This window comes from Bacteroides sp. 51 (genome assembly GCF_010500965.1).
GTDB lineage: Bacteria > Bacteroidota > Bacteroidia > Bacteroidales > Bacteroidaceae > Bacteroides.
The window spans coordinates 8,378-66,048 of record NZ_QVMI01000011.1 but is presented as its reverse complement, the minus strand read 5'-3'; the positions used below and the strand labels follow the sequence as shown (position 1 = coordinate 66,048).

Annotated in this window: 44 protein-coding genes (1 of these 44 cut by a window edge); 19 read left to right on the top strand and 25 right to left on the bottom strand. The window is 42.9% G+C overall.

Going from position 1 to position 57,671, the window contains the following annotated elements; genetic code table 11:
• Nucleotides 1–148: the beginning of a dihydroxy-acid dehydratase gene (ilvD, locus tag D0T87_RS10395; protein WP_163175061.1), read on the bottom strand. The gene continues 1,652 nt to the left of window position 1, outside the view; 148 of the gene's 1,800 nt are visible here — the first part of the coding sequence; it begins with the start codon at nt 146–148; its stop codon lies beyond the left edge, outside the window.
• A gap of 490 nt (nt 149–638) precedes the next feature.
• Between ilvD and D0T87_RS10390 the strand changes: the two genes are divergently transcribed.
• Entirely contained in the window at nt 639–1,226 is a 588-nt protein-coding gene (locus tag D0T87_RS10390) for a peptidylprolyl isomerase (protein WP_163175060.1), read from the top strand.
• Between the two features lie 110 nt (nt 1,227–1,336).
• Here the strand turns inward: D0T87_RS10390 and D0T87_RS10385 are convergent, their stop codons facing one another.
• From D0T87_RS10385 to D0T87_RS10340, 10 genes are all read right to left on the bottom strand, one after another.
• The gene (locus D0T87_RS10385) at nt 1,337–2,335 is read right to left on the bottom strand and encodes a toxic anion resistance protein (RefSeq protein ID WP_163175059.1); all 999 of its coding nucleotides are present in this window, start codon (nt 2,333–2,335) and stop codon (nt 1,337–1,339) included.
• A 4-nt stretch (nt 2,336–2,339) separates the two neighbouring features.
• Complete coding sequence (locus tag D0T87_RS10380) at nt 2,340–4,397, bottom strand: BREX system ATP-binding domain-containing protein (protein WP_163175058.1); 2,058 nt, start codon at nt 4,395–4,397, stop codon at nt 2,340–2,342.
• A complete protein-coding gene (locus D0T87_RS10375) occupies nt 4,387–5,451 on the bottom strand; it encodes a tellurite resistance TerB C-terminal domain-containing protein (protein ID WP_163175057.1) in 1,065 nt (354 codons plus the stop codon). The genes D0T87_RS10380 and D0T87_RS10375 overlap by 11 nt, the downstream gene beginning before the upstream one ends.
• Nucleotides 5,452–5,646: 195 nt before the next feature.
• The gene (locus tag D0T87_RS10370; protein ID WP_163175056.1) at nt 5,647–6,927 is read right to left on the bottom strand and encodes a serine dehydratase subunit alpha family protein; all 1,281 of its coding nucleotides are present in this window, start codon (nt 6,925–6,927) and stop codon (nt 5,647–5,649) included.
• A 170-nt stretch (nt 6,928–7,097) separates the two neighbouring features.
• The gene (locus D0T87_RS10365) at nt 7,098–9,236 is read right to left on the bottom strand and encodes a peptidylprolyl isomerase (RefSeq protein WP_163175055.1); all 2,139 of its coding nucleotides are present in this window, start codon (nt 9,234–9,236) and stop codon (nt 7,098–7,100) included.
• A 143-nt stretch (nt 9,237–9,379) separates the two neighbouring features.
• Nucleotides 9,380–10,633, bottom strand: a complete 1,254-nt coding sequence (locus D0T87_RS10360) for a hemolysin family protein (protein ID WP_163175054.1) — start codon at nt 10,631–10,633, stop codon at nt 9,380–9,382.
• Nucleotides 10,630–11,280, bottom strand: coding sequence for an LPS export ABC transporter periplasmic protein LptC (gene lptC, locus D0T87_RS10355; protein WP_163175053.1), 651 nt, complete (start codon nt 11,278–11,280; stop codon nt 10,630–10,632). The genes D0T87_RS10360 and lptC overlap by 4 nt, the downstream gene beginning before the upstream one ends.
• Before the next feature lie 8 nt (nt 11,281–11,288).
• The gene (locus D0T87_RS10350) at nt 11,289–12,626 is read right to left on the bottom strand and encodes a hypothetical protein (protein WP_163175052.1); all 1,338 of its coding nucleotides are present in this window, start codon (nt 12,624–12,626) and stop codon (nt 11,289–11,291) included.
• 39 nt (nt 12,627–12,665) lie between these two features.
• A complete protein-coding gene (locus D0T87_RS10345) occupies nt 12,666–13,958 on the bottom strand; it encodes a hypothetical protein (protein WP_163175051.1) in 1,293 nt (430 codons plus the stop codon).
• Nucleotides 13,945–14,676: a type III pantothenate kinase gene (locus D0T87_RS10340; RefSeq protein WP_370526837.1), complete on the bottom strand. Its 732-nt coding sequence runs from the start codon at nt 14,674–14,676 to the stop codon at nt 13,945–13,947. Before D0T87_RS10340 ends, D0T87_RS10345 begins: the two co-directional genes overlap by 14 nt.
• Before the next feature lie 367 nt (nt 14,677–15,043).
• On the opposite strand from D0T87_RS10340, the gene D0T87_RS10335 reads away from it, so the two are divergent.
• The 5 genes from D0T87_RS10335 to D0T87_RS10310 all read left to right on the top strand — a co-directional run bounded on the left by D0T87_RS10335 (nt 15,044) and on the right by D0T87_RS10310 (nt 23,387).
• Nucleotides 15,044–16,255: a DUF4105 domain-containing protein gene (locus tag D0T87_RS10335; RefSeq protein ID WP_163175156.1), complete on the top strand. Its 1,212-nt coding sequence runs from the start codon at nt 15,044–15,046 to the stop codon at nt 16,253–16,255.
• The gene (locus D0T87_RS10330) at nt 16,252–17,823 is read left to right on the top strand and encodes an alkaline phosphatase family protein (RefSeq protein ID WP_163175049.1); all 1,572 of its coding nucleotides are present in this window, start codon (nt 16,252–16,254) and stop codon (nt 17,821–17,823) included. The genes D0T87_RS10335 and D0T87_RS10330 overlap by 4 nt, the downstream gene beginning before the upstream one ends.
• A 163-nt stretch (nt 17,824–17,986) precedes the next feature.
• Nucleotides 17,987–21,286, top strand: a complete 3,300-nt coding sequence (gene secA, locus D0T87_RS10325) for a preprotein translocase subunit SecA (RefSeq protein WP_163175048.1) — start codon at nt 17,987–17,989, stop codon at nt 21,284–21,286.
• 494 nt (nt 21,287–21,780) lie between these two features.
• The gene (locus D0T87_RS10315; RefSeq protein WP_163175047.1) at nt 21,781–22,872 is read left to right on the top strand and encodes a DUF6340 family protein; all 1,092 of its coding nucleotides are present in this window, start codon (nt 21,781–21,783) and stop codon (nt 22,870–22,872) included.
• A 62-nt stretch (nt 22,873–22,934) separates the two neighbouring features.
• Nucleotides 22,935–23,387: a hypothetical protein gene (locus D0T87_RS10310; RefSeq protein WP_163175046.1), complete on the top strand. Its 453-nt coding sequence runs from the start codon at nt 22,935–22,937 to the stop codon at nt 23,385–23,387.
• Nucleotides 23,388–23,421: 34 nt separating this feature from the next.
• On the opposite strand, the gene D0T87_RS10305 is transcribed toward D0T87_RS10310, so the two are convergent.
• Together D0T87_RS10305 and D0T87_RS10300 are read right to left on the bottom strand one after the other, a co-directional pair.
• Nucleotides 23,422–24,060, bottom strand: coding sequence for a YiiX/YebB-like N1pC/P60 family cysteine hydrolase (locus D0T87_RS10305; RefSeq protein ID WP_163175045.1), 639 nt, complete (start codon nt 24,058–24,060; stop codon nt 23,422–23,424).
• A gap of 8 nt (nt 24,061–24,068) precedes the next feature.
• Entirely contained in the window at nt 24,069–26,099 is a 2,031-nt protein-coding gene (locus D0T87_RS10300; RefSeq protein ID WP_163175044.1) for a TonB-dependent siderophore receptor, read from the bottom strand.
• A gap of 140 nt (nt 26,100–26,239) precedes the next feature.
• On the opposite strand from D0T87_RS10300, the gene D0T87_RS10295 reads away from it, so the two are divergent.
• Complete coding sequence (locus D0T87_RS10295; protein ID WP_163175043.1) at nt 26,240–26,983, top strand: DNA alkylation repair protein; 744 nt, start codon at nt 26,240–26,242, stop codon at nt 26,981–26,983.
• Nucleotides 26,984–27,058: 75 nt separating this feature from the next.
• Here the strand turns inward: D0T87_RS10295 and spxB are convergent, their stop codons facing one another.
• The gene (gene spxB / locus D0T87_RS10290; RefSeq protein WP_163175042.1) at nt 27,059–28,783 is read right to left on the bottom strand and encodes a pyruvate oxidase; all 1,725 of its coding nucleotides are present in this window, start codon (nt 28,781–28,783) and stop codon (nt 27,059–27,061) included.
• Nucleotides 28,784–29,384: 601 nt separating this feature from the next.
• Between spxB and D0T87_RS10285 the strand changes: the two genes are divergently transcribed.
• The 5 genes from D0T87_RS10285 (at nt 29,385) to D0T87_RS10265 (ending at nt 37,061) form a co-directional block, all read left to right on the top strand.
• Nucleotides 29,385–31,748 (top strand): TonB-dependent receptor, encoded by a 2,364-nt coding sequence (locus D0T87_RS10285; protein ID WP_163175041.1) that lies wholly within the window; start codon nt 29,385–29,387, stop codon nt 31,746–31,748.
• An 18-nt stretch (nt 31,749–31,766) separates the two neighbouring features.
• Entirely contained in the window at nt 31,767–32,762 is a 996-nt protein-coding gene (locus D0T87_RS10280; protein ID WP_163175040.1) for a sensor histidine kinase, read from the top strand.
• Nucleotides 32,762–33,829, top strand: coding sequence for a sensor histidine kinase (locus tag D0T87_RS10275; protein WP_163175039.1), 1,068 nt, complete (start codon nt 32,762–32,764; stop codon nt 33,827–33,829). Before D0T87_RS10280 ends, D0T87_RS10275 begins: the two co-directional genes overlap by 1 nt.
• Nucleotides 33,826–34,548, top strand: coding sequence for a LytTR family DNA-binding domain-containing protein (locus tag D0T87_RS10270; RefSeq protein WP_163175038.1), 723 nt, complete (start codon nt 33,826–33,828; stop codon nt 34,546–34,548). The genes D0T87_RS10275 and D0T87_RS10270 overlap by 4 nt, the downstream gene beginning before the upstream one ends.
• 188 nt (nt 34,549–34,736) lie before the next feature.
• Complete coding sequence (locus tag D0T87_RS10265) at nt 34,737–37,061, top strand: TonB-dependent receptor (RefSeq protein WP_163175037.1); 2,325 nt, start codon at nt 34,737–34,739, stop codon at nt 37,059–37,061.
• A 42-nt stretch (nt 37,062–37,103) separates the two neighbouring features.
• Here the strand turns inward: D0T87_RS10265 and D0T87_RS10260 are convergent, their stop codons facing one another.
• Nucleotides 37,104–37,739 (bottom strand): hypothetical protein, encoded by a 636-nt coding sequence (locus tag D0T87_RS10260; RefSeq protein WP_163175036.1) that lies wholly within the window; start codon nt 37,737–37,739, stop codon nt 37,104–37,106.
• A 173-nt stretch (nt 37,740–37,912) separates the two neighbouring features.
• Here D0T87_RS10260 and D0T87_RS10255 point away from each other — a divergent pair, with 173 nt between their 5' ends.
• The 5 genes from D0T87_RS10255 (at nt 37,913) to D0T87_RS10235 (ending at nt 44,255) form a co-directional block, all read left to right on the top strand.
• A complete protein-coding gene (locus D0T87_RS10255) occupies nt 37,913–38,977 on the top strand; it encodes a DUF3810 domain-containing protein (RefSeq protein WP_203558665.1) in 1,065 nt (354 codons plus the stop codon).
• Nucleotides 38,978–39,020: 43 nt separating this feature from the next.
• Complete coding sequence (gene mazG, locus D0T87_RS10250) at nt 39,021–39,806, top strand: nucleoside triphosphate pyrophosphohydrolase (protein WP_163175035.1); 786 nt, start codon at nt 39,021–39,023, stop codon at nt 39,804–39,806.
• A 298-nt stretch (nt 39,807–40,104) separates the two neighbouring features.
• Nucleotides 40,105–40,758, top strand: a complete 654-nt coding sequence (locus tag D0T87_RS10245; RefSeq protein WP_163175034.1) for a response regulator transcription factor — start codon at nt 40,105–40,107, stop codon at nt 40,756–40,758.
• A 28-nt stretch (nt 40,759–40,786) separates the two neighbouring features.
• The gene (locus D0T87_RS10240) at nt 40,787–42,841 is read left to right on the top strand and encodes an ATP-binding protein (RefSeq protein WP_163175033.1); all 2,055 of its coding nucleotides are present in this window, start codon (nt 40,787–40,789) and stop codon (nt 42,839–42,841) included.
• 253 nt (nt 42,842–43,094) lie between these two features.
• Nucleotides 43,095–44,255, top strand: a complete 1,161-nt coding sequence (locus D0T87_RS10235; protein ID WP_163175032.1) for an OmpA family protein — start codon at nt 43,095–43,097, stop codon at nt 44,253–44,255.
• A 350-nt stretch (nt 44,256–44,605) separates the two neighbouring features.
• Here D0T87_RS10235 and D0T87_RS10230 read toward each other — a convergent pair whose 3' ends face one another.
• The 6 genes from D0T87_RS10230 to rpsA all read right to left on the bottom strand — a co-directional run bounded on the left by D0T87_RS10230 (nt 44,606) and on the right by rpsA (nt 50,868).
• A complete protein-coding gene (locus tag D0T87_RS10230; RefSeq protein ID WP_163175031.1) occupies nt 44,606–45,088 on the bottom strand; it encodes a hypothetical protein in 483 nt (160 codons plus the stop codon).
• Between the two features lie 31 nt (nt 45,089–45,119).
• Nucleotides 45,120–45,509 (bottom strand): hypothetical protein, encoded by a 390-nt coding sequence (locus D0T87_RS10225; RefSeq protein ID WP_163175030.1) that lies wholly within the window; start codon nt 45,507–45,509, stop codon nt 45,120–45,122.
• Nucleotides 45,510–45,557: 48 nt separating this feature from the next.
• On the bottom strand, nt 45,558–46,133 hold the full coding sequence (locus D0T87_RS10220) for an RNA polymerase sigma factor (protein WP_163175029.1): 576 nt from the start codon (nt 46,131–46,133) through the stop codon (nt 45,558–45,560).
• Between the two features lie 5 nt (nt 46,134–46,138).
• Complete coding sequence (locus D0T87_RS10215) at nt 46,139–47,941, bottom strand: L,D-transpeptidase family protein (protein WP_163175028.1); 1,803 nt, start codon at nt 47,939–47,941, stop codon at nt 46,139–46,141.
• Between the two features lie 113 nt (nt 47,942–48,054).
• The gene (locus D0T87_RS10210) at nt 48,055–48,969 is read right to left on the bottom strand and encodes a ribonuclease Z (RefSeq protein WP_163175027.1); all 915 of its coding nucleotides are present in this window, start codon (nt 48,967–48,969) and stop codon (nt 48,055–48,057) included.
• Nucleotides 48,970–49,077: 108 nt separating this feature from the next.
• Nucleotides 49,078–50,868: a 30S ribosomal protein S1 gene (gene rpsA / locus D0T87_RS10205; RefSeq protein WP_163175026.1), complete on the bottom strand. Its 1,791-nt coding sequence runs from the start codon at nt 50,866–50,868 to the stop codon at nt 49,078–49,080.
• Between the two features lie 147 nt (nt 50,869–51,015).
• On the opposite strand from rpsA, the gene D0T87_RS10200 reads away from it, so the two are divergent.
• Nucleotides 51,016–51,936, top strand: a complete 921-nt coding sequence (locus tag D0T87_RS10200) for a DnaJ C-terminal domain-containing protein (RefSeq protein ID WP_163175025.1) — start codon at nt 51,016–51,018, stop codon at nt 51,934–51,936.
• 31 nt (nt 51,937–51,967) lie between these two features.
• Nucleotides 51,968–52,255, top strand: coding sequence for a chaperone modulator CbpM (locus tag D0T87_RS10195; protein WP_163175024.1), 288 nt, complete (start codon nt 51,968–51,970; stop codon nt 52,253–52,255).
• Between the two features lie 8 nt (nt 52,256–52,263).
• Here D0T87_RS10195 and D0T87_RS10190 read toward each other — a convergent pair whose 3' ends face one another.
• The 4 genes from D0T87_RS10190 to ltrA all read right to left on the bottom strand — a co-directional run bounded on the left by D0T87_RS10190 (nt 52,264) and on the right by ltrA (nt 57,248).
• Complete coding sequence (locus tag D0T87_RS10190) at nt 52,264–53,826, bottom strand: ATP-binding protein (RefSeq protein WP_163175023.1); 1,563 nt, start codon at nt 53,824–53,826, stop codon at nt 52,264–52,266.
• A 20-nt stretch (nt 53,827–53,846) separates the two neighbouring features.
• Complete coding sequence (locus D0T87_RS10185) at nt 53,847–55,409, bottom strand: ATP-binding protein (RefSeq protein WP_163175022.1); 1,563 nt, start codon at nt 55,407–55,409, stop codon at nt 53,847–53,849.
• 279 nt (nt 55,410–55,688) lie between these two features.
• Complete coding sequence (locus D0T87_RS10180) at nt 55,689–55,931, bottom strand: hypothetical protein (protein ID WP_163175021.1); 243 nt, start codon at nt 55,929–55,931, stop codon at nt 55,689–55,691.
• A gap of 69 nt (nt 55,932–56,000) precedes the next feature.
• Nucleotides 56,001–57,248, bottom strand: a complete 1,248-nt coding sequence (gene ltrA / locus D0T87_RS10175) for a group II intron reverse transcriptase/maturase (RefSeq protein ID WP_163175020.1) — start codon at nt 57,246–57,248, stop codon at nt 56,001–56,003.
• Nucleotides 57,249–57,671: the final 423 nt, after the last annotated feature.

The window sequence follows — 57,671 nt, the reverse complement described above, 5'->3', positions numbered from 1 at the left end:
CCGGCACAAACTGGGTAAAAGAATTCACAATAGCAATGATGGGTTTGCCCATCTGCTCTTTAGTCATCCCATTGGCCCCCCATAATGCACGGGCTCCGGCCATCCGACGACCTTGGGTACTGAACGAACTACGTAGCTGTTTCTTCATCTTTCTCTGATTTCTTTTAATCAAAAAGCCTCTCTCACACAAGTGAGAAAGGCCCTATAATATATCTTTATACTTACGATAATACACACATAACCTTCCTCACGCTCCCAGTGTGACCACCACGAGGCTGACAATAATTAGAGATAGGCTGATTGATGTGCTGTTAATCATAACGCAATATTCCGTTGTTAAATACGATTGCAAAGGTAAGGGCTTTTTTATAAACTCCAAACAAATTGAATAAAAAAATCATGTAAAAACGAATATTCGTAAGAAAACAAACGAATAAACTCGTTTTTTATCACATGAAGTTTTAAAACACTGATCCACGCAGGTTATTTTTTATATCATTACCTCAATCTGCGTTAATCCGCGTTAATCAGTGTTTCAATATGGCATAAACTAAACTACAGTATATATCTATATCTGAAAATTATTCGTATCTTTGTAAGATTAATTTTCGCGATATTAATAATTTTATAATTATAGAATGGAATCAAACAAGTACATTACCGTAGCGTACAAATTGTACACTATCGAAGACGGAGAGAGAGAGATGGTAGAAGAAGCAAAAGCAGATCACCCATTCCAATTCATATCAGGATTGGGAACAACGCTTGAAGCTTTCGAAAATCAAATAGTAAACCTGAAACAAGGAGATAAATTCGATTTCACTATCCCATCAACAGAGGCTTATGGCGACTTTGAAGAGGATCATGTGATCGAACTACCTAAGAATATATTTGAAATCAATGGCAAATTCGATGCTGAGATGATCAAAGAAGGAAATATGGTTCCTTTGATGGATTCTGAAGGCAGACGCCTGAACGGAACCGTAATGGAAGTGAAAGAAGATGCCGTTATCATGGATATGAACCATCCATTAGCCGGCGCCGACCTGAACTTCATCGGTGAAGTGGTAGAAAACCGCGAAGCAACCAACGAAGAAGTTCAAGGCATGATCAACATGATGACAGGCGGCGGTGGCTGCAACTGCGGATGCGATGACTGCGGAGACGGTGGTTGTGGCGATCACGATCACGACCACGAAGGTTGTGGCGGACACTGCCACGGGTAAGGCCGGCAAGGTGCCGGTTCCAGGTTTCCATGCGGACTATAAATAAAAGAAAGGTTATTCCCAAACACAGGAATAACCTTTTCTTTTGAACAAAGTTTTGCAGTTATTTACTACATGTTAATCTTAGCGCGTAATTCATTCTCCACTTTTAGCAGTTCCTGCTCAGCTTCTCCACGTCTGCGGCGACCATCATTCTGAATAGCAAGTACTTCATCGATTGTAGCAAACAGGTCAGAATTGATTTTGTGCAATGTATCCATATCTACAATACTACGCTCATTTTCCTTAGCCAACTGTACAGAGGAAGAACGGAGCATATCACTATTCTTACGCAACATCTCATTTGTTGCATCGTTCACCGCTTTCTGAGCATCCAACGCCTGTTGAGAATGTATGAGTCCTAAAGCCAACACCATCTGATTACGCCAAAGTGGTAAAGTATTCACAATACTGGATTGGATTTTATCCATCAAAACAGCACTATTGTTCTGTATCATGCGGATCTGGGGAGCCATTTGCAAGGAAATCATCCGACTGATTTTCAAGTCGTGCACTTTCTTTTCAAAGTAATGAAGTTGCTGTTGTTCTTCATTGGAGAGTTCTGCTTTCCTCAATTCTTCAATCTTCTCTTCACCGGCATAGATATATAATGAGAGCTCTCTGAAATGCTGTTCGTTTTGCTCGTACAATTTATCAAAGAGATGAATATCTTTCAGTAACGTTTGATAATGCTTTTCCATTTGACGCTCCACCTGGATAACATTAGTTTCCGCCTTGGTATATTGATTCATCAAGTACATCAGCTTCTTCTTTAAACTCATAAATATGGAGAAGATACCACCCTTATTCATGGATTTATCGAACGATTTCAAATCGGCAAGCAAACCGGAAAGCAACTCACCCACTCCACCCATATCTTTATTACGCACCTGCGACAGTACGGTTTCCGAGAAGGTAACCATTCTATTCTGAGAGGTGGCTCCGTACTGGATCATCTGGCTTTTATTGCTGATATCTATCCGTGATTTATACTCAGCCACTTTCTTCTCTTCTTCAGAAGTCAGTTCCAGCCTCTTATCGGGATCGATAGAAATTAGATTATTTTCCATATCATTATTCGTTTATTAATCCTCTATTCTTTAAGTTTTGTTTATAGGCCATTGCTTCGGCATCAATTTCCAACATATCGGCTTGGAACATGCTTACCAATTCATTCTCAAAAGCCTGATGTGTCACTTTCAGTGCTTCTACAATACGTTCGCGCGATGCATCAACCTCAACAGATATCACCTCAGACACTTCGATCGCCTTTAATTGCTGCACCAATTTGATAACCGTATCCGTATGTCGCATTGAGAAAGTCTCACCGGCCGTATGGTCTTTTTCCTGAATCATATAAGCAATACGGCTCATGCGGCTTAAATGGGATTTCATATCCGGATCAGCAATTTCTTTCTCCCAGTACTTCAACTCCGCAGCCAACGTTTTACGTTCAATTATATCAATCTGAGCTTCGAGCAAGTGTATTAAAGGTTTAATACGGCTGTTAGGAATAAAATCAATATTTAGATTCTCCGTATTTAGCAAAATGTGCAATGTACTATATTGTGGCCCGCTTTTATAGCTCATTTCATTAATCTGCCCATAGGGAAACGACTTCACATCCTTGCGTTTACTAATAAAGATCAATCGTTTTTCTGTGGCAATCAATGTTCCCGCCTCATTATTAAAAGAAGCGGAAACGGTTTTCAACAAGCTTTCATCATCTAAAAGGATATCTGCTAACTTCTCTAATATCTCATCCGGTAAGAGTATATTCTTTAATTGCTTCCCTATTCTTTTGATTTTCTTTTGCCTGATATCTTCCTCGGATTCAAGAACAGTCTCATGTTCATCTGTTCGTTCTTCAACTTTTATTCCAGCAAACAATTCCTGTTTATCCGCTTCCGGGTTCTGGCGCAGGATATTCAGTATATTAAGGAAGTCTCTGATCACTTCTCGTGGAGTCAGAAATTCCGTAGCACCCGGTTTATTATATATTTCCTCCATAAATACTTGAATATCTTTATCGGAGAAATCAAGTTCGCAGTTATAGTTGAAATTAAAAATTGCCCGTAAGTTATAAAGCAATACAAATATTTCATCGTGACTCAAAGGCATAAGGCGGATAACAGGCTGCGAATAATCACGTAGTTTCTGGGTTTCGAATTTATTTATTTTCAAACGAGTCTTTAATGCATCATAGCTGTAGAATCCTTTTTTATCGTCCTCTAATGTCTCGTTAGTACCTGCTACATTAAAGAAAAGATGTTCTACTTTACCCTGAAAACAGTCATTATACATGCTCAGTAACTTCTCAAAATTCCGCTGCCGCATACCCGGATTAGCGATCTTAAACAGATTGACGGCTTCATCCAGATTGATAACAAAGCCGCTATATCCAATGCTAACAAATAACCGGCAGAAGTTTTTCAACATATCATAGTAATTCCGATCATTCACAATATCACTGACACCCAAATCCCGACGAGCCTCAATCTTTGTGGTATATTCACCTTTCAACCAGCGCAAAGCATTCTTACGCAATGAGTCATCATTTTTAATAAAGCCTTCGTAATATTTTATAATGGCCAATCCAAAATCAAACCCACCGGTTTCTGTTATTGTATTGACAGTCTTTATTATTTCATTCTGAATTAACCCGAAATATTGCTCACTACGTATATCTACTAAAGATATTCCATGAGTGCCGGCAGCAGTAACGATTACTTGTTCAATCCATTTCTCCAAAAGAATATGCAAAGCCCCACCCTCGGGTCTTGTTTGTATAGCTACATTATTCATCAAGTCAGTATAGAGTGCCTGCCCTTTCCCATCATTGGAATATAAACGAATATGAGGAGTGAAGTCGGCACTTGCCACTACAAACTTTTGCTTTAAAGCAACCGTGGTAAGTAAATGAAGCATGAATGACTTTCCCGAACCATAGTTGCCAATCCAGAACTTCATCATACTATGGCCGTTCTTTGTCTCTTCCAAGGCACTAAGAACCATTTCTACTTCGTTGGATCGCCCAACCGTAATATGCTGAACACCGATTTTCGGAACAACTCCGCTTGTCAATGAATTAATAATTGCTGTAGCTTCTTTTGGTTTTACTTTAATCTTCATGCTCTTTTATTTGCTGGCAATAGACCTCATTTAATATATAGTATTCTTCGTCTTCTTCAATCAACACATCATCCAGCTCTTCAAAGTGTTCATCATTAATTCCCTCCACAAACTGGCTGGTAAAAAGTCCGTGGGAACGTGCAAATATATCAACTTCTTCTTTATTTATCCTATAAGAGTTATCAATAAATAACTGAAACAAAACATCTTTAGGATTTTCCTGCGATCTCATCCTAGAGTTTTCTTCTATATTCTTCTGGGGTATTCTATCTGTTTCGGGCACTTCTTCTTCGTCGGCCAACCACTCACTCAACACACCCGCGACCTTAGATTGTTTCTCGGCTGCTGTCTTAATCGCCTCTATATTTAATGAGATCTTCTTTCGTTGAGATATTTGTAGCTGATCAAATTGATCCAAGACTTTTGATATATCCTTAAACCGCAATAAATCGGTACAGATAGCGTCAAATCGTTCCTTTTCTCCCTGTCTGCGAAACAGCTTCTTACTATTTTTGGCCGATATCTTACGATATTTTATTTCAGTAGAAACATTAAGATAGTGCAGATAAAACCTTAATGAATATTCGCGATCCGTTTCTACCAGAAACTGATAGGAGTCAAGATAAAGTTTTCTCTTTGTCATAACGCTACTGTTGCGATCGGCCAACCAACAGACTTCATCATAATATGACTGTACGTTTTCCGGTTTAAAGGCTTCTCGCAGGCGAGAATAATAGATTTCCCAAGCATCCGTACATGCATTATAAAGACTCTCATCGACCCAAGAAACAGAAGCTATTAATTTGTGCGATTCTGTAGATATAGCCTGACACAGTTCCGGATTATTTAATAGCTGTATATAATTCCCATAGAATTCATCCTGCCCCAGACTATCATAATTCAGTTTCTGAAATATAGCAATTTTGCATAACTGAAGGATAGCATCTTTACTACGATCATCTTCTCGGTGATATTTCCTTTGTATTGTGAAATAGAGTATAAGCGTTCGCTGCTTACAAAAGCGGTTCGATACATACGGAAGCAATTTTTCCATTTTTTGTATCTCATGATATTCCTTCAAACTAACTTTAAAATCACTTCCGGGAAAAGGGGCATAATCGTTTAATTTCCTCCTGTGACCAGAGGTGAAAGTTTGATATACAGCAGCAATTAAAATCACCACAGGAATTGAAGTGAAGGCAAGAACAACCAATATAATAATCCATTCAAAAATCATTCAGACCAACCTCTATTTGCTCGTCATAATGTCCAACACCATCTTATCTGTCTCATTCATGGCTTGTGAACCTATTCTGGTCAGGTTTCGGATGCTTTGGTCTACATCTTCATCAATGATTCCTTCCACTGAAGTTACACATTTATTCTCCATAGCCATCATAGCGGAGAGTACAGCCATGGATACTCCACTGGCCACTTTCAATGCACAGCTTGGTTTAGCACCATCGCATATCATACCAGTAAGATTGGCTATCATATTCTGAACAGCAAAAGATACCCGGCAGAAGTCGCCCCCCATAAGCCAGGTGATACCACAACTTGAACCAGTGGCAGCAACAACACATCCACATAAAGCGGAAAGACGACCCAAACTCTGTTTTATATAAATCACCGTAAGATGACTGAGCATCAGTGCACGTATCAGTTCCTCTTCCGATTTTCCATTTTCTTCTGCATAAATAAGCACTGGCAATGTCGCTGAAATACCCTGATTACCACTACCCGAATTACTCATAACAGGTATCATAGCACCTGCCATCCGGGCATCACAAGCCCCTGATGTATAGGAAAGAATATGTAAAAACACGGTATCCCCTAGTATTTTGCACTCCTGACTACCACGGAGCATTCTACCCAGTGAATGTCCATAGTTACCTTCAAAAGAACTCTCTGCTGCCGCTTTATTCAATCGGGCCGTTTCAAGAATAAAACGAATCTCATCTAAAGGAGCAGTTAACGCAAAATCATAAACCTTACGCAATGTCAGTTCAGGGGCATCTGTATCTTCTTCTTGTTCAGCCGTATGCTGTTTATCCAACAAAATTTCTGTATTACGAGCGATATAGATAAATGAAGTATGCCCACCGGCAATAATAGCTACAGCTTGTGAATTATCTGCTTCACATCGTACTTCCACGTAAAGTTTTTCGTCAATCCCTTCTTTTAGCGAGATATTCACCCGTTTCTCATCAATAAATGATTTGGCTTTCTCTACCACATCAGGGGTACAATCTTTAAGCACCTCCAACTGATAATCTGATTTTCCGATCAAAGCCCCAAGTGCAACGGCAATAGGCAACCCAATCATACGCGTTCCCGGTATTCCTACGCCCATTGCATTTTTCAATACATTAGCGCTGAGATATACATCGACCTTTTCAGGCTTTACCCCCAATGTTTCAGTAGCTTTCGCAACACATAAGGCAACAGCAATAGGTTCAGTACAACCAATAGCCGGCATAACTTCTCTATGAATCAAAGCTATTATTTGTTTTCTTTCCAAATCAGTCATTATATCCGGTTCTTATTCTTATCTACAAACTTACACAAAAATAACGATTTATAAGTGCGTCTAATAAAAATAACAATGAACACAGAGACACAAAGGCACAGAGTTTTAATTTCCCTCTGTGCCTTTGTGTCTCTGTGTTCAAATTCCTTTTTAACTATTCTGCGTATTCTTTAAAAGAATAAGTAGCGGTTATCTTTTACGTTTCCTTTCAGATAAAGGTCATTCATGTAGCGGCTCAACATACGCTGGTGCATACTCTGTAGATTACCTTCTTCTGCTTTAGCATCGAATGTTTCGTTTTGGTTTTCCTTAGCATACACTTGCATAACCATTACGCCAGAATTACCCTTAATCGGTTGGCTTAACTGATTCATTGGAGCTACAGAAGCATATGCACCTACCAAAGGTTCGCTACTACGCAATGCTGAAACATAAGCAGGAGCAGCAAATGTAACGTGTTTCACAGAATCACTTACAGCATCAGCCATAGATTTATACTGGTCGAAAGATGTAGCGTTCAAAGCCTTCATATCTCCTATGATCTTTTCAGCTTTTTTATCTTTAACAACTTCAGCTCTTAACTGAGTAAGTACTGATTGCATAGAGCGGTAACCTTCTTTGGTAATACCTTCCAAAGCAACAACCAATAATCTGTCATTATCACCACATTCGTACAACTCAGAAACTTCACCTGGTTTAGCTCCGAAAGCCCATCTTAAAGCTTCTTTCGTTCCTTTGATACTACCAACGCCATGATCAGAACTATAAAGATCACTTCTTTCAAGTAGTCTGTATCCGGCATCTTCTGCATTTTCCACAACTTTATCTAAGGTTGGATTAGCAGCAATAAACTGGCTGAAATCATTATAAGCTTTGTTGTATGTTTCCTTGCTGAAATCAACAGGTCTTTTTATAACAGCCACTTTATATTTATCCTTCATGACTTTCTTGTTCATAACCTGTATGATTATATTGCCTACACCAACCGGAGTGTTTGAAATTTCATTCACATTCAGGTTAGTAATTGCAGTAATATATTTCAGATTATCGCCGTCAAGTGGAGCATTTTCATAATTTGCTGAAGTAATCCAGTTAGCTTCACCATTTTGATTATATTTCTTAGCCAATTCTGCGAAGTTTGCTCCACCTTTGATAGCTGTATAAATACTATCGGCAAGTATTCTTGTTTTAGCTTCATCTTCACCAAATACCTGAATCTGGCGATATTCAATAGAGTCGGCAGCTACGGTTTTAGCAATCTTCTTGAAAGAGTTAAGTGTATTATCCGAAGCGTTGAAGTAAGGACCATAAACTTCACCTATAGCGGCAGAGTCCAAACGGGCGATAACATCAGCAGGATAAGCTTCTTTAGAATAATACAGGTCAACATAAGGATATTCAGATCCGGTAGAACGGATGAATGAAGTATAATCTGCATTCATGCCTGTAAGTTGTTCCGAGAATTCTACTAATTCTTTTTGAAGAGCAGCTCTATCTTCTGCACTAGCTACAACCTGAACATCAATGTATTTGATATCGCGAGTTTCAACATACTGCCTGAATTGCTCTTTTTTCTTATCATACAAACTCTTCACTTCCGACTCCTTTACTTTAATAGTGGAGTCAGGGATAGAAGAATAAGGAACAGCAGCAAGTAACAGGTCAAACTGATTTACTCTACCATCAAAAGCAGCCTGAGCTTCGATTGGATTTGAGCCCATAGCTTTAGTGATCAAAGCCATATACTTTTCAGCCAAACGGTTTTGTACAATGCTCTTCTCAACAAAAGTCCAGAAGTTGTACAACGAGCGGTAATATTCCATATATTCGGAAGTACCTGTTTGAGGATTCATTTTTGAATAGTCAACAAGGAATTTCTTCAGCATATCCTTATCGAATGCACCTGTTTGAGGGTTACGGAACGGTGTAGATTGCAACATGGGGTGAATTCCCGCATCAATGATAGCCTGAATTTCTGCTTTAGATACAGTCAAACCAATCTTTTTTGCTTCGGTTTCAATCAGGTTATTGTTTACATAATTACGCCATACCTCGTCTTTAATCTGATTGGTTTGCTCGTCAGTTAAAGCAGTCAGGTTATTGGAAAACTTAATCGCTTCAGTATATTCTTCTACCATAGTTTGGTATTCTTGTGCTGAAAGTGATTTACCGTTTACCTCGCCCACATCTTGTGTTTGATGCGGCTGCATAACTTTCCAAGCGTCGCCAGCAATAAATGCAAATAGCGCCAGACCAATAACAATAATCAATAGAGGTCCTTTGGATCTAATGTTCTGTAAAGTTGCCATTTTAGTTCGTACAATTTATTTTTATTATTATTTTTTTCTAATCTAGTCAATTAAGCGCACGAAGATACAAAAAATGCTAATATTCACCCACATATATCCTAAAAAAATACAGGATTAGCAAAACTTGGCTGCCTGCCTCGGGCTTATTCCAGGATTTTCAACCGGACGAGTTCTATTTTCGTTGAAGTTACTTTTATTATTTTAAACTGATACTTATCTATAACTATCAATTCATGCATTTTGGGGAAACTTTGATATTGATTGAGGATCAAGCCTCCAACCGTCATATAATCATCCGATTCCGGTAATTCCAAACCGAAAGTCTCATTCACTTTTTCTATTTCCAAGCGCCCGGAAAGTACATATTCGTCTTCTGTTAACTGCTTGCATATATAAGAAGTATTATCATGTTCATCTTCAATATCGCCAAAGATCTCTTCTACCAGGTCCTCTAGTGTAACAATCCCCGACATACCACCAAATTCATCAACAACTACAGCAATCGTCTTTTTTTGCTGCATAAAAAGCTTCATCAGTTTATGCGCCGCCATCGTTTCGGGAACAATCGGGATTTCTTTGACATTCTCTGTCCAGTCTTTGGGGTTACGGAACATTTCAGAAGAATGTATATATCCAACTACATTATCTATATTTCCATAATATACGATAACCTTCGACAATCCAGATTCTACAAATTTATTCTTTAGTTCATCAAGAGATGTGGTCAGATCGGCAGCCACAACTTCGGTTCGGGGCACAATACAATCTCTGATCTTTATTGTAGAAAAGTCGAGGGCATTCTGAAAGATTTTCACTTCCGAGTCTAATTCCTCCTGGCTTTCTGCATTATCTATTCCTGTTTGGATAAAATAGTCGAGATCGACCCGGCCAAAAGCCTTTTCTGATGCTTCTTTATTTACTTTTACACCAAACAAGCGTAGAAAAAGTGTTGATATGCTGGATGCTAAAAATGAAATCGGCAACAAAACGATATAACAGATAAACAGGGGAATGGAAAAAACCTTAAGCATCAGGTTCGGATTAATCTTAAAGAGTGTCTTAGGGAGGAATTCACCTGTTACAAGTATAATAAGTGTAGATATAATGGTTTGAACGAGAACCATCAGAAACTCGTTATGAATGATGTTCTTCAGCAGATTCTCTTCGATCAACTGAGCCATCAAGATACCATAAATGACTAAAGCAATATTATTGCCCACCAGCATGGTGGAAATAAAGTTATTGGAATGGCGAAAGAAATAAGAGATAACAGGATAAGAAATGCTATTCTTCTTATTCATCTCGAAACGCAATTTATCAACCGAAATAAAAGCAATTTCCATTCCGGAGAAAAAGGCGGAAAAAAGTATGGTTATGAGCAGATAGACAATAGTCATCGTTTAATTGAATCTGTTGAAATGGTATCTGCTGGTGCTACCGGTGGATTTACAGCGCCGGCATCTTCATCGACGTAAAAGATACCTTCCATATTATGAATCTTGTAGTCCGTCATTTGTTGATTGGATTCAAAGCCTTGTCCGATAATAGTCCGGTCTATTTGTTCTATCCGGATACGTTTATCGGAATATACTTTACCGGAATTCTGATCCCAATACAGCAATTCGGTATCAAATCTTTCTCCTTTAAGGTTTTGTATCTCAACATTTCCAATCAGCTTCCAGAGCTTATCTTTATCATAGAAATAAGCCGTATCTGATTTTATACTGGCTTCTACCTGAAAGATTGAATCGAATTTCTCGAGGTAAACCCCTTTTTCAAAAGCCCAATAGGATGGTTTCTTCCTGTCAAACATGAGCCATTCTTCAGTTTCTACCTTATAGCGGGTTATGCCTGAGTCGGATACAAATGTAGTAACTCCTAATGTACTCATCATCGGAAGAGAATCGCGTTCAGTGATTGCCTCACCTATGTTCTTTTTACCTCCGGTACAGGAAAGGAATAAAAGCAGCATAACAACCACCGGCAGGGTGGTTGTTATGCTGTTATTTGTATAGAATAAGCGTTTGTTACTTCGTCGTAACATATTCAAAATTATCTGATTGTTGTAGTTTCACCAATCCAACCGCCAATTGTGATACGGTCGCCAGCTTTATAACCTAGCATGAACAGATCGGCTGCTGCCGGAGTGTAGCGGGAGTATGTACCGATCAATCTATTTGCTTCGTCAGTCAATGAAGAATCTACAGCTTTAGCTCTCTGCAATCTGTCGATTATTACAAAGTACGTACATTTGTTCAGTGCACCTTCGTCACTCCAGTTAGGACTCATAGCATATAGTTGAGCTATCAGCAAATGAGCTTTACCAAAGTTCTCATCATAGCTAAGTGATTTTTGTGCATAGCTTCTAGCTTGAGACAATCTCTTTGCAGCAGATAATACGGCAGCAGCTCTGTACGACAAATCTGCTTTCTTTGCATTATCTGTTTCCATTCCGATAGCCTCATCGAAGAATTTCACTGCGCCATCATGATCGCCTTTCTTGTATGCCATATAAGCACATCCTAAAGCTGCATCAACTGTTGGCTCAATGCGATAAGCGTAAAGTGAAGCCTGCAAATAAGCTTCTTCTTCTGTACATCCCATCATTTTCATTACGTCAAGAGCTTCTTGCAATACTTTCAGATCTGTTTTATTAGCTTCTACTTTAGGACCGTAGATTTCCTGTAAAGAAGAGCAGCTGGCAGCACCACTGTTAATAAACATAGCTACAGCGTTGTCTTTTACTACAGTAAGGTTTGTCTTAGTGCTTTCTTTATCAGCAGCATCCAGGGCTTCCTGAATGTATTGGCTGGCATTCAGATAATCTTTGATAAATTGTTCCTGATGTGCAGGTTCTTTCTTCAATTTATCCAGGGATGCCTGAAGGAAGTAATGCAATACTGTACCCGAAGATTCGCCTTTTAATTCGTCTACCGATTTCTTAAACCAGTCATAAACCAAATCAACATCTAGTGTTGGCGCATAGTTCAGATAAGCGATTGCTTTTGTTCCCAGTGCATCTGCAACAGAAGGTACACCTTTCATTTTTGTTTGAAACTCCGGAATATATTTCATACGTAGATCATGAACTTCCATTAGTTCATTGAAATACTTCTGATAATCTGCAGATGTTCTGTTATTACCATTTGCGGCATTGTCTGCATCAAGGAATCCTTGCAGGATTTTAAAACCATCGGCAAAAGTGTAGAAGCGAAGCAATGGACAATTATCCAGAACTGCTCTCCATGGTATATACGCATCTTTAAAATTTCCGGCTCTTACCGCCTCATGCGAAATACTACTGTTGCTGTTGCAGTTTTCTTCTTGTGCAACGGCATTCATTGTTCCCGCCGAAAAGAACAATATAGCTGCAAGCGTTTTAATTTTCATTGTATTATAATTTTAGTGTGAGTATACTTATTAGACTAATTAATCCACTTTTCGTTTAAAGAACCAACGTTCATTAAATGTCACGCCAATACATAGGCGCATATATTTCTCATCCAACATAACCTGTTTGCCCGACACATTAACATATTGGGCAGAAATACTTAATACGGAACGTGTACGTGGTAATGGCAGGCCAAATCCGACTGTTACTCCATATTCATTGGATGCTCTATAATGTTTTCTTTCGTTATTCTCCATCTTATATACCTTATAATAAGGAGTAGAATAATATGCTCCTATACGATATTTGATAAGCGAGAGGTAACTACGTCCAAACTGATTTGGCATATATTCCAATCCGACGGCAATTTTCTGCATATCGTAGAAGTTATTTTCCCCCTGGTATTTCACATCTGCCCAATTTTGATAAGTATAGTCCGCAGCGAGGGTTAAATGTTTATCGTATATATATGCGGCACCAACACCTATGCTCATTGGTAATCCATACTTTGTATATAAGTCTGTTGTTTCTACGTTATAGTCTGTATATGGTGAACTAGCATTACCTGTACTCATAGCTGTTTGGGTCCGCAGATAAGCATCATTATTCAAATTTCTTTTAGGAGAGAAGACTGCCCCTATTGTAACCTCATTCTTCTTATTAATTTTTTGCGTGTATTGCAACCCTATATCAAACTTAAAATCTTTTACAGACACGTTGTTCACACGCCAGGTTTCATATTTTTGATATTCGGCAAAACCTACATGGTCCTGACGGGTTATATCTCCCCAAAAATAGGAGGCGTTTACCCCTATGGAAAGATTCTTTAGCACTTTGAATCCTACCCCCAGGAAAGCTTGATGAAATCCCCCTTCTCCCGAATAAGTTTTATAACTGATATTACTAGGGTCACTGGTATCGGTTGCTGTAAAGCTATATCCTACGTTCGAGTAAGGCAGTAGCCCCAATGTCATACCTAATCTGCGGTGCAAACGAAATTGCATGGCAACATAATCAAAACTTGAATTTCCCGCATTCTTTTTCGTTTTGCCATCGCTCAGATTTGTATTCTGTAATGAGAGTCCGGCATCAAACAGGAATGTCAAAGAATCAACCATTGTATACGAGGCAGGATTAACTGCATTTACCTGGTAGCTGTCGCGCAACCCGTAAGCAACTCCACCCATACCCTTACTTTTCCCGAAAGTTTGAGGAGATAAATCACCGTATCCGTAACGTGTATAGGGAGAATTTGTATTATTCTGAGCCACTGCAACTCCTGATAATATCATGAGCATAACTGCACATGATATTTGTTTATATCCTACCATTATTATAGTTTAATATTCTATTTAATCCTTTCAATACAAGAAATCTGTCTGCAAAGATGATATTTTTTAGTTTTGAATCAAAAGAAAATTCATCTCCACCCGTTAAAAAAACCAAAAGTTCAGGATATTTATGCCTCAAATACATAATATAACCTTGAATTTCATATTCAACTCCTTTCATCACCCCCGCCCGGATTGCCGTTTCGGTGTCTTTTCCCATATCCGGCACTCTGCCTTCCGGGTTAACAAGCGGCAAACGGGAGGTGTACTGGTTTAATGCTTTGAAACGCATGTATACTCCCGGGGAAATGTTCCCACCGTGGTACCTGCCTTTTGCATCTACAAACTCATACGTAATGGCCGTTCCGGCATCAACCACCAATATGTCCTTCTCCGGAAACCGGGCACAAGCTCCTACAACTGCTGCAATACGATCATAACCAAGTGTATCGGGTGATTCGTATAAATTAATGATTGGCAAAGGTGTGTCTTTGCCCAACCAGAGAAAAGGGAAAGAAAGTACTTTCAGTTGTTCTGAAATATCCGGTTTAAGGTTCACAACTGTTGCTACAATCCCCTGTTCAATAGTATAGGACGAAACGATTTGGGATAATGCTTCTAGTGATTGCCCTGGATCTGAAAATACTTCGATTAAAGTGTCCTGTTCGAACACCGCCATTTTTGTAGACGTATTTCCAATATCAATGATTAAATTCACAAGCAATTTCATTTCCGGTTTTACCCAAACACGGCTGCAAATGTAAGGAGAAAAAAGGAAACTACAATCAAGATACGCTACTTTAATGAAATAGTCTGAAAACTCTAAGAGTTGTTGCCATAACTCTAAGAGTTATCAGGAAAACTCCAGGAGTTATGCTCACAACTCTAAGAGTTATGATTGCGATGTAAAGAATTTAAAATCAACTTTGCTTTTCCTCGCGCGCGGGCGCGCGTATAACAGGCTATTTTTTTGTGTTAATAGAGGTAGGTCCTACCTACCTCTATTAACACAAAAAAGTCCTTATATATTTCATGTATATAGAACTAAGAGTTTGTTTTTCATAATTCTTTGTATCTTTGCCGACATGTTTTTCAAGCGCATCATAAATCATAGAGTTAGGAGTATCGTCTTGCTATTTCTCCTAACTATACTGTATAGCTATACCGCGTCTGCGACTATCGCAAATACCGATTCCACCCGTTTCAGCCTGTTAACCTGTGCACCGGGAGATGAGATTTATTCTCTTTTTGGGCACACAGCCATCCGCTATGAAGATCCGGGCAAAGGAATTGATGTGGTATTTAATTACGGAGTATTCAGCTTCAACACCCCGAATTTTATTTACCGCTTTGTAAAAGGCGAAACGGATTATATGCTCGGGGTTGTCGACTTTCCTCGTTTTGAAGCAGAGTATGCCTATCATAACCGTGCCGTATGGCAACAAAACCTGAACCTGAATGCGAAAGAAAAGGAAGTCCTGTTGGAGTTGTTGTACACGAATTACCAACCCGAGAACAGGATATATCGCTATAATTTTTTCTACGATAACTGTGCTACCCGTCCCCGGGATAAAATAGAAGAAAGCATTTCAGGGAAAATCGTTTATCAGTCGGTAGATCCCTGGCAAAGCTTCCGCGATATCATATACCAATCGTCCAAAGGACATGAATGGGATCGCTTCGGCATGGACCTTTGCCTTGGAGTTGAAGCAGACCGCCCGATCAGCTACCGGGAAGAAATGTTTGCTCCGCTATACCTGATGGATGCATTTAAACATGCAGTGATTGCCGGCGAAAACAACACAAAACGCCCTTTAGTCAGTGGTGTGTCAGAAGTAGTATCCGAACAAGATATTGAGAAAGAAAAGCCCTTTCCATTAACACCCATGCGTTCGATGCTTCTACTTTTTATCCTCATTGCATCGGCTACCATTTATGGAATACGAAAAAAGAAATCACTCTGGGGGATTGACCTTATTCTATTCGCCGCTGCGGGTTTGGCAGGTTGTGTGCTTGCCTTTTTGTCATGTTTTTCAGAGCATCCGGCTGTCGGTACGAATTATTTAATCTTCGTATTCCACCCGCTACACATTTTACTGCTCCCACTGTTCCTACGCAAGGAAGCTAAAGGCAGGAAAAGCTATTATCACCTGATAAATACGATTGTTTTAACACTTTTTATTTTGATTTGGCCGGTAAATCCGCAGCATTTTAATTTAGCTATATTACCTTTGGCACTTTGTTTGCTGGTACGTTCAGTAAGCAATCTTGTACTGACATATAAAAAAGACAAATGAAAGGCCATATACTAACTTCTATTCTGACTGTATTAACCCTGACCGGGTTACAAGCCCAATCGCTCCCTGCCACTCCTAAAATGGTAGTTGGATTGACGATTGACCAGCTGCGTACGGACTACATAGAAGCCTTTTCGTCTTTATATGGTGAGAAAGGATTTAAACGGTTATGGAAAGAGGGAAAAGTATTCCTCAACGCAGAATATACATTCTCTAACCCCGACCGTTCATCGGCCATGGCAGCCATATACACCGGTACAACCCCTTCTTTTAATGGAATAATATCCAACTACCGGTTAGACATATCTACCCTTCGAACCGTTTCGTGCGTAGATGATTCCAACTTTCTGGGCTATTACACCAATGACAACTCTGCACCTTCCCAGTTGCTTACTTCAACCGTTGGAGATGAATTAAAGGCCTCCACCCTGGGAAAAGGATTTGTATACGCAGTTGCCCCCTTTCGCGATGCTGCCATCCTGGGAGCCGGACACTCAGCCGATGGAGCATTCTGGATGAATGACATGACCGGCAAATGGGCAGGTACTACCTATTACAGCGAATTCCCCTGGTGGGCTAATCTATATAATGACCGCAATGCCGTCGATTCACGGATTGAAACGATGATATGGACACCTCTGCATCCCGAGGGATCGTACAAAAACATTACAGTCGAACGCTTCAATGAAACATTCAAATATAAATTTGCCGACGCCAAACAATATAAATTCAAACGATTGATCAACAGCCCCTTTGTCAATGACGAGGTCAATATGTTGGTAGACGATTTATTGAAGAATACGACCATCGGAGAGGATGACACCCCGGACTTTTTATCCGTCACATTCTATGCAGGCAGCTACAACAACCAAAGCATCCAGGAAGGTTCTGTTGAAATCCAGGACACATATGCCCGGTTGGACAAAAACATTGCCGATCTGCTTGAGATGGTTAACAAAAAAGTCGGCCTGCAAAACGTTATATTCTTTATCACATCCACCGGATATACCGCTCCCGAAGGAGTAGATCTAGGCAGATTCCGCATTCCCGGAGGAGAATTCTATCTGAATCGCTGCGCCGCCCTATTAAACATGTATCTCATGGCTTCATACGGCGAGGGACATTATGTAGAAGGATATTACGATCAACAAATATACCTGAACCACAAATTGATTGAAGAAAAGCAACTTAGCCTTGCCGACGTGCAAACCAAGTCGGCCGAATTTTTGATTCAATTTAGTGGAGTAGACGAAGTTTTCTCCGCAAACCGCCTGTTACTAGGTGCATGGAGTCCCGATATTCAGAAAAAAAGAAATGCGTTCAACCGCAAATACTCCGGCGACCTGGTAATCAGCGTATTGCCAGGATGGACCATCGTTAATGAGAATGCACAGGTAAACCCTGTTGTGCGCTATGCTCATAGCCCTATGCCTCTGATCTTTCTGGGCAGTTCCATCAAACCGGAAATCATTCACACGCCTGTAACCGTTGACCACATAGCGCCGACCCTGGCACACTTCATGAGGATACGTGCCCCGAATGCATGTGCCTCCACTCCCCTTTTTTAGTTGAAAATTGAAAATTGAAAGTTGAAAGTTATTTTGAGCATTACAGTATCATAAATACTTTCACAAGTACTTAATTTTCAACTTTCAACTTTCAACTTTCAACTTATTAGCGTAACTTTGTGCGCATTAAAATTTTAGCTAATTAAATAATAGAATATATACAATGGGATTTAATGAATTCATAAGCAAGCTTGTTGGTAATAAAGCGACAAGAGATATGAAAGAAATCCAGCCCTGGGTAAATAAGATCAAAGCCGCTTACCCGGAAGTTGAAAAGCTGGATAACGATGCTCTCCGCGCTAAGACCGAAGAGCTAAAGGCTTATATCCACAATTCTGCTACAGCAGAACGTGCTAAAGTCGAAGAATTAAAGGCTAGCATTGAAAGCCTTGAGCTTGAAGATCGTGAAGGTGTATTTGCACAGATCGACAAACTGGAAAAAGAGATACTGGAAATCTACGAAAAAGCATTAGACGAGGTACTGCCTGTTGCTTTCTCTATCGTAAAAGATACAGCCAGACGTTTCACCGAAAACGAAGAAATTGTAGTTACAGCTACCGACTTTGACCGCACGTTGGCTGCAACCAAAGATTTTGTACGCATCGAAGGCGATAAAGCCATCTACCAAAACCATTGGGTAGCCGGTGGAACTGAGGTGACCTGGAACATGATACATTATGATGTACAGCTCTTCGGTGGTGTTGTTCTTCATAAAGGAAAGATATCCGAAATGGCTACCGGAGAAGGTAAAACGCTTGTAGCCACCCTGCCGGTATTCCTGAATGCACTGACCGGAAATGGTGTACATGTAGTAACGGTAAATGACTACCTGTCAAAACGTGACTCCGAATGGATGGGACCTCTTTATATGTTCCACGGATTAAGCGTAGATTGTATCGATAAGCATCAACCCAACTCAGACAGTCGCCGTCAGGCTTATCTGGCAGATATTACGTTCGGAACAAACAATGAATTTGGTTTCGACTATCTGCGCGACAACATGGCTATCAGCCCCAAAGACCTGGTGCAACGCCAGCACAATTATGCCATCGTCGATGAGGTCGACTCTGTATTGATTGACGATGCCCGTACGCCATTGATCATCTCCGGTCCTGTGCCTAAAGGTGAAGACCAGCTATTTGAACAGCTTCGTCCTTTGGTAGAAAAACTGATGGATATACAAAAGAGCCTGGCTACTAAGTATCTGACAGAGGCCAAACGCCTGATTGCTTCCGATGACAAGAAAGAGGTGGAAGAAGGTTTCCTTTCATTATATCGCAGCCACAAAGCGTTACCCAAGAATAAAGCGTTGATCAAGTTCCTCAGCGAACAAGGTATCAAAGCCGGTATGCTGAAGACTGAAGAGATCTACATGGAGCAAAACAACAAACGTATGCCCGAGGTGACCGAACCGTTATACTTTGTTATTGATGAAAAGATCAACAGTGTAGACCTTACAGATAAGGGTATCGACCTGATTACAGGTAATGCCGAAGATCAGACCTTATTCGTATTGCCTGATATCGCATCGGAACTCTCGGAACTCGAAGGAGAAGTCGGATTGAACGATGAGCAAAAACTGGAAAAGAAAGATGCGTTGATGACCAACTATGCGATCAAATCGGAGCGCGTACACACTATCAACCAGCTATTAAAAGCCTACGCCATGTTCGAAAAAGACGACGAATATGTGGTTATGGATGGCCAGGTTAAAATTGTAGACGAGCAAACCGGACGTATTATGGAAGGTCGCCGTTATTCCGACGGTTTACACCAGGCTATCGAAGCTAAAGAGCGTGTGAAAGTAGAAGCAGCTACACAAACCTTCGCAACCATCACTTTGCAGAACTATTTCCGTATGTACCATAAACTTTCGGGTATGACCGGTACGGCCGAAACAGAAGCAGGTGAGTTCTGGGATATCTACAAACTGGACGTTGTTGTTATTCCAACCAACCGTCCGATTTCCCGTAAAGACATGAATGACCGCGTTTATAAAACCAAACGCGAGAAATATAAAGCCGTTATTGAAGAGGTTGAACAACTGGTAGCCGCCGGACGTCCTGTTCTGGTAGGTACGACTTCAGTTGAAATCTCCGAAATGTTGAGTAAGATGCTTGCCATGCGTAAAATTGAGCATAACGTATTGAATGCGAAATTACACCAGAAAGAAGCAGACATTGTAGCTCAGGCAGGTACAAAAGGTATTGTGACTATTGCAACCAACATGGCAGGTCGTGGTACCGACATCAAGTTAAGTCCGGAAGTTAAGGCCGCAGGTGGTTTGGCAATCATCGGTACCGAACGTCACGAATCACGCCGTGTCGACCGTCAGTTACGTGGTCGTGCCGGACGTCAGGGTGACCCGGGTTCTTCCGTGTTCTTTGTTTCTCTGGAAGACGATTTGATGCGTTTGTTCTCATCCGACCGTATTGCCAGCGTTATGGACCGCTTAGGATTCAAAGAAGGTGAGATGATCGAGCATAAGATGATTTCCAATTCCATTGAGCGCGCACAGAAGAAAGTGGAAGAAAATAACTTCGGTATCCGTAAACGTTTGCTTGAGTACGACGATGTTATGAACAAACAACGTACAGTAGTTTACACCAAACGTCGCCACGCACTAATCGGTGAACGTATCGGCATGGATATCTCCAATATGATCTGGGATAGATGTGCAGCTTCTATCGAAAACAATGACTACGAAGGCTGTAAGTTCGATATGCTTCAAACCCTGGCTATGGATGCTCCTTTCACAGAAGAAGATTTCCGCAATATAAAGAAGGAGAAGCTTGCTGAAAAGGCATTCGACCTGGCTATGGAGAACTTCAAGCGCAAGATGGACAGAATGGCACAAGTAGCTTACCCGGTTATCAAACAAGTGTATGAGAACCAAGGTCACATGTATGAAAACATTATGATTCCGGTTACCGACGGAAAGCGCATGTATAACATTTCATGCAACCTGAAAGCTGCTTACGACAGTGAATGTAAAGAGGTCGTTAAGTCTTTTGAGAAATCCATCTTGCTTCATATCATTGATGAATGCTGGAAAGAAAACCTCCGTGAGTTGGACGAATTGAAACATTCGGTACAGAATGCCAGCTACGAACAGAAAGACCCTTTGTTGATCTACAAACTGGAGTCCGTTAATCTGTTTGACACCATGGTTGAAAAACTGAACAACCAAACAATATCTATCCTGATGCGTGGCCAGATTCCAATACAAGATCCGGGACAAGTACGCCAGGCGGCTCCTGAGGCTCGCCAGGATTTGAGCAAATATCGTGAATCAAAACAAGATCTGGACAATTTGAACGATCCGAACCAACAGGCGGCTGCACAACGTGATACCCGCGAAGTAAAACGCGAACCGGTTCGTGTAGAAAAGACCGTAGGACGTAACGATCCTTGTCCTTGTGGAAGCGGCAAGAAATATAAAAACTGCCACGGACGTGTTTAATTAAACAATGTCTTTAAAAACATAAGCCCCGGCCTTGTGAAGTGCCGGGGCTTTTCATTACATAAGGTTTAGGTTATTTATCAGGCATAAAGGTATGCAGCACCAATTGCCCTGGCATCTCAAGCTTCACGGTTCACATTTCCTATATCCCTGCTAAAGAGTGCATTAAATAACAACAGCTCCTCAAAAGTACACACTCTATATGATGTAGAGACTCAGATACCCGCTTTCTTCCATATATCGACAGCGTCAGTACACGAAAGCAAAGCTATAGTTGCTGAACTTTATAAAAACAGATGGCAGGTTGAACTCTTCTTTTAATTTCAAAAATATCAAAGAACGAAGCGGTTCAAGTGAACCAAATTTATTTAATTTTTAATCGTCCGTTCTTTAGTGGACAGTAGTGATATTCTTTCTAAAAAAATGGAGTAGAAAATATATGAAGTAGAATAAAAGTCTTATTTTTGCTTATTAAGTTAAACGCTCCACAAGCTATGAAGAAAATCGGTTTCATTCATGCCATAATAATTGGTTTTATACTTTATTCTTGCCAAACAGTCAATGTTATTCCTATCGACTATTTGGTTCCTGCAGACATTAGCTTTCCATCTCAAATTAAGCGGGTTGCTATTGTTAATAATGTGAGTGAACCCCTTGGCCGTATTCATACTGAGACAGACAGCATACTTTTAGATAAGACAAATGGATTCTTTGAAAGATACAGAGTAAATGGTGATCCGAGAATAACAACCGAATCATTGGCCGAAGCTGTAGCGGCAGAAAACTATTTTAATGAAGTTGTTGTTTGTGACTCTGCCTTGCAGGTCAGTGGAGCAACCCAAAAAGAAGCCACACTAAACAAAAAAGATGTCAATGAACTCATAAAGACTCTGGATGTGGACATGCTGATTGCATTGGAGGAAATTCAAATCATCGTACAAAAGCAAGTGTATCCTATGGGAGAAATGGGTTTTCTGGGCAATACAGATGCAAAAGTATATCCTAAAGTGAATTTATACATTCCCAATCGCCATTCTCCTTTAGTGATGATTAATGGAAGTGACAGCATCTTCTGGGAAGGCCTCGCCAATTCAGTATCAAATGCACGAACTAAAGTTATTTCGGATGAACAGTTGATTAATGAAGCTTCAGATTTTGCCGGTACCATCCCAACTAAGTATATGACGCCGCATTGGAATACTGTCAACCGGTATTATTTTGCCAATGGCTCATCCGAAATGCGAGATGCAGCATTCTTTATTCAATCTAACAATTGGGATAAGGCCTTTACGCTTTGGGAACGGGCATATGAGACTCAAAAAGGGAAAAAGAAAGCACGCATTGCTTCCAACATATCACTCTATTATGAAATGAAAGATGATTTGGAAAAGGCAGAAGAATGGGGAAAAGAAGCCATAAAGTTAATAAAAGTGGCCAATAATATAACAGAAGATAGTGTTTTGTCAGAAGCCCATTTGTCCGGAGATCTAGGATATATCTACTATAATCAAGTCGACTTATCGAAAAGAAAGGAGAGTTTTGCAAAGTTAAAGATGCAAATGGACCGATTTAATGATGATTTTTAGTCGGATTTACTAGATTACCCATATTTTTATTACCTTTGAAAAACTAATTAAGCATCAAGGTTATGAAACTAAGTCAACAATCGCAATCATTGATTGAATCGACTATCCGTAAAGCGATAGGAAAGTATCCATGTGACTGCGAACAAACAATCGTTACAGATATTCATCTTCAACCAGTCAATAGTTCGGGGGAATTATTTATATTCGATGATAACGACGAAGAGTTGGCATGTACAACCGTTGAAGAATGGCTGGCTTACGATGGTGACGGTGTTGATTTTTACAAGGACGCGGAACGCATTCTTCGCGTTATTCTTAACAGAATGAAAGAGGATGGGAGTTTTGACAATCTTCCTATCATACAACCCTATTCATTTGTTCTGGTCGACGAAGAAAAAGAAACAATTACCGATCTTCTCCTTATAGATGATGATACCCTACTTGTTAATGAAGAGCTACTGAAAGGCCTGGACGAGGAATTGGATCATTTCTTAAAGGAATTACTTGAAAAATAAAGAAAGGTGTTGTTTATCAACACCTTTTCTATAATTAGTAACAATAAACGATCTCTACCACATCACAACGTGACATTGCTCCCGGATTAATCCCTTCCTCCCCTTCGGGAATTGGTAATCCATGTTTATTGAAATGCTCAACCCAGCCCCTGGCAGTTTCATTGGTACTCTGAGACTTGAAAGTCATGACGTTGAGTGGAAAGATTTCTTTCCCGCTATTGGCTTGCTTCAGTATTTCATATACTAATTCCGAACAATAGTATTTGTCATTGCCTAAAACAAAACCATAATCATAATCTTTCCCTATAAGAGTAATCCCTATTTCCAATGCCTGGGGAATAAGTAATTGATAAGTTTGTCGCAAACGCCCTACAATCGATATGGGATAACAATCTGCATCTTTTGAAGGGTAAAGATACTCATTCAAGGGGGTAAGAGTTACCTTGGGAGTGGTGGCTTCAAGTACAAAAATACAATTATCGTTATCTATATAAACCATACCGACATGGGTGAACTGATAATTTTCCACGCTACTGGTTACCTGTTTTATCGGATTCTCCGAGTCTCTTGGACAGGCTTCCTGAAATATCAGATCTCCATTCTTTAACTGGAAGTCCTGTGCAAATGTATTTGCTGACAAAAACAACAAGAGAGTCAATATATATACTTTCATTTGCATTCTTATTTAAAAGTATAGCTAATACCACCCGTCAGCCAGAAGCCCGGTTGAGGGATAACACCCACATCGTTATGTTTGGTATCGTAGAGGTTATTCAGATTCAGATGCAACGCCAAGTCCTCGTATTGGTAGTTCAATCTTAAATCCAGTGTAGAGAAAGGTTTGTAGGGTGCTATACCCACATCTACCGCATCTACATAATTGGTATATCCGCCCATTCGTTTCTGGAACCTGAAATACCATCCGGCAGAGAACCCCTTATAAATCTGATGATTGAATGTTGCTGTGAATTTATCGCGTAGATAATTTAGTTTAAAGAGCGAATTCTCACCTTTTGTATCGCAATCCTGGTGCATGCGGGTATAGTTTAATGAGAGAGTAGAGCTTTGTCCCAGAATGGGTAGCGCCTCTCCCAACCGGAGGCTGACTCCCATTTCGACTCCCTGAGTATCAAGTTCGGTGTGATTCCAGGATGCACTAATCATTTTACCATTCTCGCCTTCCTTCCTTACCCAGTCTATAATGTTCCGTCCCCACATCAGGAAACCGGTAGCATAGGCGCTGATCAATGAATTCTTATATTTAATACCCAGATCGAGTGATTGCGAGCGTTCGGGTTTCAGGCTTTCGTTGGCAACGTGAGTTTCGGTGGTGTAGTACAATTCCGTAAAAGAAGGCATGCGTGTTGATTTCCCCCAGGTGGTATAGATGTTTACTTCGTCTGTGGGACGGTATGCAATACTTGCCGAGGGATAAAACTTTAGTCCTTTTTCGAGTGTGGTATGATTCATCAATACCCCTGCCGAAAGGGTAAAATGATCGAATTGCGCCGTATGCTCCAGCGTTGCGCTGCTATTGATACGGTCATCATACATTTTGTATTTACCGTGCGGTTCAGACATAGGTTTTCCCAAGACATTACTCATAATATCTTCCCTTCTGATTTCTCCACCCAGGCTGGTAGTTCCTAAGATAGAAGAATATTGCAAGATGAGGTTTGTGCCGTATGTATCTCCCCGGTGGTGGTTTTTCCCCGTATCAGTGCCTCTTACGAGCTCAAAGACATCGTAATGCCTGAACCAGTAGAGGATCGGAATAAACTTGAGCTTCGTTCCGAATTCACCTTTCAGTGAGCCTATATACCGGGTGGTATGGTCGTATTGATTCGGATAAGCCCCGGTGTAGAAGCTGTTTGCTCCGTATTTCTTGTCGTTGTATCCCAGATTCAGATCGAGTTTCGAGTGCTCGTCAAACTGCAACCGGGTTTGCAACAAAAGGTTGTAAAGATCGTAATCCGTATTATCCGTATGCCCATCGGATGAACTGTAACCGGCCGACAGACTGGTAGTAGCAATGCCTAGTTTGGCAGCTCCACGGAGTTCCATGCCCCGGAGGTCGTGCATACCACCCTCTAAGCGGGCATATGCTTTGGCATCCGCTCTTTTTTTAGTGATGATGTTTATCCCACCGGCAAATGCGCTTGTACCATAGATCAGTGCCGATGGTCCGTGGATAATTTCAATACGTTCAATGTCGGAAAGGTTGACGGGAATATCAAGGCTGTAGACGCCTGTGTGAGAGTTGGAGAGGTTGACACCATTTAGAAGTATGGCCGTTTGATCTTTGGAGCCTCCCCGGATAGAGATGTCGGCTTGTACGCCATGTCCGGAACGTTGGACGAGGTCTATATTAGCCGCGTAAACTAACAGGTCTTGGATACTTTGGACGGGCGCCTGCTGAATTTGCTCTTTAGTCAGTACGGTAACGAGTTTCGCCGTTTGGTTGATAGGGGTTTCAATCCGCGAGGCCGTGACCATGACTTCCTCCAATTCCTGCAATTCCATTTCGGGCTTCTTGGATTGTCCTTCTGCATTTTGGGCAGTGATTCCGGTAAAAGGAACGACAGTCAATACACAGCCGGTTACGACCCCAATGTTTACCACTTTGTGCATACTTGCAAATGCACTGTATGCTTTCTTGGAGAATCGCTTAAACAAGAAAACATCTTTCTTAAAACAACTTTTTTGTTTCATTTTTAATAATATAAAATTAGGATTAGTATAGTGCATGCCGAGGTATATATCCCGGAAATGCACTAAATATCGGCGGACAAAGGTAGCGTAAAAATAGAAATGAAAAGCACAACGGTTGAACAAAAAGCATTACCTTTGTTATGTGTGCTATTTATAAGGAGATCAACGCAGGAGAAATAAAAACCAACACCGAGATGAATACTTCCATAAACCAAAAACTCTGCGCATTGGCCGAGAGTGACTATAAAGCATTTAACGAAAAGTTAATTCCAACCAACTATGAGATATTCGGCATTCGTATGCCTGCTCTTAAACTGCTGGCAAAGGAAATTGTATCAGGTCCTGACATAGAAACCTATCTAAAAAATGCTGAATTTACCAGCTACGAACATGTCTTATTGTATGGGCTGGTATTGGGACAGCTTAAAAAGGTTCCATTGGAAACCTTATTCGGCTACTTAGACCCGTTGATCCTGAGGTTCGACAACTGGGCACATGTTGATACTATTATTTCGTCATTAAAGATATTCCAGAAGCATCCCGATGAAGTACTTAAGCATTTTATGTCCTTAAAGCACCATGAAGGAGAATTCACCAAGCGGGTTTTTGTTATCGTGCTGATGGACTACTTTATTAATGAGAAACAGATTGATGTGGCACTAAAGCATTTGACCGAGGTTCCACAAGGGCAATATTACGTCGATATGGCCATTGCCTGGGCAATCAGCGTAGGGCTTATCAAGTTCTACGATAAAACATTACCTATATTGGAGCAAAAGGTGCTCTCTAAATTTGTGCATAACAAAGCTATTCAGAAAGCCCGCGAAAGCTTCCGGATAGCCCCTGAAACGAAAGAGTATCTGAATACATTAAAAATTAAATAAGAGGATTACTATTATATGAACTTGGAGTGTGTAATAATCTCGCCCCTAGTGAAGATCATTACACACTCCAAAGTGCTATTTCAACAACTCATTCAGTGTAGGCATATCCTTCACTTCATATTTCTTTTTGAAAGCCTCAACGGCTTCTTTACCAAACTTTTCTTCATTAAGAATCAAGCCTTCAACAGGTAAGGGACGTTTATTTTCCAGTTTTACATCAATAACCACAGGCTGCTCACTTTTTTGTGCTTCGTCAAATACGGTTTTTAGTTGACTGCGGTGGGTTATAGTGAAACCTTTCGCTCCCAACCCCTCTCCTACTTTGGCGTAATCGGCTCCCAGAATGTCGACTCCGTACTTGGTCTGTTTGGTATCTTCTTGCTCGGCTTCTATGAATCCGAAGGAATCATTGGAGAAGATGATATTGATGACAGGTAGCTTGTATTTTACCTGGGTGATGATATCTTGCATAACCATAGAGAATCCGCCGTCGCCGTTGAGCGTAAATACTTGCCGGCCGGGATAGCTCAATGCAGCAGCGATACCGCCTGGTACGCCATAACCCATCGTTGCAAACAGACCGGAGGTGGTAAAGCGTTGTTTTCCGGTCATGTTCAGCAGGCGGACGGCGTTGATGGTTACATTGCCGACATCGGTCACAAAGATAGCGTCGTCGGTAGCAATGCGATTGATTTCTTTGAACACAGGTTCGGCGCGCATGGGCACATCGTCTCTGTCTTCGAAGCTTTTCAGCCAGTTTAACCAGTTTTTACGGTTCTGTTGGTTGGCTTTAAGGAATTTGTCGGCGGGTCTTTGTTGTCCAACTTTTATCATTTGAATCATGGCTTCCTTCGCATCTCCCAGTATGGCGACATCGGCTTTTTTGCGGCTTCCGAGTTTAGACGAATCGACATCTACCTGGATAAACCTGGCCGATGCGGGGAAGAAGAAACGTGCAAAGGGGAAGTTGCTTCCAACAAACAGGATTAAGTCTGATGCTGCGAGTGCTTCGTTGCCGGGTTTGGTGGCTACACGTCCGGCCGTTCCCATGAAGTTGGGTGCGCTTTCCGGCAGGATTCCTTTGGCCAGCACGGAGGCTACGATGGGCATGGAGAAATAATCTGATAATTCCAGGACTTCTTTTGTTGCTCCCCGGGTTCCCTGTCCGATGTATAGTACAGGTCTTTCGGCTTTTTCGATGAGTTTAACTGCGGCTTCAATATCTTTTGGATCGGGCATGGGGTAACCTTTGCGGTGGCTGGATGCGGAAGATATATCCAGGTCGGGGATATCTACAAATCCAAAGTCAACGGGGATGGTTACAACGGATACGCCTTTGTGTTCGTAGGCACGGCGGATGGCTTCGTCAATAACGAAGGGCAGGCTTTCCGGGGTCATGACTGTGCGGTTGTAAACGCTTACGTCGACAAACATCGGGTTTTCATTTAATTCCTGGAAGGAGTTGTAGTTCATGGCGGTAGATGCTACCTGACCTACAAGGGCAAGGACGGGAACACCGTCCATTTGTGCATCATATAGTCCGTTGAACAGGTGGGTAGACCCCGGACCGGCGGTACCGAAGCAAACGCCGATCTTTCCTGTTAGTTTAGCATCAACAGAGGCGGCGATTGCGCCAACTTCTTCATGCCGCACCTGGATGTATTTTACTGTGCCGCGTTTGGCATACAGTGCATCCATTGTTGAGTTAAATGAACCGCCTGGTATGCCGTAGATATGGTCGACGCCCCAGCTTTCCAATACATTCACCATGGCTATGCCTGATTTGATTGTCTTTTCCATGTTATCTCTTTTTATTGTTTGTAATAGTTTACCTGTAGCGAAGGTTATATACAAACAAAATAGGGGTAGGAAAGGTTGCGGGAGGGTGCAAAACTGGATGGAAATGAGTGAATTGATGTAAAATGTGTTGAAAAGGAAGTTAATGGTTTGGAATACCACTTGCTGTAGGGGCAAGCCTTGTGTCTGCCCTGACGCCGCCAGGTGTATCATTAGTTTCACTATGCAGCGTCAAGGGCGGACACAAGGCCCGCCCCTACGGTAAATCATTATCAAAACGGGATGGAAAGGAGTGATTTACTGTAGGGGCGGTTCGCGAACCGCCCAATGCCCAGAATACACAGGAAACCATTTTCGGGCGGTTCGCGAACCGCCCCTACAGCTAATCATTTACATTCATAACTAATTAGAAATACACCAAAACCAAACAGAAACACGCCACCCTCTACCGAACCGTACAAAAAGTAAGTATACAAACCAACACATTTCATCGCTAAAACAAGCCGGTTAATCTCATAAACCCAAAGCATGTATGCCTGGCACATACCTTTGCATCATTAATCAATCACAAAAACATTAATCAATCACTAAAACAATCTCGATTATGAAAAAGGGTATAATATTCATTCTATTGGCACTGAGCCTGTTCTGCGTTAACAACAACGCTCTGGCGCAAAGCAAACCTGCGCAAAATAAACTGACACAAACCATTCAGGGAATCGTTGTCGATCGCTCCTCTGGCGCCCCACTGCCGTACGTAACGATTCTGCTTCCCGATGCCCCGCAGTTTGGCACCACCACCAACAACAGCGGCGGGTTTGTGCTGAGAAACGTTCCCGTAGGCCGTCACGACCTGAAAGCCTCTTTCATTGGATACGAAACCTTCGTTGTTAAAGAAATGCTCCTGACATCCAGCAAAGAAGCCTACGTCGAAATCCAGCTCACCGAAAGCACCAATCAGCTGGACGAAGTGGTAGTCACCGTGCAAACCCAGAAAGAGCAACCGCTGAACAACATGGCCCTCTCCGGTGCCCGCATGCTCAGCGTAGAAGAAGCCTCCCGCTACGCCGGTGGCATGGACGACCCCGCGCGGTTGGTAAGCTCCTTCGCCGGAGTCGCCCCCAGCGTAGGCAACAACGGAATCTCCGTGCATGGCAACGCCCCCAGCCTGCTACAGTGGCGGTTGGAAGATGTAGAAATCCCCACCCCGAACCACTTCGCCGATGTCACTACGCTGGGTGGCGGACTGCTATCGTCGCTTAGCAGCCACGTGCTGGGCAATTCCGATTTCTTCACCGGCGCCTTTCCTGCCGAATACAGCAACGCCGTTTCGGGCGTATTCGACATGAAGCTCCGCAACGGCAACAACCGCAAGCCTCAGCACACCTTCCAGGCCGGCTTAATGGGTATCGACGTCGCATCCGAAGGCCCGTTCAGCAAAACCGGAAACGCCTCGTACATCTTCAACTACCGCTACTCCACCACCGGCTTACTGAACAAAATCGGCGACGTAGGGCAGGCATTGGATTTCCAGGACTTCAACTTCAAAGTAAACCTCCCCACCCGACGTGCAGGAATATTCACCCTATGGGGCACGGCGTTGAAGGACGGGGTCGACGCTGACCTCGACGATCCTCAGGATTGGAAATATATGGACGACGCCAAAGGCTCGAACATGCAACTAACATCGGCCGCAACCGGTCTGAGCCACCGTTACTTCTTCGACAACAACACGCAGCTAAAAACAACGCTCGCCATGACGTATGCAGACCTGAAACTTTGGGAAGACTTCTACCGTGCAGACCTCTCCTCAACCCCAGCCAATCATTTCAAGAACCGATATACGAACCTCGTACTCACCTCTTACCTCAACAAGAAATTCAGTGCCCGCCACACCAACCGGACCGGTTTTACGGTAACCAACATGCGATACAACATGAACATGCAGCTCGCCCCGCTCTACGGCGAACCCCTCGAAACCATCTCGCAGGGAAAGGGAAACACCAACCTCGTTTCGGCCTACACCAGTTCGCTGTTCAACCTCAGCGATAACCTTTCGGCCACCCTCGGCATCAACGGGCAATGGCTGACGCTGAACAACAGCCGGACCGTAGAACCCCGCGCAGCCATCAAGTGGCAAGCCTCTCCCCGAAGTTCATGGGCACTAGCCTACGGTTTGCACAGTCGCATGGAAAAGATGGATGTATACTACGTAAAAACAACCGCCACCGGAGACGAGCTGGTGAACAAAGACCTCGGCTTTACCAAAACCCACCACCTGTCGCTGACCTACAACTACAAGCTCTCCGACAACATGAACCTCAAGCTTGAACCTTACCTCCAGTTCCTGTACGACGTTCCCGTTATTGCCGACAGTTCCTACTCCATCCTCAACCGCCGCATGGGATACATCGAAGACGCTATGGTAAACAAAGGCAAAGCCCGCAACTACGGGATAGACGTTACGCTCGAGAAATACATGACCCGCGGCATGTACTATATGCTCACCGCATCCGTCTTCAACTCCGAGTACCGCGGCGGAGATGGCGTATGGTACGACACGAAATACAACCGCAAATACATCGTCAACGGTTTGTTCGGCAAAGAATGGATGCTAGGCAGAAACAAGCAAAACGTACTGGGCGTGAACCTCAAACTCACCCTACAGGGCGGCGACCGATACTCGCCCGTAGACGAACAGGCTACCCTGGCCCACCCCGACAAGGAAACGCAATACGATGAAACCAGGGCTTACTCCGAGCAACTATCGCCCATATTCCTGGCCAATTACACCGTAAGCTACCGGATGAACCGCAAGCATGTTTCGCACGAATTTGCCATCAAAGGATTGAACGCAACGGGGTATAAGGAGTATTTCGGGCACGAATACAATCTGCAAACCGGAGTCATCGAACCACGAAGGCTAAAGAATTCAATATTCAATATGGTGTATAAGCTCGATTTTTAGTTTAACTTTGGAGGGAAAATGAACAAGATTAAAGAAAACTGGAAGTATCTGCTCTTCGGCCTGGCAGGAATGATTATCACGTTCAACATGACGTTCGTGGCCTACCAGGATTGTAACAACCTGTTAGGCAACCGCATATATCTGGTTTGTTTTTCCTCCTTTATCCTTTTTGCCGTGGCCATTCTTTTCAATTATTACATCCTTATCCCAAGGTTCCTGCTCAAAGGCAAATACCTGATGTATTCCGTCATACTGGGAGCCGTTGTACTCCTACTGCCCACGATATCTATTGCACAAGAATACCTTGTCCGGAATGCATTTTCGCTACCACATAGAATCACATCGTATACCAGTCCGCTTATTCTGATCGACAATCTGGCATCCTCTCTCACATTCCTGATCTGTTTCCTGGGGATATCCGCCATTGCATTCTTACGCCAATGGACAGAAGAGAGAACCCGGGTAGAACAAATACAGTACGAACACCTCACCTCCGAAATCAACAAGCTAAAGGGCCAGATCACCCCCACTTTTCTGTCCCGGACATTAACCCACGCTTCGGCATCGGTAAGATCAAACCCAAAGAAAGCCACCGAAATGCTTATGCAACTGGGAGCATTACTACGATACCAACTCTACGACTGCAACAGAGAACAAGTGCTGCTGAACGGAGAAATCAGCTTCTTACGTAATTTCCTCCGTGTAGAGCAAATGAACAGGAAAGACTTTGAATACGAAATCCACGTAGAAGGAGATATGCACCGCGCATTTGTTCCGCCTCTATTATTCGTCTCCTTAATTCAGGAAACAATGGACGACAGCACCGTACTGAAACTATACTTTACGGTGGTAGAACATTCGCTCCGTTTCCATTTCCGTTTCAACGGAAAGAAACAGCCCCAAAGCAAGGACATAGAAGCCATCAAAAGAAGATTAGAGTTACAATACCCCGGCAAATATGTGTTAACCCACCAGTCGGGAAAGGTTGAACTTAACATTGATATTTCAGCGTAATGGAAACAACAATAACCAATAATAGTATAGCATCTTTCCTGCTCGACCGCAAATATCATACGCTCAGACACGTCCTGCTGCAACTGGTCATTCTACTCATTGCTATCGGCAACTTCTTCGATGCACCCGACCAACTGAACCTGACAGCAGACCGTATATACAGCGGAGTGGGTTACTTTGCGCTCCTCAACATGCTCGTCTACTTTAATGCTTATGTATTATTCCCCTGCTTCCTGGCCAAGCGGAAGGTTGTAGCCTATATCCTGTCCGTCATTGGATTTACACTCTTCGCCCTGGTCCTTATGATGATATTGCAAGCACTCTTCTATGATGTGGCAGCCATTCAGAAAGAAGAGACTTCCGGCGTGGCCATTTTCCTGAGTATTACGTCGTCTTTACTAGCTATATTCCTGTTTCTGGGGGGCATCACAGCCATTCTGTTATTCAAACAATGGGCCATCAGTAAGCAACGTATCCACAACCTACGGAAAGCAACCTCCGAGTCGGAACTGATGTTCCTGAAGAGCCAGATCAATCCGCACTTCCTGTTCAACATGCTCAACAATGCCAACATATTGATCGAAGAAGACCCGGAAATGGCATCCTATATCCTGCTCAGGCTCGACGAGCTGTTGCGCTACCAACTGAACGATAGCCTGCAAGACAAAGTAAGCCTCAAAGCAGAAATCCAGTTCCTGACCAATTACCTGGAACTGGAGAAAACACGCCGCGATAACTTCACTTACCAGATCAAACAAGAAGGAGATATGAGCAACGTAGACATTGCACCCCTACTGTTTATTCCTTTTGTTGAGAATGCCGTGAAGTATAATGTAACAGGCGATAAGCCGGCTTACGTCCACCTGTCTTTCCGTTTGCAGGAAGGCCGGTTAAGTTTCAGTTGCGAGAACCCCATCGGCATCCATACCACAACCCGGAAAGAAAAAGGGGGCTTGGGACTGGCAAACATCCGAAGAAGACTGGACCTATTATTTGCCGGTCATTATTCACTGAAACAAACTCAAACGGACCTGGTATATACCGTCCATTTAAAAATCAAACTATGAAGTGTATTATTGTAGACGATGAACCGATTGCTCGTAAAGGCATCTCAAGGCAGATAGAACAAATATCCCAACTGGAATTGGTCGACGCTTTCAACAGTGCCGAAGCTGCACTGGATTTCCTGAAGGCCAATGAAGTAGACCTCATATTCCTCGATATCCAGATGCCGGGAATGAATGGCATTGAACTGGCGCGAATCCTGCCCAGACAAACGCTGATTATCTTCACCACAGCCTACTCCGAATATGCACTGGATAGCTACGAGGTAGATGCAATCGACTATCTGGTCAAGCCGATCGACCCAGCCAAGTTCCGTAAGGCTGTCAACAAAGCCATCACTTACCACTCTTTATTGATGGACGAAGAGGAAAAGAGCGTGGAGAACGTGGAGGAAGATTTCATCTTCGTAAAGTCCGACCGCCGCTTCTTTAAAGTCAACTTTAAGGATGTGCTCTTTATCGAAGGGCTGAAAGATTATGTTATCATCCAAATGGAGGGCCAGCGCATTATTACCCGGATGAATATCAAAACCATTCACGACCTGTTGCCTAAGAAGATCTTCCTACGGATAAATAAATCGTATATCGTAAACAGAAACCGGATCGAGTCTTTCAATAATAACGATGTGTTTATAAAGACGCACGAGATTGCAATTGGTAATTCGTACAGGGATGAGTTCTTTAACGAAATGATGAAGGGTGATGCTTTCAAATCAAACTAAGTTTTCACCGTAGGGGCGGTTCGCGAACCGCCCGGAAATGGCTTTCTGTGTATTCTGTGTATTGGGCGGTTCGCGAACCGCCCCTACGGTGAATCATTTACTTTATACCCTCCTAAAATATTGCTTTAGTTGAATCGTCTACATAAATAGATAGCGCTATCCAATAATTTATTAACAGCTATTTATTTATGAAAACAAGATTTATTGCATTAACCACAACCCTACTGTGTTTTGTGGCTGGCCTCTCGCACGCCCAACAATTAGTAAAAGGTAAAATCTCTGATGAAAAGGACGGGAGTCCGGTTAGTTTTGCCAACGTATTGCTCCTCAAGCAAGACTCCACCTATATAATAGGTACAACAAGTGATATAAACGGCACCTTCACACTATCGAACCCAGCCAACGAAAACAGCATCCTCTCCGTCTCTTATATAGGATACGAATCGGCCTGTTTGCCTCTCAACTCATCACGCAACCCGCAGGAAGAGATTGAGGTACAATTAAAGCAATCGGCCATCCATCTGAGCGAGGTCACCATACAAGCCCGTTCTGTGATAATAAAAAACGATCGCAAGATCATCCTGCCCAACGAAGAACAAATAAAAATGTCTACCGACGGCACCGACATCCTTCGTAAGATGCAGCTCCCCCGCATTATGGTCGACCCTACATCCGGCGAAATCACCATGTCGGGAAGTGGTACAGTACAGCTCCGCGTGAACGGGGTAGAGGTTACCAGTGCAGAAATCGCCTCCATTCCCCCTGCCGATATCCTCCGTATTGAGTATCACGATGATCCGGGAGTACGCTTCGGAGGCGCCGATGCAGTGATCGACTACATTACACGCCGCAAAGAATCGGGTGGAAACGCCAACGGCGTACTTTTCAATAGCATCGGTGGAAAAAGAACATCGGCCGACGACAGGCTTGCCCTGAAATATAACTTCGGTAAGTCCGAGATATCGGCCAATGCCACATACGTGAAACGGAAATCCGACTGGACACGCGAATATGACGAGAAACTCATCTTCCCCGATCACGAAGTACATCGCGTTGAAGTTGGTGAACCTACCCCTTTCAATAAAAGCATACTAGCCGGCAACCTGAACTATAGCCTGATGGAAAAAGACCGTTACTTCTTCAACGCCCAACTAAGGTACACCTACAACGACTTCCCGAACGGATACGAAGACAGGCGAAGCACGCTCTACACCTCCGAATCGGATGTTCCACTGACAATCTCCGACCACACAGTTGAGAAAAGTAAATCGCCTGCCTTAGACCTGTATTACCAGCAAAACCTTAGCAACAACCAGCTATTGATATTCAACGTAGTAGGCACATATATTGATACAGACAGCCGCCGCACCTATCAGGAGAAACGGGACAACCTGCTCGAGACAGATATCATGTCGCACATCAACGGAGATAAATACTCCATCATTGCCGAAGGAATATACGAGAAGAAAGCCGGACAAGGTAAGATCACCGCAGGAATGAAACACCTACAGGCATATACAAACAATGAATACGCCGGAACAACCATAGCCGATGTATCTCTCCGTCAGGCAGAAAGCTCGGTTTATGCCGAATACCAGGGGCGTGCCGGTAAGTGGGGCTATATGGCCAATGTTTCCGGAATACGACTGTATTACAGCCAGAAAGATACACATACAGAGAAATACACCTGGCAGTCGTCCGCCCGCCTGGCATTCGAACCCAGCAATAATCTATATTTCAGGTATAGAGTCAACCTCCGCAACCAGACGCCTTCGCTTGCAGCAATGAATGATGTGGAGCAGGCCATTGATGCCTGGCAGGTGCGCCGGGGGAATCCCGACCTGAACATTTTCCACACGCTGGGACAGAGCTTCACCGCAGGCTATCACAAAGGTGCTTTCGGCGTGGATGTGTTGATAGGTTATGAGTATGAATTCAAACCGATCATGGAATCCGTCTTCCTCGACAACGGTACTTTTGTCCGCATGTATGAGAATCAAAAATCATTCCAGGACTTAAGCGCAGAAGCAACCTTCACGATCAAACCCTGGAAGAATCATTTAAGTCTTTCGGTAACACCAAGAATAGAGCGTTTCTTTAGCAAAGGAAATACATACCGGCATACATACACCATGCATGAAGTCAGGGCCAACCTGGATTTCACATACAACAACTGGATGGCTAACTTTACCACCATCACCCCGCCCCGCTCCATGTATGGCGAACAGATGATGAAAAGCGATCAGATGTATACGATCATGGCAGGGTACAAAAAATCCAGTTGGTCCATCATGGCGGGAGTACTAAATCCCTTCACCAGCGAATACAAAACGGACAACAGGAACTGGTCGGCCATCATCCCTGTAACGTCTAAAATACATACCAGCAACAACCGGTCGTTCCTTGTGAAATTTGCTTTCAACCTGAATTATGGTAAACAATTCAAAGGCGGAAGCAAACGGACCAACAATACGGATATGGACTCAGGTATTATGCAGGGAGGCAAAGGATAAAGCGCAGCGCGGCTTGCCGCCCCTGGCCGGGGCGCCTCGCTCCTAAATCTGCCCGCCGCTTTTAACCTGAAGCCTAAAAGACAGTTTGTAACCTTCGAATAGAGCGATGCCATAGAATAATATGGTCATAGACATCAGATTCTCAATCAGAATATCTATCATCTCGCCTACCGGCATGAGGGACAAGGTTTCCATATAGCCTAATCCCTCATCCGATGCGATAAAGCCAATGATCGAGAAATAATCGCCCAGCACACAGCCCAGTAAAGCCAAAGCTGCTCCGGCAATACCAAATATCTGGCTCACCCCTTTTCCGGCAATGCGCACCGCATAACCCACAATAAAGCCCATACCGATAGCCATATAACCAATCTGATAACCAGTAGAGACAGACACTAAGGCCCACACGGCAGCACCGACAAGGCAAGCAAGCAATCCGGCAAGAATACCCATAGGCAGGTTCTCTTCGCTCCTCAATGCATTCATGTCAATTTCTTCGGCAACCTCTTCTTCGGGGATGGGGGCAATGTTAGTCAACTCTTCGTCTAATGTGAAGTTAGTACATTCGCTTTCAAGCGTAGGATTCTCTCCGGTGAGCTTACACACAAGCCCTTTTCCATTCACAAAATTGCGCGATACACAGTTCCGGCACGCTTCAATACCTTCAAGTTTTCTCATAGTAGCCTTGTTCTTAAGTTTGATAATTGAATAAGTAAAGCTGCAAATATAGTCCAATTTCCTATATATTTTCTAATTTAGCGGGATGAATATGGGGCGAGGCGCCCCGGCCAGGTGCGGCAAGCCGCGCTGCGCTATCAAAGTGAGCTATTAAGTCTCCATATAATAAGAATATGCAAAGATTAAATTTGAAGCGTTCGACCATCATTCATTACAGCCTGCTAGGACTAGCTTTGCTAACCATATGGCTAACCCAGGCTATCCCGGCTTGGGGAGAAGCATATGCACGTACGCTATATCCGGTCATCTCCTGCATACTCATGCCTCTATCCGGGTGGATTCCTTTCTCACTGGGCGACTTATTTATTACACTAAGTATCGCTTGGGTAATTCTATATCCCATCTATGGAACCATCAAAAAGATCGGCTGGAAAAAGACACTCAAACGTATCATAACCTACCTGGCATGGGTGTACGTTTGGTTCTATCTGGCCTGGGGATTGAATTACTCACAGCGCAACTTCTACCAGCGGACAAAAACTCCATACGTAGCTTACACCCCAGAGAACTTTAAAGGATTCCTCGATGATTATATTGAAAAACTAAACGCCGCATACGTCCCCGTTTCAGAATTAGAGGAATTGGATAAAACGCTCGTTCATACCGAGGTCATCAATCAATACAAACAACTCAGCCCCAGTTTAGGCATGCACCCTCCGAAAGGCAACCCACGCGTAAAAACCATGATGTTTACCCCGTTATTCTCCAAAATGGCAATCACAGGATATATGGGACCATTCTTTTGCGAGTTCAACCTGAACGGTGACCTGCTACCGTCGCAATATGCCGACACCTACGCTCACGAAATGGCCCATCTATTGGGAATCACCAGCGAAGCCGAAGCAAACTTCTACGCCTATCAAATATGTATCCACTCGGATGATGCCAGAATACGTTATTGCGGCTACTTCTCCGTATTCCATCACGTACTAAACAATGCCCGTCGACTGATGTCGGAAAACAAAGAAGAATACAAAGCCCTACTGGAGCGTATCCGTCCGGAAATCATCGAACAAGCCACCACCGAACACGAATACTGGATGGCCAAATACAGCCCGACGATAAGTAACATACAAAGCCGGATATACGACTGGTACCTGAAAGGTAACAAGATAGAAAGCGGACGGAAGAACTATTCGGAAGTTGTAGGCTTGCTGATATCCTATCATAATAAGTAATCTCAATCGTAAATTGTAAATCTTTAAATAGTAAATAATAATCATGCATACCAAAAAAGAAAAGATGGAAGCCTACGGGCGCTTTCTCGATATACTCGATGAGCTACGCGAGAAATGCCCCTGGGATCGTAAGCAGACCAACGAGAGCCTGCGCCCCAACACCATAGAAGAAACCTACGAGCTGTGCGACGCGCTGATCAAGGATGACAAAGATGAGATATGTAAAGAACTGGGTGATGTACTCCTTCATGTCGCTTTCTACGCTAAAATTGCATCCGAGAAAGAAGAATTCGACATGGCAGACGTATGTAATCGTCTGTACGATAAGCTCATTTTCCGTCACCCGCATGTATTCGGTTATGTAGAAGCCAATACAGCCGGGCAGGTATCCGAGAATTGGGAACAACTCAAGCTTAAAGAAAAAGGAGGTAACAAAACCGTACTGGGTGGCGTGCCCTCTGCCCTACCCACACTGATCAAAGCTTATCGTATACAAGACAAAGCCCGCAATGTTGGCTTTGATTGGGAACAGAAAGAAGATGTATGGGACAAAGTAAAGGAAGAGTTCAACGAACTGCAAGCCGAAATCGCCGATATGGACAAGGATAAAGCAGAAGCCGAATTCGGTGACCTGTTCTTTAGCCTCATCAATGCCGCACGCCTGTATAAGATCAACCCCGACAATGCACTGGAACGGACAAACCAAAAATTCATCCGCAGGTTCAATTATCTGGAAGAACACACCATAAAAGAAGGTAGAAGCCTCAAGGACCTCTCACTTGAGGAAATGGATAAGTACTGGAACGAAGCCAAAAAACAAGGACTATAAACAATAAATGGCTCAATATCTTTCGCTTAAGATCTTGAGCCATTTCACTTTGTCATACACCATAAACCAGACAAAGTCTCTGATAGAGATATAACCAGCAACAACTTATAGTATTCTTTTACTCAAAATAATGCGTTTAATATTTCATATTGCATTATTTATTTGTATTTTCGTTTACATCTTGCAAAAATCAGAAAAAAACAAAGGTGCCGTATTACGGTTTTCCGTGGGTATTATTGAACTTTTCTATTTAAATTTGCAAATCAATAAATAAATAGTACAATAAAACCTACCCTACATGAATCTGGGAAATGTGTTAATTGCTGATGATCACCCATTCGTCCTGACTTTCCTTCAAAAGTTTTTGGAGGAACACTTCAATATAGACAAAGTTACCACCTTCTTAACCCTCTCCGACCTGAACAAGGAGATTGAGAAGAATACATACGACCTATACATACTGGACCTGGAATTCAAAGATGGCAATTGCTATGAGCTAATCAATACCATTAAGTCTCAGCAGAAAAAAGCAAAAATTATAGTCAACACAGGCCATCGGGAACCGTGGCATATCAATGCGCTGCTGAAACTCAATCCTAATAGTATCGTATTAAAGGACTCCTGCGAAAAGTACTTACTCGAGGCTGTATCGGCAGTAATGAAGGATGAAACATACTTATGTCCTAGTTGCAGAAAGTTCAAGTACAACTATTCATCCAATGCTAAACGTGCAAAAGGGTTGCAAAAAGAAATCACCCCCAAAGAGCGTGAGATTCTTCAACACATAGCCAACGGCGCTACTACACAGGAAATTGCAGACGCATGCCATATAACAGTTAATACGGTGGAATACCACCGTAAAAACCTTATAGTAAAGCTCGAAGCCGAGAACGCCCCCCATCTCATAGCCAAGGCCATCTACTACCAACTGGTCGAACTCAAGAACAAATAACATCTACCTTACCAGACTATCTGAACAAATGAAAAAGCAACTCCTAACCCTCATTCTATCTGTACTGTACTATACTCTTTATGCTAATCCCGGCGAACAAGCATATGATTCAATCATGAACATAATGAAAGACCGTTCAATTCCCCTGTTAGAGCGGTATTATATGACCGGAGACATTGAATATTACACTTTCCCGCAGCAAATCATTATTCTTAAAACACTCCTTCCGGAAGCTAAGGAATACGAAGACAAGGCAGTAATAACACGCCTGTACTCCGTTATTGCCAACCAAAACATTTTGTCTGAAAATCTGGAAGAAGCCAAAACCTATCTGGATAGTGCTTTCTTGTATAAAGGCAAATTCGAGAACAATGCCATTGCCGGATTGATGTATTTTACGGCAGGACATTATTACCATGATTTAAATGATGTAAGAAATGCACATGAGAACTATTATGAGTCTGCCAAATACTTACAGAAACTCCCGTCCCGTCCACCCTTACTGACAGATATCTACTACAATCTGGCAGGAATTTATGTACTATGGGGAGACGAGAACCGTTTGAAGGAACTTATCGAAGAGATGGAAGAAGTACCTGTCTACTTTCCACACCAACATATGTTGAACAGCTGGGTAATCGGAGAATACTATAATGTTCAATATAGCAAGTACAATCAGCCTGCATTACTCGATTCCGTGATCAAGTACAACCTGTATGCAGTCGATCTTTATGATCAAAATGAATTAACGCATGACCAAAAGCATCAAGTGGCTCAGAACTATGTGAGTTTAGTAAGAGCTTACATTGAGAAAGGTGATATCGAAGCTGCCCGCAAAAGCCTTGCACAAGTGGATACGCTCACAAACAAAGAAAAATGGAGCACCCTTATGCAACTTAATACGGTGAAAGGACAATTTTATGCATTCAACAAGGAGTATGACAAAGCAAAACAAGCATTAAATGAAGCTCTTAAACAACTAGGTGTACTCAAGGAAGAACAGAAAACAGACTTTTATGATTACTATATTGAAATTTACGACCGGTTGGGATACATCTATGAACAACAAAAGAGGTATGAAGAAGCGCTTATCTGTGAGAAAAAGTCGCTTGAATATAGAAAACAAATATTCAATAGAGAGAATACTACGATAGTTAACGACCTCAGAACACAGTATAATCTAGACCAACAAGAACGGATCGTAAACCAGCTTACCCTATTAAGTGAACGCAGAAGAAACATCAATATACTGGCAGTGGTTGTTCTCATCCTCTTCCTGGCTTTGATTGTGCAGCTTGTTGTTCGTTTCCGCATTACGAAACGAGCCAATGAGAACAAGCTCAAACTGGAACAGATGAAGCGGAAAGAAAGCGAACTGCAAGTTGAACTCTATAAATCGCGCCACGAAGAAAAAGAGCGGGAGTTTGAGATCATGCAAAACGAAGCTCAGCAGCGCCGTATGCAGTCGTACCTTGAGGGGTTGGAAACGGCGCGCGAAAGACTGTCAAAAGAGTTACACGATAATATTTCCAATGAATTACTGGCTCTGAAGATGAGAATGTTGCAATCCGAAAAGTCCGAAGAGATTATTGAGAAGCTAGGGCAGATACAAGCAGAGGTGCGTGCTGTATCGCATGACTTGCTACCACCCGTATTTCAACATGCCCGTTTCACGGAGGTACTGTATGACTATGTATTCCAATGGAATGAATTGTCGCAAGGCGGAACTGCCAAGTCTCCATACGGAACCCAACTCGTTCTGGACTTTAATCCAGAAGATGAGTCGTGGGACGAACTACCGGAAGATGTCAACCTTGGACTATATCGTATCATTCAGGAATCGGTGGGGAATGCACTGAAACATGCCGAAGCTACACAAATAAACATCACATTAAGCCGGGAAACGGACACGATCACTTTAGCTATACAAGACAATGGCAAGGGATTCGAAGTTCAGGGCGACCATCATGGCATCGGGCTAAAATTGATTAAGGAACGGGCCAAAGGTCTAAACGGACAAGCCACAATCCAGTCTGCACCGGACAAAGGCACGAAGATCGAGGTGATTATCCGGTGTTCGTAGCATGACGCCGGATACACAGAGCGTATCATCAACTTGTTCCGACGGGCAAGTAGTCACCGAAACCGGCGAAACAACAGGAGAAGTGATATAAAAAGCCTTCGTTTTACTTATAAACGGATGAAACCTGCAAGCAAATGGTCAAGTTGTAGCTTATTTTTTGATATTTTATAAAAAAAGAGTTATCTTTACGCACTATTTTTGCAAGGTTAAATTTAACCTTCTTTTATATAGTAAGAACAAACAACTTTTTAGGATGAAAAAAATTATTATGCTACTGGCAATTGCCGGACTTAGTTCTGCTGCTATGGCGCAGGAGGCTAATTCAGATTTAGTAAACAAACATGAAGTGTACACCACAAAGTTCTGGGACAACTGGTTTGTTTCAGCAAGCGTGGGAGCTGAAATGCTGTTTGGAAACAATGATGCCCATGTTGGCGTTGGCGATCGTATCAGCCCTACTTTTAATGTAGGTTTAGGAAAATGGTTTACTCCGGGAATTGGAGTACGTTTGCAATATAGCGGTTACGAGGCCAAAGGATCTAGAAAAAGATTCGGCGCTTATGCAAAAGGTCAACCGGATGCAGCGGGTTATTACGATCAGAAGTTCCACTACATGAACCTGCATGGTGATGTATTGTTCAACTTGAGTGCACTTATCGGCGGTTACAACCCCGACCGTGTGTACGAAATCATTCCTTATCTGGGAGCTGGTTTCACGAACAACTATTCGGGCGTGAAAACAAGACAAGGATTCTCTGTAAACGGGGGTATCATCAACAAGTTCAGACTGTCGCCTGCTTTTGACCTGAACGTGGAACTTGGCGGTATGATGGCTCAAAACAAGTTTGATGCCGAGATCGGTGGCAAGTGCGACTTCGACGGTGTAGTTTCGGCTACCGTAGGTGTGACTTACCGCTTCAAGAATCGCGGATTTAAGACTACTAAGAAATGTCCTCAGCTCATCAGCGAAGCCGAATTGAGAGATTTGCGCAACAGAGCGAATGCTTCGGATGCTGAAAACCAAAGCCTGAAGGATCAATTGGCCAGAAAATCGGATGTTGTGGCTGAGACTGTAGTTAAAACTGTTGCTGACATTACTCCTTATGCTGTATTCTTCGAAATCGGTTCTTCTAAGGTTGCCAGAAAAGAAGAAGTTAACATTGGTCACTTGGCAGAGTATATGAAGAAGTATCCTGAGATTAAGGTACAGCTCATTGGTTATGCCGACAAAGCAACCGGATCAGCAGCAGTGAATCAAAGATTAAGCGTTGAACGCGCACAGACTGTGGCTAAGGTGTTGACAGATAAATATGGTATCAGCAAAGACAGAGTCGCTCTTGAAGGCGAAGGTGGTGTTGATAAATACCAGGAAATTTATCTTAACCGCATGGTATTGATCGAAGCGGTGAAATAAGAAGTATATAGTACTTTACAAATAAAGAGGCACGGAGAATGTTAACGCAACGCGTTAATTTCTCCGTGCCTTTGTTATTAAAGATCAATCAGTGAATCAGTATAGTAGAAGGTTCCTTATCCGTTTGCGGTGTGGTTATTTCTCATTCATCTTGAGAAAGTACTTCATCGGTCTTGAGAAAGTTTCTCATTGACCGTGAGAAAGTTTCTCAAGACCAGTGTGCTATATAGCAGAAACTCCATGAGAAAGCGCTTCAATGCCCAACACGATGTTTAACTTCTGTATGTAGACTCACCACAACTTTGCATCAAATAAAGTAAGCCAGGGCTGCTGCCCTGGCTTACTTTATATCATTTCTTACCTCGTTGCTGTTGTGGTTGTTGCGGTGGCCCATCTTTGCGTTGCTGTGCCGTTTTCAGTATTTCCCTATGGAATTTTGATTCTGCCCGCTGTACCTGGAATATTTTCTTCGGCGAGAGGACCTTCTTGTACTTTGCATAATAGGTTTTATCCAGATTATCCGATTCTATGCGGAGGTCATACACCTGTAAGATGATCTCTTCATATTGAGCATCCGTCATTTTATCATCCTTGCCTTTACGCATCAGCTTCCAGGCTTTATCGTTTATTTCTTTCTTTTTATTCTGGAGCTCGAAATATAGTGGAAAGAACTTGTCTGCTTCAGCCTCAGTGAGGTCTGCTTTTTCTGTTATGTATGCTTTTTGCTTCGCCCTGAATTCATCGGGCGACATATGTTGGTGTGTCCCATCATACGCAAATGTCAGGGCCGTCCCTCCCACCAGTACAAACAGTAGAATAAGTAATCTTTTCATTTTTTTCATTGTGTCAAGTCTGTTTCATTATTCAATCTACACTAGCGTCAGTGAGATACACATACAACGAATAGTCGTCCATCATCGATTGGTTTACGGCATAATCAATATACCCATCGTAAACCACCTCCGAGTCCGCCGCGACTACCGTTTCGGTAACTGCAATCTGCTTATCTTCAAACGGATTAGGGTTATAGGACGCTACCTTGATAATAAGAGCTGCTCCCACGAACATAGCCGCCATGTAGGTCCAAGGCTTCACGCGGTCCCACAGGGTGACTTTCTTCATCACAAACCGTGGCGCTTCCTGTTCGGGAAGTTTATTCATTACCTCCGAAGTAAGCTGTTCGAAGTAACCTTCGGGCGTCGTAAAGGGGTTGCCCGTCCCTACTTTCTTCAACAATTTATCTTCTTCCTTCATAGTTACATCTCCTCTCTGTAATCTTAGACTTTATTCCATTCAAAAGGTTTAATCTGCCTCATCAAGATACTTCTCTATTTTCTTCACCGCATGGTGATAAGAAGCCTTCAATGCTCCGACAGAGGTGCCCAGAATCTCTGACATTTCCTCGTATTTCATTTCCTGATAGTACTTCAGGTTGAAAACCATCCGTTGCTTCTCGGGTAATGCTAACAAGGCTTTCTGCAACAGTAGCTGAACACGGTCGCCCGAGAAATACGGGTCGCTCTCCAGCTTCTGGATGACAGATGCCTCCGGATCGTCAATCGCCACCGTACCCGTGGCACGTTGCTTGTTCAGGAACGTCAGACATTCGTTTAACGCAATGCGGTAAAGCCAGGTCGACAACTTTGCATCGGCACGGAAATAGTCAATATTGACCCATGCTTTGACAAAGGTGTTCTGTAGAAGGTCGTTGGCATCTTCATGCGAAAGCACCATACGGCGGATTTGCCAATACAGTTGCTCGCTATACTCGCGGACAATCATCTCGAAACCCTGTTTCTGGGTTTCCTTGTCCTGAAGCAAAGCCAACACTTCTCTCTCCTTATAGGAGGGCTTCCGGTTTTCGTTCGAATTCTGCATATTGTCTATTCATCAACTCGGGTGGCATCCAACAGTGCCTTATCATATTTGTATGTATCCTCACAGTAAGTTAGCACACCGTCTGCCGAGAGATACATCGTCTGGTAGTCAAGGAACAAGGGGATATGTTCTTTCAGGTTATAAAACTCCAAATCCTTATATCCCTGTTTCTGGGTCACCCTCTTCCCTTCGTCGCTTTGTGCCCGCAGGCTCATGGCCACCCTGATCCGGTCTTCCAGTACAGGATCAGGTTTATCGAGCAGGAAGAAAGCAAAATCCAGCGCCCTTTCCAGACGTACACAACCGTGACTTACCGCGCGATTGGTTCTCAAAAACGCCGACCGTACAGGTGTGTCATGCAAATATACGGCAAAAGTATTAGGAAAACGAAAAATTATCCTACCTAATGAGTTTCCTTCGCGATTATCTTGCTTCACCGTAAACGGGACACCCCTTGCATAGTTAGACCATTTTACGTCGTGAAGGTTTACTTGGTTACCGGCAGAATCATACACTTTCATCCGGTGCTTGGCGAAATAAGCCGTATCCCGGCGATAGGCCGGAATGATTTCTTTCTTAATGATGTTCTGCGGAACGTTCCAATACGGATTCAGCTCAATATAAAAGATTTTGCTTGCCAGCAACGGGGTTTTGTTCCGTGCCGTACCACAACAAATACGCATTTCTACAATAGAATCCGCCACCTCGTTGACTGCTTTCAGCATGAAGGCAGCCGTATTTACAAATACATATTTCTTACCCTTATCCATGGCATATTGCCAACGTTCGCGCTCCAGATTTACCCGTATACGGTCAAGGTAGTACGACATCGGATTGTTCAGGAAACGAACAGTGAAAGAGCCAATAGAATTATCTTCCGGCAAACGGTTGGACACTCTGAATTTATTAACGGCAGCCAGCAATTCGGCAGTCAACACCGTATTCACCGTATCTGCCGTTTCAGGCTTATACTCCCCGGTTATCAGCAACCGGCGCGCAATCAACGGAATTGCAGGGTGACTCTCCCCTTCCTTTACCAATGCATCGCCCATATCGGGAATAGGCTCGAATGTTGCATCAGCCAAAGGCCTAAACCTATCCATTTCCTGCTGCATCAGGGTATAAAACGTAGAAGCAGGCTGAACACGACGAAGCACTTCCGCCGATTTAGCAGCTTGCAGATCTGCAAAAACCTGCTCGGCATACTCTCTACTACAGCTCTTTAGCGGTATCTGATACAGCGTTTTCATCTTCCGCTTACCATTCACCAGTACATTGGCATATTTAATATCGTCATCCACCTCCATATTGTTCAATAACCGGTGCGGCGAGATAAAGCCATAACTCATACCACAGGCGTAGCGCATATAAGCCCGGGTGAGCGTATATTCCAGAACAGCAAGAGAATGATTTATGGATTTCCCTTCATCAAAAGCCAGTTGCTCAAGATGCTTAATCTCCTTTTCTATTCTTGTTTTTGAGAATATTTCGGCGTCCAATCCATGACGATGCGCATTATCCAACCAATACAACAAGGAGTCCACCTGCCTACGGCCATTGCTATTAAGCCAAAGCAGCCGGTCTTGCCCGGTATAATAAGTTGTTATCACAGAATCCCAAACCGTTTGGTTTTCCGTCTGCACCAAACCTGTGCGAATAAAATAGCGAATACTATCCAGAGAGATCGTATGTGTCGTATTCAATCGAGATAAATACGAAGTAGATGATGTCGTATTTATATCCTGCTGCCTGGGTGTACAAGCAATCAACCCAGCCAATAACAAGGATACAGCGATGAGCTTTTTCATAAAGACCTATTATGTGTTGTTTCGGCAGATGCCAGCAATGAATTAGGCCGTAAAGATAAGTTAAATTCCTTAGAGGCTGTTTAAATTTTCCACAGAATAATTCTTATATGTTGCTAAATATCAACACAAAGCATCTCTTTAGCCAGAATTGTATGGGGAAAAACTGCGGATGCTTCCTTCAAAAGAACACTCTCATCCTCATAACGGGCAGAAAAGTGTCCGATAACCAACTGCTTTACTCCCGCCGCCAATGCAATTCTTCCGGCTTGCTCGGCTGTAGTATGGAATGTTTCTTTTGCACGGGGCAGGTCCGCCTGAGCGAAAGTAGCTTCATGGAAAAGCAAGTCAACACCTTTAATCTGGTCAACGATCTGCTCCATATAAATCGTATCCGAGCAATAGGCATAACTACGGGCCGGTGCAGCAGGGCGGGTCAGCTTTGCGTTGGGTACGACTTCTCCTTCGGGAGTCACATAATCTGCCCCATTCTTTATCCGGTTCAATTCATAGACAGGTACTTTATAGAAGTCGACCATTTCCCGAATGATATGATTGGGGCGTTGTTTTTCTTTAAAAAGAAATCCGCAACAAGGAAGACGATGCCTCAAAGGGATGGTGGTCACCGTCAACGAGCGATCCGCATAGATCATTTTAGGTTCGTTAGTCTCGAACTCCCGGAAGAACACGTTGTACGGCAGGTGATTGCAGAAGAACTCCAGCATAGGAGCAAAAAGCTGCTCCGCACCTTTCGGAGCATGAACGTGAAGATCGGCTGTTCGCCCCAAAAGTCCAAAAGTAGAAATCAACCCCAAAAGACCAAAGCAATGATCGCCGTGCAGATGTGAGATAAAAACATGATTCAACCGGGAAAACTTCAGGCGTGTCTTTCGTAATTGTATTTGTGTGCCCTCACCGCAATCTATCATAAAGAGTTTTTCGCGCACGTTCAATACCTGTGAGGTCGAAAAATGGCGGGTAGTAGGCAAAGCCGAGCCGCAACCCAATATATGTAGTTCGAATTTCTCCATAGATCGCAAAGATAACGAAAAAGGGTCTATCCAAAGATAAACCCTTTTATTATTTAAATAAGCAATACGCCTTGGCCGCATGGAAACCTCGCAGCGGCACGTTGCCGCCTACTTATTGTTTTCCATTTGTTCTTTCAAAGCTGCAAGAGCGTCAAGATCACCTAAAGTTGTAGAAGCAGCTTGGTTTTGGATAGCCAGAGCAGCATCTTCTCTTTTTGGAGACGATTTCTTAGCCGCTTTCTTTTCAGCTCTTTCTTCTGCTTTAGCAACATCTTCAAAGATACGGCTATGAGAAAGGATAATTCTCTTAGCGTCTTTGTTGAACTCGATCACCTTGAAGTCAAGTTTCTCATCAAGTTGAGCTTGTGAGCCATCTTCTTTCACCAAGTGTTTTGGAGTAGCAAAACCTTCAACACCGTAAGGAAGAGAGATTACAGCACCCTTATCCAACATTTCGATGATTGTACCTTCGTGTACTGAACCTACAGTAAATACAGTTTCGAATACATCCCATGGATTTTCTTCCAACTGCTTGTGACCAAGGCTCAAGCGACGGTTTTCTTTGTCGATTTCCAATACCTGTACGTCGATGTCAGCACCAATCTGAGTAAACTCTGATGGGTGTTTCACCTTCTTCGTCCAAGAAAGGTCAGAGATGTGGATCAAGCCGTCAACACCTTCTTCGATTTCAACGAATACACCGAAGTTAGTGAAGTTACGTACTTTAGCTGTATGCTTAGAACCAACAGGATATTTCTCTTCGATAGTTTCCCATGGATCTTGTTTGAGTTGTTTGATACCCAAAGACATTTTGCGTTCTTCGCGGTCAAGTGTCAAAACAACAGCTTCTACTTCATCGCCCACTTTCATGAAGTCCTGAGCAGAACGCAGGTGTTGTGACCATGACATTTCAGAAACGTGGATCAAACCTTCAACGCCGGCAGCGATTTCGATGAATGCACCGTAGTCGGCCATAACCACTACTTTACCTTTCACCTTGTCGCCCACTTTCAGTTCAGCGCTAAGTGCATCCCACGGATGAGGAGTAAGTTGTTTCAGACCCAAAGCGATACGTTTCTTTTCGTCATCGAAGTCAAGGATAACCACGTTAAGTTTCTGATCCAGTTCAACCACTTCTTTCGGATCGCTAACGCGTCCCCAAGAAAGGTCTGTAATATGGATCAAACCGTCTACGCCACCCAAGTCGATGAACACACCGTAAGATGTGATATTCTTAACAGTTCCTTCAAGAACTTGTCCTTTTTCAAGTTTACCGATGATTTCTTTCTTCTGCTGTTCAAGTTCAGCTTCGATAAGCGCTTTGTGAGAAACCACAACGTTTTTGAATTCCTGGTTGATCTTAACCACTTTGAATTCCATTGTTTTTCCTACAAATACATCGTAGTCGCGGATAGGTTTCACGTCGATTTGTGAACCTGGCAAGAAAGCTTCAATACCGAATACATCAACGATCATACCACCCTTAGTGCGGCATTTGATGAAGCCTTTGATAATTTCTTCGTTTTCCAGAGCAGCATTAACGCGATCCCAAGAACGAGCAGCGCGAGCTTTTCTGTGAGACAATACCAATTGTCCTTTTTTGTCTTCCTGATTTTCGATGTATACTTCAACTGTATCACCTACTTTCAGTTCAGGGTTGTAGCGGAATTCATTCAAAGGAATGATACCGTCTGATTTGTAACCAATATTCACAACAACTTCACGTTTGTTCATAGAGATTACAGTTCCGTCAACTACCTCACGGTCGTTAACTTTGTTCAATGTACCGTCGTATGCTTTCTCAAGATCAACACGCACAGCACCTTCGAAAGTGTCACCTTTCTCATACGCATCCCAGTTGAAGTCCTCAACAGGAGCAATGTTCTTTAAATTTTCCATTAATAATGATTTGTTTTTAAAAGCTTTAATTAAATAAGACATTATATATATTACATAATAAATCGGGCGCAAAGATAGCACTATTTTACTGAAAACCAAAATAATGGTTCAGTTGTTCTATACATTAAAGACTAGAACAGAACAAAGATGGCATACATTGACTATTACAAGATTCTTGGGATCAGTAAAACAGCTACTCAAGATGAAATAAAGAAGGCATACCGTAAACTGGCGCGTAAGCATCACCCGGATTTGAACCCTAACGATTCGGAAGCAATCAAAAAGTTTCAGGAGATCAACGAAGCCAATGAGGTGTTGAGTGATCCTGAGAAACGGGAGAAATATGATAAATATGGAGAGAACTGGAAACATGCCGACCAGTACGAAGCTCAACAACAACAGTACCAACAGCAAAGTGGTGGTAGTAGCGGCGGATTCGGTGACGGAAGTACGTTCTGGTCATCATCGGGTGGTGATGCAGGCGACTTCTCAGACTTCTTCGAATCCATGTTCGGTTCCCGCAGGGGGCGAAGCACTGCCGGAGGTTCTTCTTATGGTTTCCGCGGACAAGATTATTCGGCCGAGCTGCAATTATCACTGGCAGATGCTGCGAAAACGCATAAACAGGTGATTACGGTCAACGGAAAGAATCTCCGTATCACCGTTCCTGCTGGTATTGCCAATGGACAGAAGATTAAATTGAAAGGACAAGGCGGTCCGGGAGCAAACGGTAGTCCGGCGGGCGACCTGTATATCACGTTCATCATTCCCGAGGATAGTACATTCAAGCGGGTCGGTAATGATATTTACATCACTGCAAGCATTGATATGTTTACCGCAATCCTGGGAGGAGAGACTGTGGTAGACACCATGGATGGAAAAGTGAAGTTAAAAGTAAAACCCGGAATCCAGAATAACACTAAAGTACGTCTCAAGGGTAAAGGTTTCCCGGTTTATAAAAAGGAAGGATCATTCGGCGATCTCATTATTACATATAATGTAGAGATACCAACCAACCTAACCGGGAAGCAGAAAGATCTGTTGAAAGAAGCCCGGGATTTGAAGTAAATTTATTGTTTACAGTTTAAAGAATTGTATTATGCAAACAGATTTTATTATAGTTCAGGAATATTGCCGTAAGACCAACACGGACCCTTCTTTCTTTATTTTATTGGAAGAGGTTGGACTGATTAACGTATTTATAGAAGAAGGAGAAAAGTATTTCCAGGCCTCCCAACTCATTGACCTCGAAAGGTACAGCCGCATGTACTACGACCTTTCTATTAACATCGAGGGCATTGATGCCATAGACCACATGCTGAAACGAATGCAAGAATTACAAGCTGAGGTTAAAACGCTAAAAGACCGGCTTAGCCTCTACGAGTAAGCGTAATATTACTCCTCCACCAAGTAATTATTTATATTCCGTTCTTCTTTGCTGAAGTCCACTCCTACCTTTACTTTCTTCCTTGGGTCCATGGCGTATGGTTCCATGTATCCCTTTTCGTCTATTTGCCGGAGCGCTTCCTCGGCACTACCGTTGAGTTTAAACTCAAACACATAAATACAATCTTTTGTTTTTACCACCGCGTCGGCCCGGCCTTTGGCGCTGTGCACCTCAGCATCAGTGAATTGGCCCATAAGTTTGAATACCAGATAGAAGATTACCTGGTAATGTCTTTCGGTCCGGTCGCTCAGTTCATAAGGAATCCCTGCAAAGAATGCTTTAAGGCGTTCGATGAACGATGGCACATCACCTGCCTGAAGCTCTTTCACGAAGTGGCTGATGTGAAACTCTGTTTCCTCGTCCGGCACTTCGGTATAAAAAGGCATCAGGAACTCCATAAACCCATACTTCACTTCATCATTAGGAAACTTCAGCGTATAGAGTTTAAACTTCTCTTCATATCCTTTGATTGTAAGATATCCGCTTTGGTAAAACACAGGAAGCGGGTTTCGCACGTCTACACGATATTCAGAAAAGGCTCGTGCTCCAACCTGTACTCCGTCAATAAGTAACCGCAGATCGTAATCGCTCTGCTTGAGCAAGTCTACCAAGTAAGTTGGAGTTCCGGTGGGAAACCAGTAGTAGCCAAACTCATACCCATCGAATACATTCAGTACACTGAACGGGTTGAACATTCCCCGACCTTGCGGGTGAAAATGATACCCATCGTAAGAAGCAGTCATTTTATCAACAGTTTCATCGAACGTGAGTCCATTGCGTTTACCTAGTTCTTCGAGTTCGGGAGTGAACACTTCAATTAGTTCTTTCTTTGTTATTCCACACAGTTCAGCATATTGGGGTTTCATGCTGATATCGTTTAGTTGGTTCAGATCGCTGAACACACTGACCTGTGCAAACTTCGTTACCCCGGTCAGGAATACAAAACGCAAATATTGGTCGGCACTTTTGAGTACTCCGTAAAAGGCTTTGAGTGTTTTTTTGTATGCCTCGGTTAGTTCTTCGTCTAAAATAACTTGTAGTAGTGGCTTGTCGTATTCATCAATGAGTACCACTACACCTCTGCCGGTTTGTTCGTATGCCCGGCGGATGATACCGCTGAAGCGAGTTGAGTAAGAGTCCTCTCCTTCGTCCTTGCCATACAGCTTTTCCCACTGCACTAAATGGAATTCCAATATCATGCCCAGCCTTTCCGGTGCATCATACTTTTCGGCGTTCAGGTCCAGGTGTAATATGGCGTGTTTGTTCCATTCTGTTTCCAGTTTTTCGATGGCCAGACCTTCGAACAGGTCCTTTCGACCTTGGAAGTAGGCTTCAAAGGTCGATATTAATAAGCTTTTACCAAATCGCCGGGGACGACTCAGGAAGTAAGGTTTCCCAGTATTGGCTATTTGCCACATCAGTGCCGTTTTATCTACATAAAGATAACCCTCTTCACGCAAGTCTTTAAAGCTCTGTATTCCTATAGGAAGTTTACGCAATAGTTTATTCATAACGCTTTGTTCTTTCCGTTTTACTCCTCCACCAAATAATGGTTAATATTCCGCTCCTCTTTGCTGAAATCTACTCCTACCTTTACTTTCTTCCTTGGGTCCATGGTGTAGGGTTCCATGTATCCCTTTTCGTCTATTTGCCGGAGAGCCTCTTCGGCACTACCGTTGAGTTTAAACTCAAACACATAGATGTAGTCTTTTGTTTTTACCACCGCATCGGCCCGGCCTTTGGCACTGTGCACTTCGGCATCAGTGAATTGGCCCATAAGTTTGAATACCAGATAGAAGATTACCTGGTAATGTCTTTCGGTCCGGTCATTCAGTTCATAAGGAATCCCTGCAAAGAATACTTTAAGGCGTTCAATGAACGATGGCACATCGCCTGCCTGAAGCTCTTTCACGAAGTGGCTGATATGGAATCCTGTTTCATCGTTGGTCACATCAGTGTAAAAAGGAATCAGGAATTTCAGGAATCCATAGCGAACTTCATCATTGGGGAATCCCAGTGTGTAAAGTTCAAACGTATTATCGTAATCTTTTATGGTAAGATAACCGCTTTGGTAAATCATCGGTAGCGGATTGTTGGCATCAGCACGGTATTCCGAGAAGCCTCCAACGTCTACCTGTACTCCGTCAATAAGTAACCGCAGATCATAGTCACTTTCTTTGAGCAACTCTACTAAATAGGTTGGTGTACCTGTAGCGAACCAATAATGACTAAACTCTCCCGATTTCAATGTATTCAGTACACTGAATGGGTTGAATATGCCCTGCCCCTGTCGATGAAAATGATACCCATCGTATAAAACGGTCATTTTATCAACAGTCTCATTGAACGTCAGTCCATTGCGTTTGCCTAAAGCTTCCAGTTCGGGAGTAAATACCTCTACGAGTTCTTCTTTTGTAATGCCGCAAACCTCAGCATAATCTTGCCACATGCTGATATCCTGCAACTGATTTAGGTCGCTGAACACACTGACCTGTGCAAACTTCGTTACCCCAGTCAGGAATACGAAGCGTAGATATTGATCAGCGCTTTTGAGTACGCCATAAAAAGCTTTAAGCGTCTTTTTGTATGCCTCAGTCAGTTCTTCGTCTAAGATTGCTTGCAGTAACGGTTTATCATATTCATCAATCAGTACCACTACACCTCTGCCGGTTTGTTCGTATGCCCGGCGGATGATGCCACTGAAACGAGTTGAGTAAGAATCCTCTCCTTCGTCCTTGCCATACAGCTTTTCCCACTGCACTAAATGGAATTCCAATATCATGCCCAGCCTTTCCGGTGCATCATATTTCTCGGCGTTCAGGTCCAGGTGTAATATGGCGTGTTTGTTCCACTCTGTTTCCAGTTTTTCGATGGCCAACCCTTCGAACAGGTCCTTTCGACCTTGGAAGTAGGCTTCAAAAGTCGATATCAATAAGCTTTTACCAAATCGCCGGGGGCGACTCAGAAAGTAAGGTGTTGCCGTAGAGGCCAACTGCCACACCAGTGCCGTTTTATCTACATAAAGAAAGCCTTCTTCACGAAGTTTTCTAAAGCTTTGTATTCCTATAGGAAGTTTACGCAATAGTTTATTCATAACGCTTTGTTCTTTCCGCCAAAGATAGCATATTTTCAGTTATTTATGGCTAACAGAGCCCCTATATTCAAAGAACTCCTCTATATCCACGCTTGGTATAGGGAGTTCCGCAACAAAACAACTTAGTGGAGGAAAATCGTGATATCACATCATGGATTGCCTCATGCTAACACGACAATTTTTATACAAAATCGTTGATATCTAAAATTCATAAAAGATCATTTTGAAACAAATTAATCACAACGTCGAGTAAACCAAGGGAATTTCACCCTTAGCTTCTCACGGAACCGTACGTGATAGTCTCCCATCATACGGCTCTTCGTAAAAGAACACCAGGTTACTCTTCTGCTTCTTACTTGGTATAGAAAGAGTAAAACCATACTGCCAGTGTACAAACAGGTTAGGAAAATGCTCGACAATCCAACAAAAACGACGCTTGGAACGAAAGTAGCTAGTGAACTTATGTTTCTTTTGCAAGAACCGGATTAACCGGTGGTTTAATGCCTGAAACATCTGATCCATAGCTTTCAGACGATGCCGACCGTAGTAGTGTATNCCGCCCCTACAGTTAAATCAACTCTTCCGGATCTTTTATGCCCATCGGGAATAATAGTAACCGATTTCGAACTCTGATACTGCAAACTGTCTCTTGCTAGGTCTACATATGTAACTGGTGAACTTATGTTTCTTTTGCAAGAACCGGATTAACCGGTGGTTTAATGCCTGAAACATCTGATCCATAGCTTTCAGACGATGCCGACCGTAGTAGTGTATCCATCCAAGGAGTTTGGGGCGCAACAGGGTAGCAACCTGCTTTAAACTAAGATCGGTATGCTGCGTTATTTCCAAGCTCTTAATGTACTGTAGAATGCGGCTTTGGCTCTTAATACTGATAGCAGGACCGAAGCCCCAGAACAACTCGCCGTTGTCTTTAGCACACTTACGAGGCTTGAACGTATAGCCCAAAAAGTCGAATGAACAGGAAACGTCCTTGGATTCCTTATGGAAACGGGCATGACGGTCACAATATACTATTTTGGTCTTCTCCTCGTTCAGCGACAGTTGATGTTGCTTGAAGCGATTCCTGACAGCGTTAAGTATAAAGTATGACTGTTCTAAACTGCGGGTGTGAATGACAATGTCATCACAATACCGCTCGAACACCATAATAGAGTGAAACTCCTGCATCCATTTATCGAACACTTCATGTAGAAACAAATTAGATAGTAACGGACTGATAACGCCACCCTGGGGAGTTCCCTTCTCGCGCTTTTCCAACCTATTGCCGGAGCGTTTGAGTAAGGGTGCCTGTAACCAACGAGAACAATACAACAGTATATGTTTCTTGTCGGTATACTTCTCTAGAATGCTCATCATCACTTCGTGGTCGATGTTATCAAAGAAACCTTTGATATCCAGATCGACAACATACCATCTTTCCCAACTGTATTTAGCGCATTGATTGAGTGCATCAAAAGCATTTCTGCGTGGACGATATCCGAAAGAACTGGGATGGAATAAAGGCTCCACAATATATTCCAGTTCACAACGGATAACTTCCTGCGCCACACGGTCGCAAAGTGTAGGGATACCGAGCATACGGCGCGTGCCGTCTGACTTGGGAATACCCACCTCTTTAACCGCAGAGGGCATATAACTGCCACTGGCAAGCCGATTCCACAAAGGGTAAAGGTATTTGCGGGGGTTGGCGTTGATCATATCAGCGCTAACCCGATCCACACCACCATTGCCGCGACTGCCACGGCGAACGTGTTTCCACGCTCCCCAGACAGCCTCTTTGCTGATCGGCTGGGTTCTTGTCTTAGTGTCAAAAATCATCCTTACTTCTTTTCAGTTTCAGTTGTTATACAATAATAAGACTATTACGTGAAGCCCTTTGCTCCGGCTGACTTTCGAAAGCCATCAACACTACTACGGCTTCATCCGCCACAGATAAGTACATCTCTACTTTCGACCTCGCAGTGTTTGCCCGCTTGTGTCTTTTCGATTAACATTACTTACCTGCTTCCCTACTTCCGTACCTAAACCCAAGTATAAGTCCTGCCACCTGTACACCGTACACGATGCAAGCAGTATATACAGGTGTCACTCTTGCACTTGTCCCTACAGCGAATAAAGACCGTAGGTTTTCGTGGTAATCCATTGTTCTTTCGATGCTTCTTCAGTGGTTCATTTACATTCAGCTCCTATACTCACACCTGAGAGTCTCTTCCAACTCCCTTTTCTCCAACCGTTCAATAC

Bases quoted from the DNA above. Each gene is read 5' to 3' on its own strand.
- D0T87_RS10240 (WP_163175033.1), top strand. From the start codon at position 40,787: ATGAAAAAGCAACTCCTAACCCTCATTCTATCTGTACTGTACTATACT.
- D0T87_RS10185 (WP_163175022.1), bottom strand. From the start codon at position 55,409: ATGAATAAACTATTGCGTAAACTTCCTATAGGAATACAAAGCTTTAGA.
- D0T87_RS10225 (WP_163175030.1), bottom strand. From the start codon at position 45,509: ATGAAGGAAGAAGATAAATTGTTGAAGAAAGTAGGGACGGGCAACCCC.
- D0T87_RS10375 (WP_163175057.1), bottom strand. From the start codon at position 5,451: ATGGAAAAATTGCTTCCGTATGTATCGAACCGCTTTTGTAAGCAGCGA.
- D0T87_RS10190 (WP_163175023.1), bottom strand. From the start codon at position 53,826: ATGAATAAACTATTGCGTAAACTTCCTATAGGAATACAGAGCTTTAAA.
- D0T87_RS10195 (WP_163175024.1), top strand. From the start codon at position 51,968: ATGCAAACAGATTTTATTATAGTTCAGGAATATTGCCGTAAGACCAAC.
- D0T87_RS10275 (WP_163175039.1), top strand. From the start codon at position 32,762: ATGGAAACAACAATAACCAATAATAGTATAGCATCTTTCCTGCTCGAC.
- ltrA (WP_163175020.1), bottom strand. From the start codon at position 57,248: ATGATTTTTGACACTAAGACAAGAACCCAGCCGATCAGCAAAGAGGCT.
- D0T87_RS10390 (WP_163175060.1), top strand. From the start codon at position 639: ATGGAATCAAACAAGTACATTACCGTAGCGTACAAATTGTACACTATC.
- mazG (WP_163175035.1), top strand. From the start codon at position 39,021: ATGCATACCAAAAAAGAAAAGATGGAAGCCTACGGGCGCTTTCTCGAT.
- D0T87_RS10330 (WP_163175049.1), top strand. From the start codon at position 16,252: ATGAAAGGCCATATACTAACTTCTATTCTGACTGTATTAACCCTGACC.
- D0T87_RS10280 (WP_163175040.1), top strand. From the start codon at position 31,767: ATGAACAAGATTAAAGAAAACTGGAAGTATCTGCTCTTCGGCCTGGCA.
- D0T87_RS10245 (WP_163175034.1), top strand. From the start codon at position 40,105: ATGAATCTGGGAAATGTGTTAATTGCTGATGATCACCCATTCGTCCTG.
- secA (WP_163175048.1), top strand. From the start codon at position 17,987: ATGGGATTTAATGAATTCATAAGCAAGCTTGTTGGTAATAAAGCGACA.
- D0T87_RS10215 (WP_163175028.1), bottom strand. From the start codon at position 47,941: ATGAAAAAGCTCATCGCTGTATCCTTGTTATTGGCTGGGTTGATTGCT.
- D0T87_RS10285 (WP_163175041.1), top strand. From the start codon at position 29,385: ATGAAAAAGGGTATAATATTCATTCTATTGGCACTGAGCCTGTTCTGC.
- D0T87_RS10235 (WP_163175032.1), top strand. From the start codon at position 43,095: ATGAAAAAAATTATTATGCTACTGGCAATTGCCGGACTTAGTTCTGCT.
- D0T87_RS10350 (WP_163175052.1), bottom strand. From the start codon at position 12,626: ATGAAAATTAAAACGCTTGCAGCTATATTGTTCTTTTCGGCGGGAACA.
- D0T87_RS10335 (WP_163175156.1), top strand. From the start codon at position 15,044: ATGTTTTTCAAGCGCATCATAAATCATAGAGTTAGGAGTATCGTCTTG.
- D0T87_RS10230 (WP_163175031.1), bottom strand. From the start codon at position 45,088: ATGAAAAGATTACTTATTCTACTGTTTGTACTGGTGGGAGGGACGGCC.
- D0T87_RS10370 (WP_163175056.1), bottom strand. From the start codon at position 6,927: ATGACTGATTTGGAAAGAAAACAAATAATAGCTTTGATTCATAGAGAA.
- D0T87_RS10385 (WP_163175059.1), bottom strand. From the start codon at position 2,335: ATGGAAAATAATCTAATTTCTATCGATCCCGATAAGAGGCTGGAACTG.
- D0T87_RS10360 (WP_163175054.1), bottom strand. From the start codon at position 10,633: ATGACTATTGTCTATCTGCTCATAACCATACTTTTTTCCGCCTTTTTC.
- spxB (WP_163175042.1), bottom strand. From the start codon at position 28,783: ATGGAAAAGACAATCAAATCAGGCATAGCCATGGTGAATGTATTGGAA.
- D0T87_RS10300 (WP_163175044.1), bottom strand. From the start codon at position 26,099: ATGAAACAAAAAAGTTGTTTTAAGAAAGATGTTTTCTTGTTTAAGCGA.
- D0T87_RS10210 (WP_163175027.1), bottom strand. From the start codon at position 48,969: ATGGAGAAATTCGAACTACATATATTGGGTTGCGGCTCGGCTTTGCCT.
- D0T87_RS10345 (WP_163175051.1), bottom strand. From the start codon at position 13,958: ATGGTAGGATATAAACAAATATCATGTGCAGTTATGCTCATGATATTA.
- D0T87_RS10265 (WP_163175037.1), top strand. From the start codon at position 34,737: ATGAAAACAAGATTTATTGCATTAACCACAACCCTACTGTGTTTTGTG.
- D0T87_RS10380 (WP_163175058.1), bottom strand. From the start codon at position 4,397: ATGAAGATTAAAGTAAAACCAAAAGAAGCTACAGCAATTATTAATTCA.
- D0T87_RS10255 (WP_203558665.1), top strand. From the start codon at position 37,913: ATGCAAAGATTAAATTTGAAGCGTTCGACCATCATTCATTACAGCCTG.
- D0T87_RS10305 (WP_163175045.1), bottom strand. From the start codon at position 24,060: ATGAAAGTATATATATTGACTCTCTTGTTGTTTTTGTCAGCAAATACA.
- D0T87_RS10260 (WP_163175036.1), bottom strand. From the start codon at position 37,739: ATGAGAAAACTTGAAGGTATTGAAGCGTGCCGGAACTGTGTATCGCGC.
- D0T87_RS10200 (WP_163175025.1), top strand. From the start codon at position 51,016: ATGGCATACATTGACTATTACAAGATTCTTGGGATCAGTAAAACAGCT.
- D0T87_RS10295 (WP_163175043.1), top strand. From the start codon at position 26,240: ATGTGTGCTATTTATAAGGAGATCAACGCAGGAGAAATAAAAACCAAC.
- D0T87_RS10180 (WP_163175021.1), bottom strand. From the start codon at position 55,931: ATGGATCAGATGTTTCAGGCATTAAACCACCGGTTAATCCGGTTCTTG.
- rpsA (WP_163175026.1), bottom strand. From the start codon at position 50,868: ATGGAAAATTTAAAGAACATTGCTCCTGTTGAGGACTTCAACTGGGAT.
- D0T87_RS10220 (WP_163175029.1), bottom strand. From the start codon at position 46,133: ATGCAGAATTCGAACGAAAACCGGAAGCCCTCCTATAAGGAGAGAGAA.
- D0T87_RS10270 (WP_163175038.1), top strand. From the start codon at position 33,826: ATGAAGTGTATTATTGTAGACGATGAACCGATTGCTCGTAAAGGCATC.
- lptC (WP_163175053.1), bottom strand. From the start codon at position 11,280: ATGTTACGACGAAGTAACAAACGCTTATTCTATACAAATAACAGCATA.
- D0T87_RS10315 (WP_163175047.1), top strand. From the start codon at position 21,781: ATGAAGAAAATCGGTTTCATTCATGCCATAATAATTGGTTTTATACTT.
- D0T87_RS10365 (WP_163175055.1), bottom strand. From the start codon at position 9,236: ATGGCAACTTTACAGAACATTAGATCCAAAGGACCTCTATTGATTATT.
- D0T87_RS10310 (WP_163175046.1), top strand. From the start codon at position 22,935: ATGAAACTAAGTCAACAATCGCAATCATTGATTGAATCGACTATCCGT.